Annotated in this window: 51 protein-coding genes and 3 tRNA genes (2 of these 54 only partly in view); 15 read left to right on the top strand and 39 right to left on the bottom strand. The window is 57.9% G+C overall.

Annotated features, from left to right (window positions below; genetic code table 11):
* From V1599_RS19830 to cysG, 11 genes are all read right to left on the bottom strand, one after another.
* Window positions 1–88, bottom strand: the start of a protein-coding gene (locus V1599_RS19830; protein ID WP_297115590.1) for a protein-L-isoaspartate(D-aspartate) O-methyltransferase. 539 nt of this gene lie to the left of the window's left edge; 88 of the gene's 627 nt are visible here — the first part of the coding sequence; the start codon lies at window positions 86–88; its stop codon lies beyond the left edge, outside the window.
* Entirely contained in the window at window positions 88–843 is a 756-nt protein-coding gene (gene surE, locus V1599_RS19835; RefSeq protein ID WP_112009701.1) for a 5'/3'-nucleotidase SurE, read from the bottom strand. Before surE ends, V1599_RS19830 begins: the two co-directional genes overlap by 1 nt.
* Window positions 824–1,873 (bottom strand): tRNA pseudouridine(13) synthase TruD, encoded by a 1,050-nt coding sequence (truD, locus tag V1599_RS19840; protein WP_395300712.1) that lies wholly within the window; start codon window positions 1,871–1,873, stop codon window positions 824–826. Before truD ends, surE begins: the two co-directional genes overlap by 20 nt.
* Complete coding sequence (ispF, locus tag V1599_RS19845) at window positions 1,870–2,349, bottom strand: 2-C-methyl-D-erythritol 2,4-cyclodiphosphate synthase (protein WP_112009703.1); 480 nt, start codon at window positions 2,347–2,349, stop codon at window positions 1,870–1,872. The genes truD and ispF overlap by 4 nt, the downstream gene beginning before the upstream one ends.
* Window positions 2,349–3,059, bottom strand: a complete 711-nt coding sequence (gene ispD, locus V1599_RS19850) for a 2-C-methyl-D-erythritol 4-phosphate cytidylyltransferase (protein ID WP_395300713.1) — start codon at window positions 3,057–3,059, stop codon at window positions 2,349–2,351. The genes ispF and ispD overlap by 1 nt, the downstream gene beginning before the upstream one ends.
* A 19-nt stretch (window positions 3,060–3,078) precedes the next feature.
* Entirely contained in the window at window positions 3,079–3,390 is a 312-nt protein-coding gene (gene ftsB, locus V1599_RS19855) for a cell division protein FtsB (protein ID WP_003862095.1), read from the bottom strand.
* A gap of 165 nt (window positions 3,391–3,555) precedes the next feature.
* Window positions 3,556–3,879 (bottom strand): DUF3561 family protein, encoded by a 324-nt coding sequence (locus V1599_RS19860; protein ID WP_112009705.1) that lies wholly within the window; start codon window positions 3,877–3,879, stop codon window positions 3,556–3,558.
* Between the two features lie 58 nt (window positions 3,880–3,937).
* A complete protein-coding gene (gene cysC, locus V1599_RS19865) occupies window positions 3,938–4,543 on the bottom strand; it encodes an adenylyl-sulfate kinase (protein WP_112009706.1) in 606 nt (201 codons plus the stop codon).
* The gene (gene cysN, locus V1599_RS19870; RefSeq protein WP_395300714.1) at window positions 4,543–5,967 is read right to left on the bottom strand and encodes a sulfate adenylyltransferase subunit CysN; all 1,425 of its coding nucleotides are present in this window, start codon (window positions 5,965–5,967) and stop codon (window positions 4,543–4,545) included. The genes cysC and cysN overlap by 1 nt, the downstream gene beginning before the upstream one ends.
* 9 nt (window positions 5,968–5,976) lie before the next feature.
* Window positions 5,977–6,885: a sulfate adenylyltransferase subunit CysD gene (cysD, locus tag V1599_RS19875; RefSeq protein ID WP_112009708.1), complete on the bottom strand. Its 909-nt coding sequence runs from the start codon at window positions 6,883–6,885 to the stop codon at window positions 5,977–5,979.
* A 9-nt stretch (window positions 6,886–6,894) separates the two neighbouring features.
* A complete protein-coding gene (gene cysG, locus V1599_RS19880) occupies window positions 6,895–8,253 on the bottom strand; it encodes a siroheme synthase CysG (protein ID WP_395300715.1) in 1,359 nt (452 codons plus the stop codon).
* A 239-nt stretch (window positions 8,254–8,492) separates the two neighbouring features.
* On the opposite strand from cysG, the gene V1599_RS19885 reads away from it, so the two are divergent.
* Window positions 8,493–9,536 carry an aminopeptidase gene (locus tag V1599_RS19885; RefSeq protein ID WP_395300716.1) on the top strand — a complete coding sequence of 348 codons (1,044 nt, stop codon included), beginning with the start codon at window positions 8,493–8,495 and terminating at the stop codon, window positions 9,534–9,536.
* Window positions 9,537–9,591: 55 nt separating this feature from the next.
* Here the strand turns inward: V1599_RS19885 and cysH are convergent, their stop codons facing one another.
* The 3 genes from cysH to cysJ form a co-directional block, all read right to left on the bottom strand.
* Entirely contained in the window at window positions 9,592–10,326 is a 735-nt protein-coding gene (cysH, locus tag V1599_RS19890) for a phosphoadenosine phosphosulfate reductase (protein WP_297115649.1), read from the bottom strand.
* Between the two features lie 89 nt (window positions 10,327–10,415).
* A complete protein-coding gene (gene cysI / locus V1599_RS19895) occupies window positions 10,416–12,128 on the bottom strand; it encodes an assimilatory sulfite reductase (NADPH) hemoprotein subunit (RefSeq protein WP_112009712.1) in 1,713 nt (570 codons plus the stop codon).
* A complete protein-coding gene (gene cysJ / locus V1599_RS19900; RefSeq protein WP_395300717.1) occupies window positions 12,128–13,933 on the bottom strand; it encodes an NADPH-dependent assimilatory sulfite reductase flavoprotein subunit in 1,806 nt (601 codons plus the stop codon). Before cysJ ends, cysI begins: the two co-directional genes overlap by 1 nt.
* Before the next feature lie 304 nt (window positions 13,934–14,237).
* On the opposite strand from cysJ, the gene queD reads away from it, so the two are divergent.
* Entirely contained in the window at window positions 14,238–14,603 is a 366-nt protein-coding gene (gene queD, locus V1599_RS19905) for a 6-carboxytetrahydropterin synthase QueD (protein WP_181573196.1), read from the top strand.
* 29 nt (window positions 14,604–14,632) lie between these two features.
* Here queD and queE read toward each other — a convergent pair whose 3' ends face one another.
* Genes queE through V1599_RS19920 form a run of 3 tightly spaced genes read right to left on the bottom strand, consistent with a single transcriptional unit; the run spans window position 14,633 to window position 17,625 of the window.
* A complete protein-coding gene (gene queE / locus V1599_RS19910; RefSeq protein WP_395300718.1) occupies window positions 14,633–15,304 on the bottom strand; it encodes a 7-carboxy-7-deazaguanine synthase QueE in 672 nt (223 codons plus the stop codon).
* A 54-nt stretch (window positions 15,305–15,358) separates the two neighbouring features.
* Complete coding sequence (locus V1599_RS19915) at window positions 15,359–16,066, bottom strand: N-acetylmannosamine-6-phosphate 2-epimerase (RefSeq protein WP_395300719.1); 708 nt, start codon at window positions 16,064–16,066, stop codon at window positions 15,359–15,361.
* Window positions 16,063–17,625, bottom strand: a complete 1,563-nt coding sequence (locus V1599_RS19920; protein ID WP_395300720.1) for a maltose/glucose-specific PTS transporter subunit IIC — start codon at window positions 17,623–17,625, stop codon at window positions 16,063–16,065. The genes V1599_RS19915 and V1599_RS19920 overlap by 4 nt, the downstream gene beginning before the upstream one ends.
* A gap of 167 nt (window positions 17,626–17,792) precedes the next feature.
* Here V1599_RS19920 and V1599_RS19925 point away from each other — a divergent pair, with 167 nt between their 5' ends.
* Entirely contained in the window at window positions 17,793–18,617 is an 825-nt protein-coding gene (locus tag V1599_RS19925; RefSeq protein WP_395300721.1) for a MurR/RpiR family transcriptional regulator, read from the top strand.
* Between the two features lie 54 nt (window positions 18,618–18,671).
* Here V1599_RS19925 and eno read toward each other — a convergent pair whose 3' ends face one another.
* From eno to rlmD, 5 genes are all read right to left on the bottom strand, one after another.
* The gene (gene eno / locus V1599_RS19930; RefSeq protein WP_112009718.1) at window positions 18,672–19,970 is read right to left on the bottom strand and encodes a phosphopyruvate hydratase; all 1,299 of its coding nucleotides are present in this window, start codon (window positions 19,968–19,970) and stop codon (window positions 18,672–18,674) included.
* Between the two features lie 80 nt (window positions 19,971–20,050).
* Window positions 20,051–21,688 (bottom strand): glutamine hydrolyzing CTP synthase, encoded by a 1,638-nt coding sequence (gene pyrG, locus V1599_RS19935; RefSeq protein ID WP_112009719.1) that lies wholly within the window; start codon window positions 21,686–21,688, stop codon window positions 20,051–20,053.
* A gap of 223 nt (window positions 21,689–21,911) precedes the next feature.
* Window positions 21,912–22,703 (bottom strand): nucleoside triphosphate pyrophosphohydrolase, encoded by a 792-nt coding sequence (mazG, locus tag V1599_RS19940; RefSeq protein WP_112009720.1) that lies wholly within the window; start codon window positions 22,701–22,703, stop codon window positions 21,912–21,914.
* A gap of 65 nt (window positions 22,704–22,768) precedes the next feature.
* Complete coding sequence (relA, locus tag V1599_RS19945) at window positions 22,769–25,000, bottom strand: GTP diphosphokinase (protein WP_297115672.1); 2,232 nt, start codon at window positions 24,998–25,000, stop codon at window positions 22,769–22,771.
* A 51-nt stretch (window positions 25,001–25,051) separates the two neighbouring features.
* Window positions 25,052–26,350, bottom strand: a complete 1,299-nt coding sequence (gene rlmD / locus V1599_RS19950; RefSeq protein WP_395300722.1) for a 23S rRNA (uracil(1939)-C(5))-methyltransferase RlmD — start codon at window positions 26,348–26,350, stop codon at window positions 25,052–25,054.
* Between the two features lie 57 nt (window positions 26,351–26,407).
* On the opposite strand from rlmD, the gene barA reads away from it, so the two are divergent.
* A complete protein-coding gene (barA, locus tag V1599_RS19955) occupies window positions 26,408–29,173 on the top strand; it encodes a two-component sensor histidine kinase BarA (protein ID WP_112009723.1) in 2,766 nt (921 codons plus the stop codon).
* Window positions 29,174–29,293: 120 nt separating this feature from the next.
* On the opposite strand, the gene V1599_RS19960 is transcribed toward barA, so the two are convergent.
* The 8 genes from V1599_RS19960 to syd form a co-directional block, all read right to left on the bottom strand.
* Entirely contained in the window at window positions 29,294–30,433 is a 1,140-nt protein-coding gene (locus tag V1599_RS19960; RefSeq protein ID WP_395300723.1) for a glycerate kinase, read from the bottom strand.
* Window positions 30,434–30,511: 78 nt separating this feature from the next.
* A complete protein-coding gene (gene gudD, locus V1599_RS19965) occupies window positions 30,512–31,849 on the bottom strand; it encodes a glucarate dehydratase (protein WP_395300724.1) in 1,338 nt (445 codons plus the stop codon).
* A 15-nt stretch (window positions 31,850–31,864) separates the two neighbouring features.
* Window positions 31,865–33,205 (bottom strand): enolase C-terminal domain-like protein, encoded by a 1,341-nt coding sequence (locus V1599_RS19970; protein ID WP_395301598.1) that lies wholly within the window; start codon window positions 33,203–33,205, stop codon window positions 31,865–31,867.
* Window positions 33,205–34,560 carry a galactarate/glucarate/glycerate transporter GudP gene (gene gudP, locus V1599_RS19975; protein WP_395300725.1) on the bottom strand — a complete coding sequence of 452 codons (1,356 nt, stop codon included), beginning with the start codon at window positions 34,558–34,560 and terminating at the stop codon, window positions 33,205–33,207. Before gudP ends, V1599_RS19970 begins: the two co-directional genes overlap by 1 nt.
* 291 nt (window positions 34,561–34,851) lie before the next feature.
* Window positions 34,852–35,301 (bottom strand): flavodoxin, encoded by a 450-nt coding sequence (locus V1599_RS19980; RefSeq protein ID WP_112009727.1) that lies wholly within the window; start codon window positions 35,299–35,301, stop codon window positions 34,852–34,854.
* 24 nt (window positions 35,302–35,325) lie between these two features.
* The gene (truC, locus tag V1599_RS19985) at window positions 35,326–36,102 is read right to left on the bottom strand and encodes a tRNA pseudouridine(65) synthase TruC (protein ID WP_112009728.1); all 777 of its coding nucleotides are present in this window, start codon (window positions 36,100–36,102) and stop codon (window positions 35,326–35,328) included.
* Window positions 36,099–36,428 (bottom strand): YqcC family protein, encoded by a 330-nt coding sequence (locus V1599_RS19990; protein WP_112009729.1) that lies wholly within the window; start codon window positions 36,426–36,428, stop codon window positions 36,099–36,101. The genes truC and V1599_RS19990 overlap by 4 nt, the downstream gene beginning before the upstream one ends.
* A gap of 629 nt (window positions 36,429–37,057) precedes the next feature.
* Window positions 37,058–37,603: a SecY-interacting protein gene (gene syd / locus V1599_RS19995; protein ID WP_112009730.1), complete on the bottom strand. Its 546-nt coding sequence runs from the start codon at window positions 37,601–37,603 to the stop codon at window positions 37,058–37,060.
* Window positions 37,604–37,672: 69 nt separating this feature from the next.
* Here syd and queF point away from each other — a divergent pair, with 69 nt between their 5' ends.
* From queF to xni, 5 genes are all read left to right on the top strand, one after another.
* On the top strand, window positions 37,673–38,515 hold the full coding sequence (gene queF, locus V1599_RS20000) for an NADPH-dependent 7-cyano-7-deazaguanine reductase QueF (protein ID WP_395300726.1): 843 nt from the start codon (window positions 37,673–37,675) through the stop codon (window positions 38,513–38,515).
* Window positions 38,516–38,631: 116 nt separating this feature from the next.
* Window positions 38,632–39,996, top strand: a complete 1,365-nt coding sequence (gene ppnN, locus V1599_RS20005) for a nucleotide 5'-monophosphate nucleosidase PpnN (protein WP_100166313.1) — start codon at window positions 38,632–38,634, stop codon at window positions 39,994–39,996.
* Window positions 39,997–40,508: 512 nt separating this feature from the next.
* Window positions 40,509–41,798 carry an HAAAP family serine/threonine permease gene (locus V1599_RS20010; RefSeq protein ID WP_112009732.1) on the top strand — a complete coding sequence of 430 codons (1,290 nt, stop codon included), beginning with the start codon at window positions 40,509–40,511 and terminating at the stop codon, window positions 41,796–41,798.
* A 63-nt stretch (window positions 41,799–41,861) separates the two neighbouring features.
* Window positions 41,862–43,229, top strand: a complete 1,368-nt coding sequence (sdaB, locus tag V1599_RS20015) for an L-serine ammonia-lyase II (protein WP_112009733.1) — start codon at window positions 41,862–41,864, stop codon at window positions 43,227–43,229.
* A gap of 112 nt (window positions 43,230–43,341) precedes the next feature.
* Window positions 43,342–44,097: a flap endonuclease Xni gene (xni, locus tag V1599_RS20020; RefSeq protein ID WP_297115697.1), complete on the top strand. Its 756-nt coding sequence runs from the start codon at window positions 43,342–43,344 to the stop codon at window positions 44,095–44,097.
* 94 nt (window positions 44,098–44,191) lie between these two features.
* Here xni and rlmM read toward each other — a convergent pair whose 3' ends face one another.
* From rlmM to V1599_RS20040, 4 genes are all read right to left on the bottom strand, one after another.
* On the bottom strand, window positions 44,192–45,292 hold the full coding sequence (rlmM, locus tag V1599_RS20025; protein WP_297115700.1) for a 23S rRNA (cytidine(2498)-2'-O)-methyltransferase RlmM: 1,101 nt from the start codon (window positions 45,290–45,292) through the stop codon (window positions 44,192–44,194).
* Window positions 45,285–45,680, bottom strand: a complete 396-nt coding sequence (locus V1599_RS20030) for a DUF423 domain-containing protein (protein ID WP_112009736.1) — start codon at window positions 45,678–45,680, stop codon at window positions 45,285–45,287. The genes rlmM and V1599_RS20030 overlap by 8 nt, the downstream gene beginning before the upstream one ends.
* Window positions 45,681–45,719: 39 nt before the next feature.
* Entirely contained in the window at window positions 45,720–46,637 is a 918-nt protein-coding gene (gene gcvA / locus V1599_RS20035; RefSeq protein ID WP_112009737.1) for a glycine cleavage system transcriptional regulator GcvA, read from the bottom strand.
* A 347-nt stretch (window positions 46,638–46,984) separates the two neighbouring features.
* Window positions 46,985–47,212 (bottom strand): YgdI/YgdR family lipoprotein, encoded by a 228-nt coding sequence (locus V1599_RS20040; RefSeq protein ID WP_112009738.1) that lies wholly within the window; start codon window positions 47,210–47,212, stop codon window positions 46,985–46,987.
* A gap of 192 nt (window positions 47,213–47,404) precedes the next feature.
* On the opposite strand from V1599_RS20040, the gene csdA reads away from it, so the two are divergent.
* Together csdA and csdE are read left to right on the top strand one after the other, a co-directional pair.
* Window positions 47,405–48,610 carry a cysteine desulfurase CsdA gene (gene csdA, locus V1599_RS20045; protein ID WP_297115705.1) on the top strand — a complete coding sequence of 402 codons (1,206 nt, stop codon included), beginning with the start codon at window positions 47,405–47,407 and terminating at the stop codon, window positions 48,608–48,610.
* Complete coding sequence (gene csdE, locus V1599_RS20050) at window positions 48,610–49,056, top strand: cysteine desulfurase sulfur acceptor subunit CsdE (protein ID WP_112009740.1); 447 nt, start codon at window positions 48,610–48,612, stop codon at window positions 49,054–49,056. The genes csdA and csdE overlap by 1 nt, the downstream gene beginning before the upstream one ends.
* On the opposite strand, the gene tcdA is transcribed toward csdE, so the two are convergent.
* Both tcdA and mltA read right to left on the bottom strand, forming a co-directional pair.
* Window positions 49,047–49,853, bottom strand: coding sequence for a tRNA cyclic N6-threonylcarbamoyladenosine(37) synthase TcdA (tcdA, locus tag V1599_RS20055; RefSeq protein ID WP_297115709.1), 807 nt, complete (start codon window positions 49,851–49,853; stop codon window positions 49,047–49,049). The two genes, csdE and tcdA, sit on opposite strands and share 10 nt — an antisense overlap.
* 74 nt (window positions 49,854–49,927) lie before the next feature.
* Window positions 49,928–51,025: a murein transglycosylase A gene (gene mltA, locus V1599_RS20060; RefSeq protein ID WP_112009742.1), complete on the bottom strand. Its 1,098-nt coding sequence runs from the start codon at window positions 51,023–51,025 to the stop codon at window positions 49,928–49,930.
* Between the two features lie 208 nt (window positions 51,026–51,233).
* Here mltA and V1599_RS20065 point away from each other — a divergent pair.
* The 3 genes from V1599_RS20065 to V1599_RS20075 all read left to right on the top strand — a co-directional run bounded on the left by V1599_RS20065 (window position 51,234) and on the right by V1599_RS20075 (window position 51,552).
* Window positions 51,234–51,310: transfer RNA gene (locus V1599_RS20065), tRNA-Met, on the top strand.
* 44 nt (window positions 51,311–51,354) lie between these two features.
* Window positions 51,355–51,431: transfer RNA gene (locus V1599_RS20070), tRNA-Met, on the top strand.
* A gap of 44 nt (window positions 51,432–51,475) precedes the next feature.
* Window positions 51,476–51,552: transfer RNA gene (locus V1599_RS20075), tRNA-Met, on the top strand.
* 86 nt (window positions 51,553–51,638) lie between these two features.
* Here V1599_RS20075 and amiC read toward each other — a convergent pair.
* Complete coding sequence (amiC, locus tag V1599_RS20080) at window positions 51,639–52,892, bottom strand: N-acetylmuramoyl-L-alanine amidase AmiC (RefSeq protein WP_297115714.1); 1,254 nt, start codon at window positions 52,890–52,892, stop codon at window positions 51,639–51,641.
* A 227-nt stretch (window positions 52,893–53,119) separates the two neighbouring features.
* Between amiC and argA the strand changes: the two genes are divergently transcribed.
* Window positions 53,120–54,451, top strand: coding sequence for an amino-acid N-acetyltransferase (argA, locus tag V1599_RS20085; RefSeq protein ID WP_112009745.1), 1,332 nt, complete (start codon window positions 53,120–53,122; stop codon window positions 54,449–54,451).
* Between the two features lie 35 nt (window positions 54,452–54,486).
* On the opposite strand, the gene recD is transcribed toward argA, so the two are convergent.
* Window positions 54,487–56,307, bottom strand: coding sequence for an exodeoxyribonuclease V subunit alpha (gene recD, locus V1599_RS20090; protein WP_297115720.1), 1,821 nt, complete (start codon window positions 56,305–56,307; stop codon window positions 54,487–54,489).
* A protein-coding gene (gene recB / locus V1599_RS20095; protein WP_395300727.1) for an exodeoxyribonuclease V subunit beta crosses the window boundary here: on the bottom strand, window positions 56,304–57,209 show its final stretch. Its footprint extends 2,637 nt past the window's final position; only the last 906 of its 3,543 coding nucleotides appear in the window; its start codon lies off the right edge, out of view; its stop codon occupies window positions 56,304–56,306. The genes recD and recB overlap by 4 nt, the downstream gene beginning before the upstream one ends.

Genomic DNA, 57,209 nt, shown 5'->3' on the forward strand with positions numbered 1-57,209 from the left:
CCTGAGCGAGTGCATCAAGCACATGCTCATCGGCAATCCCCTGCGCGCGTAATTGTTCCAGAAGAGTTTGTACACGTTTGCTTACCATTACGCGTTCACCCCGACCCGCTCCAGCCAGTCCGACACCACATCATGCGCGCTATAGGCGGTTAAATCCACGTGCAGCGGCGTAACGGATACGTAGCCTTCATCAACGGCGGCAAAGTCCGTGTCCGGCCCGGCATCGCACTTCTCGCCGGGAGGGCCGATCCAGTACAGCGTGTTCCCCCGCGGGTCCTGCTGCGGGATCACCTGATCTGCAGGATGACGGCTGCCGCAGCGCGTCACGCGGATGCCTTTGATCTCGTCAAGCGGCAAATCAGGGACGTTAATATTCAGGATGCGTCCAGTGCGCAGCGGCTCGCGGCCAAGCGCGCGAAGAAGCGTGCAGGTTATCGCCGCCGCCGTGTCGTAATGGGTGTGGCCGTTGAGGGAAACCGCCAGCGCCGGGAAGCCGAGGTGACGCCCCTCCATCGCCGCCGCAACGGTGCCGGAGTAGATCACGTCATCGCCCAGGTTTGGCCCGGCGTTAATGCCGGAGACGACGATATCGGGACGCGGGCGCATCAGCGCGTTCACGCCCAAAAAAACGCAGTCGGTTGGCGTGCCCATCTGTACGGCGATATCGCCGTTATCATAGGTAAAGGTACGAAGAGACGACTCCAGGGTTAAGGAGTTGGACGCACCGCTGCGGTTACGATCGGGAGCCACGACCTGAACGTCCGCAAACTCACGGAGGTGTTTCGCCAGCGTCTGAATGCCCGGCGCGTGTATCCCATCATCGTTACTCAGCAATATTCGCATAATCACCCGACGTGTTGATAAGTTCCCTGACTACGCTGGTGGCAAAGCTACCTGCCGGCAGCCAGAAGCGTAACTCAACGGTTACGTCATCCCACCAGTTCCAGCTAAGCTGTTGCGGATAGAGCAGCATCGCCCGGCGTGCCGCGTCGACTTTTTCCCGCACCAGCAATGCTTGTAATTCCGGCATATCCGCAACGGCGGACTGCTCCGCTGCGAGCGCGTCGCCCTGCGTGCCCCAGTCGCCCGTACCGGGCAATGCGGCGGTAATCATCAGCGCTTTTGCATCCACGCGCGCCTGTACGTCGGCCATTTCCTCCGCCGTCGCCACGAACCAGCTCCCGCGTCCCGCTAATTGTAGCGCATCGCCGACAACAACTTGATTCGCGTCCGGTTTTTTCAGCCGCTCGCTCACAATCTGATTAAACAACGCGCTGCGGGCCGCCGACAACCAAAAACTGCGCTTATTCCTGTCCCGGACCGGCGCGTCGCTTTGCGCCCAGCGCAGCGCGCCGAGCAGGTTGCTGCCGCCGATACCGAAACGCTGCGCGCCAAAGTAGTTCGGCACGCCCCGCTCGCCGATAGCGCTCAGGCGCTTTTCCACGTCGTCACGGTTGGTCACTTCGCGCAGCACGAGGGTAAACGCGTTGCCTTTCAGCGCGCCCAGACGCAGCTTGCGCTTGTGGCGGGCATATTCCAGTACCTTACAGCCTTCAAGCTCAAATTTGCTTAAATCAGGCATCGCGTTGCCCGGCACGCGGGCGCAAAGCCACTGCTCGGTGACCGCATGCTTATCCTTCTGTCCGGCAAAGCTCACTTCGCGGGCGTGAATTTTCAGGAATTTCGCCAGCGCGTCGGCCACAAAGCGCGTGTTGCAGCCGTTTTTCAGGATCCGCACCAGGATGTGCTCGCCCTCGCCGTCCGACTCAAACCCTAAATCTTCCACCACCACGAAATCTTCAGGATTGGCCTTCAGCAGGCCGTGCCCCTGAGGTTTACCGTGCAGGTATGTCAGGCTGTCGAAGTCCGTCATTTGGCCGCCTTCACCAGCAGCGCCACGGCTTCACAGGCAATGCCTTCGCCGCGGCCGGTAAAGCCAAGCTTCTCGGTGGTGGTCGCTTTGACGTTAACGTCGTCCATATGGCAGCCGAGATCTTCGGCGATGAACACGCGCATCTGGGGAATATGCGGCAGCATCTTTGGGGCCTGGGCGATGATGGTGACATCGACGTTGCCAAGGGCGTAGCCCTTCGCCTGGATGCGGCGCCAGGCTTCGCGCAGCAGCTCGCGGCTGTCCGCGCCTTTAAACGCCGGATCGGTGTCCGGAAACAGCTTGCCGATATCGCCCAGCGCGGCAGCGCCGAGCAGCGCATCGGTCAGCGCGTGAAGCGCCACGTCGCCATCAGAATGCGCCAGCAGCCCCTTTTCGTAAGGAATACGCACGCCGCCAATGATAATTGGGCCAACGCCTCCAAAGGCGTGTACATCAAAACCGTGTCCAATTCGCATTATGCTTTCTCCGGAGAGGTCGAACGGGTGAGATAAAATTCCGCGAGCTGCAGGTCTTCGGGGCGCGTCACCTTAATGTTATCAGCGCGTCCTTCAACAAGCGTTGGGTGGAAACCACAATACTCAAGCGCCGAGGCTTCGTCCGTAATGGTCGCCCCTTCGGTAAGCGCGCGCGTCAGGCAGTCGTGGAGGAGTTCGCGGGGGAAAAACTGTGGCGTCAGCGCGTGCCATAGATCGACGCGCTCAACGGTGTGGGCGATGGCCCGTCTGCCAGGCTCGGCGCGCTTCATGGTGTCGCGGACCGGAGACGCCAGAATGCCGCCAACCTTGCTGGTTTCGCTCAGCGCCAGCAGGCGCGCCAAATCGTCCTGATGCAGGCACGGGCGCGCGGCGTCATGCACCAGCACCCACTGCGCGCTTTTGGCAGCACGAAGGCCAGCCAGCACGGAATCGGCGCGCTCGGCGCCGCCGTCGACGACGGTAATCTGCGGATGGTTTGCCAGCGGCAGCTGCGCGAAGCGCGCATCGCCAGGGCTGATGGCGATCACCACGTGCGTCACCCTGGGGTGCGCCAGCAGCGCAGCCACGGCGTGCTCGAGGATCGTTTTATCGCCAATAGAAAGGTACTGCTTAGGACATTCTGTCTGCATGCGCCGGCCAAAACCTGCGGCCGGCACCACGGCACATACGTCCGAGAAAGTTGCTGCCATGTCGTAATCCTGGGCCTGATTATCGATTGTTTTGTGCTGAGCCCTGATTGCGTTTAGACGCATCCGGAACCAGACGATAAAACGTTTCGCCCGGCTTAGTCATACTAAGTTCATTGCGTGCGCGTTCCTCAATCGCCTCTTGCCCGCCATTGAGGTCATCAATTTCGGCAAAGAGCTGATCGTTTCGCGCCTTAAGTTTGGCGTTTGTCGCCTGCTGAGCCGCCACGTCATCGCTCACCCGGCTATAGTCGTGCAGCCCGTTTTTACCGAACCACAGCGAGTATTGCAGCCAGACCAGCAAAGCCAGCAACAGCAGCGTTAGTTTACCCATCCTGCCCCCTGAAAAACGGCATCATCATCCCAAAACGCCCCTGGACTCTACGCCGGGGTCACAGAGATGCCGCAACATCGCGGGCAAATGTACCACATTTTTTTCGCAGAATCGCCCTGCACAATATTGCCACACGGTTGTTTACGGTTTGAATTATGGCTGAAGTTAGCCCATGAGCCACAAAAATAACAGACCAAACATCGCCACCACCGTCACAATCGTGACCACGGCGCTGTAAAGCAGCCTGCCGTTGAGGAGCGAGTGCAGCGCAATCCCCACCACGACCGCAACGGGCATCAGCGCGAGGAAGAAAGGCCAAGTATACAGAAAGAAGAACAGCGTATTACCGCCGTAGATAAGAAAGGGGATGCCCAGCGCCAGCAGCCACGAAATGAAGCCGAGCGCGGCCCCGGGGAGGGACCAGGTCGTCTCGTCTTGCGTCGTCAACGGCTCTGATCCGGTGATAATGTAGTTTTCACTGTTGCGCATAGCTAATCCTGTGACTGTGACCTATCGTCCGGGACAACGGCTCCCGAACGATACCGTCTCAGGATCTGATAATATCGTCCCGCCTGAGCAGGTCTAATAATTGGCTTACTAAATTTGTTACCAATTGTTGACCCTCCAGGTGAATCTCAGGGGAATCAGGCGCTTCGTAAACCGAGTCGATTCCGGTGAAGTTTCGCAGTTCGCCCGCCCGCGCTTTCTTATAAAGCCCTTTCGGATCGCGCGCCTCGCAGATGTCCAGCGGGGTATCGACAAACACTTCGATAAAGCGATCGCGCCCGACGCGCTCGCGCACCATCTGCCGTTCCGCACGGTGCGGGGAGATAAACGCGGTCAGCACCACCAGACCGGCATCCGCCATGAGGCCGGCAACCTCGCCCACCCGTCGAATATTTTCTTTGCGGTCTTCGTCGCTAAACCCTAAATCGCTGCACAGGCCGTGGCGCACGTTGTCGCCGTCCAGCAGGTAGGTGCTCACGCCCTGCTGGTGGAGCGCCTCTTCCAGCGCGCCCGCGACGGTGGATTTACCGGAGCCGGAAAGCCCGGTAAACCACAGCACAACCCCACGGTGGCCGTGGAGCTGTTCCCGCTGGGCAACGGTAACCGGATGAGGATGCCAGACGACGTTCTCATCGTGAGCGGCCATTACTTGCCTCCCAGCAGATCGCGTGCGCCCCAGTGCGGGAAATGCTTACGCACCAGCGCGTTCAGCTCCAGCTCAAAGGCGCTAAATTCGCCGGTTGTGGCTGCCTGCGCGTTAGGCTCGCGCACCATCCCGGCCCCCACGGTGACGTTGCTCAGCCTGTCGATAAAGATCAGCCCGCCCGTTACCGGATTTTGCGCATACGGATCGAGCACCAGCGGTTCGTCGAAGGTCAGATCCACCAGGCCAATACCGTTCAGCGGCAGTTCGTCCACCTCGCGCTGGGTCAGGTTATTGATATCAACCTGATACTGCACGCCGTCCACGCGGGCGCGGGTTTTCTTGCCCGCGATTTTGATGTCGTAGCTCTGTCCTGCGGTCAGCGGCTGCTCGGCCATCCAGACCACGTCCACGGACGCGCCCTGCACCGCCGCCAGCGTTTCGCCCGCCTCCACCAGCAGATCGCCGCGGCTAATATCAATTTCATCCTTCAGCACCAGCGTCACCGCCTCGCCCGCGCCCGCTTCCGGCAGGTCGCCGTCGAAGGTCACGATGCGCGCAATGGAGGATTCCACGCCGGACGGCAGCACCTTAACGCGCTGTCCCACCTGCACGGTGCCGGAGGCAATCGTGCCGGAGAAGCCGCGGAAGTCGAGGTTTGGACGGTTAACGTACTGCACCGGGAAGCGCATCGGCTGGGTTTCCACCACGCGCTGAATCTCGACGGTTTCCAGCACCTCCAGCAGCGTCGGGCCGCTGTACCACGGCATGTTCGCACTCTGGGAAGCCACGTTGTCCCCTTCCAGCGCGGAGAGCGGCACGAAGCGAATGTCCAGATTGCCCGGCAGCTGCTGGGCGAAGGTCAGGTAGCTCTGGCGGATCTCGTCGAAGCGCGCTTCGCTAAACTCTACGAGATCCATTTTGTTCACCGCCACCACCAGGTGCTTGATGCCCAGCAGCGTGGAGATAAAGCTGTGGCGGCGGGTTTGATCCAGCACGCCTTTGCGCGCGTCGATCAGCAGGATCGCCAGATCGCAGGTGGACGCGCCGGTCGCCATGTTGCGGGTGTACTGCTCGTGCCCCGGGGTATCGGCGATAATAAATTTGCGCTTCTCGGTGGAGAAATAGCGGTACGCCACGTCAATGGTGATGCCCTGCTCGCGCTCGGCCTGCAGGCCGTCCACCAGCAGCGCCAGGTCGAGCTTTTCGCCCTGCGTCCCGTGACGCTTGCTGTCGTTGTGCAGGGAAGAGAGCTGATCTTCATAAATCTGGCGCGTATCGTGCAGCAGGCGGCCAATCAGGGTGCTTTTCCCGTCGTCGACGCTGCCGCAGGTCAGGAAGCGCAGCAGGCTTTTGTGCTGCTGTGCGTGCAGGTACGCTTCAACGCCGCCTTCATCGGCAATTTGTTGTGCAATCGTGGTGTTCATGGCGGCTCCTTAGAAATAACCCTGGCGTTTCTTCAGCTCCATGGAGCCTGCCTGGTCGCGGTCAATCACGCGGCCCTGTCGTTCACTGGTGGTCGAGACCAGCATCTCTTCGATGATTTCCGGCAGCGTCTGCGCGCTGGATTCCACCGCGCCGGTCAGCGGCCAGCAGCCGAGGGTGCGGAAGCGCACCATGCGTTTTTTGATCACTTCGCCCGGCTGCAGGTCAATGCGATCGTCATCGATCATCATCAGCATGCCGTCGCGCTCCAGCACCGGACGCTCCGCCGCAAGGTACAGCGGCACGATCTCGATATTTTCCAGGAAGATGTACTGCCAGATATCCAGCTCGGTCCAGTTGGAGAGCGGGAAAACGCGAATGCTTTCGCCTTTGTTGATCTGGCCGTTGTAGTTGTGCCACAGCTCCGGGCGCTGGTTTTTCGGGTCCCAGCGGTGGAAGCGGTCGCGGAAGGAGTAGATACGCTCTTTCGCGCGGGATTTTTCTTCGTCACGGCGCGCGCCGCCGAAGGCCGCGTCAAAGCCGTATTTGTTCAGCGCCTGCTTCAGCCCTTCGGTCTTCATGATGTCGGTGTGCTTTGCGCTGCCGTGCACGAACGGGTTGATGCCCATCGCCACCCCTTCCGGGTTTTTATGCACCAGCAGCTCGCAGCCGTAGGCTTTGGCGGTGCGGTCGCGGAACTCGTACATCTCGCGGAATTTCCAGCCGGTATCTACGTGCAGCAGCGGGAACGGCAGCGTGCCCGGATAAAACGCTTTACGCGCCAGGTGCAGCATTACGCTGGAGTCTTTGCCGATGGAGTACATCATCACCGGGTTAGAGAACTCGGCCGCCACTTCGCGGATAATATGGATACTTTCCGCTTCGAGCTGCCGCAGGTGAGTAAGTCGTTTTTGGTCCATAACCGTTCCTTAAGCCAGAGTCACCACAGATGAACGAAGGTTCTCTGCGTCTGTTGTATGTTGAAACCAGGCGAGCGTGTCGTGCAGCTGCACCACTTCCCCGACCACGATCAGCGCGGGCATCGGGGCGTCTTTCGCCAGGGCTGCAAGATCCTGTAATGTGCCGATCGCTACGTGCTGATCGGCGCGCGTGCCGCGGGAGATCACCGCGACCGGCGTGGCCGCATCGCGACCGTGTTGAATAAGCTGTGCGCTGATGTCCGCCGCCTTCATCGTGCCCATGTAGATCGCCAGCGTCTGGCGGCTTTGCGCCAGGTGCGACCAGTCAAACGGCGCGCTGTCGGGCTTGTAATGGCCCGTCACAAAGGTGACGCTCTGGGCAAAATCGCGATGGGTGAGCGGAATACCGGCATACGCCGTGACCGCAGAGGCCGCCGTGATGCCGGGCACCACCTGGAACGGTACGCCTGCCTCGGCGGCCGCCTGCAGCTCTTCGCCGCCGCGCCCGAAGATAAACGGATCGCCGCCCTTCAGGCGCACCACGGTTTTGCCGGTTTTCGCGGCGTCTATCAGCATCTGGTTGGTAGCGTGCTGCGGCACGGCGTGCTCGCCCGCGCGTTTGCCCACGCAGATTTGCTCCGCGTCGCGGCGAATAAGCTCGCGCACCCCGTCGCTGACAAGGTGATCGTAGAAAACGATATCCGCCTGCTGGATAACCTGCAGGCCGCGCAGGGTTAACAGCCCCGCGTCACCCGGCCCCGCGCCGACGAGAATAATCTCGCCCTGCGCCCGTTCCGGCTGCGCCAGAGAGGCTTCCAGCACCCGTTCAGCTTCCTGCTCGTTGCCCGCCGCCATCAGGCTGGCAAAGCGCCCGCGAAAGGCGCGGTCCCAGAAGCGGCGGCGGCCATCGGTAGTTTTGACCTGAGTCTTGAGACGATCGCGAAAGCGTCCTGCCACGTCCGCCATGCGCCCAAGGCTTGCGGGCAGCAGCGCTTCAAGCTTTTCGCGCAGCAGCCGGGACAGCACCGGCGCGTTGCCGCCGGAAGAGATAGCCACCAGCAGCGGAGCGCGATCGACAATCGACGGAAAGATAAACGAGCATAGAGGCTGGTCGTCCACCACGTTTACCAGGCGGTGGCGCGCGTTTGCCGCATCGAACACGCGGCGGTTTAGCGCGCGATCCTCGGTGGCGGCAATCGCCAGCACCACGTTGTCCAGCAGCGCGTCATGGAAGTCTTTGCCCTCAATAACCAGCACGCGTGCGCCCGCGCGTCGCAAAAAGGCAATTTTGCGATCGGCGATCTCGCCCGTCCCCACAACCAGTACGGGGCGATCTTTAATAGCAGCAAAGAGAGGCAGGTAATCCACGGCGCAATAGCTCAACTAAAAATGAGGAATAGAGGGACTATAGGGGGCGGCTTAGAGCGAATGAAATTACGAATTGGAATGAGTAGTTACTCAATGGAATAACGCGATGGAAAAGCTAATGTCAAAAAGTGCTTAACGCGCGAAATTTCGGGTATTTAAGCGCAATTCAAATTGTGTATGCGGGATCACAGTTTCATACTAAGCGAGTTAAAATTTTGCTCTGTTTTTAAGGACTCACTATGTTTTCCGCAACGCGCCACCGTATTGCTGCCCTGGCGCTCGGCGTTTGCTTTATTTTTTCCGCCCAGGCAAAAAATCAACCGTATGGTGAAATCGCCAGCCAGCAGGCGCGGCATATTGTTACCGTGTTTCCTGGCCGCATGACCGGCACGCCGGCCGAGATGCTCTCCGCCGATTATATTCGCCAGCAGTTTGCCGACATGGGCTACCAGAGCGACATTCGGGCATTCCACAGCCGCTACATTTATACCTCGCGCAATAAAACGCAAAACTGGCGCAACGTGACGGGCAGTACGGTGATTGCCGCCCATGAGGGAAAAGCGCCTCAGCAAATTATCATCACGGCGCACCTGGACACCTTTGCTCCGCTAAGCGATGCCGACACCGATAATAATCTCGGCGGGCTGACGCTGCAGGGTATAGACGATAACGCCGCGGGCCTGGGCGTGATGCTTGAACTGGCCGAGCGCATGAAAAATATCCCAACGCAGTACGGCATTCGCTTTGTTGCCACCAGCGGCGAGGAGGAGGGTTCGCTCGGCGCTGAGAATCTTCTTAAGCGCATGAGCGCAGAAGAGAAGAAAAATACCCTGCTGGTGATTAATCTCGATAATTTGATCGTCGGCGATAAGCTTTATTTCAACAGCGGAAAAAGCACGCCGAACAGCGTGCGGAAATTAACCCGCGACCGGGCGCTGGCGATTGCCCGCAGCCACGGCGTTTATGCCACCACCAACCCCGGCGGTAATCCGCATTATCCAAAAGGCACGGGCTGCTGTAACGACGGGGAAGTGTTTGATAAAGCCGGCATTCCGGTGCTGTACGTGGAGGCCACCAACTGGGGGCTGGGGAAAAAAGATGGCTACCAGCAGCGCGCAAAAACCAAAGCCTTCCCGGACGGGACGAGCTGGCACGACGTCAGGCTCGATAACCAGCAGCACATTGATAGCGCGCTGCCGCAGCGCATTGAGCACCGCAGCCGCGACGTGGTGAAGGTGATGCTGCCGCTGGTGAAGGAGCTGGCGAAGGCAAATAAAGCTTAGTGCTGCCTGATGCCCTAACCCTGACCCTCTCTCACAGGGAGAGAGGGACATGGGATCACCCTTCGTGCAGCCCGCACTCGCGCTTCAGCCCAAAGAAGCGCGTCTCTTCTTCCGCCATGCCCGGCTCCCATTTGCGCGTGGTGTGGGTGTCGCCGACCGAAAGGTAGCCCTGGTCCCACAGCGGATGGTATTTGAGCCCGTGCTTTTGCAGGTACTGGTAAATCGTGCGGTTATCCCAGTCGATGATTGGCAGCACTTTGAATACGCCACGCTGTATCGCCAGCACCGGGAGCGTCGCCCGGCTGCCGGACTGCTCGCGGCGCAGGCCGGCAAACCACGTCTGCGCGTTCAGCTCTTTCAGCGCGCGGTTCATCGGTTCGACCTTGTTGATCTCATTGTATTTCTCAATGCCCTCAACGCCCTGCTCCCAAAGCTTGCCGTAGCGCGCCTCCTGCCAGGCCGCACTGTGTTCCGCGCGGTAAATTTTCAGGTTCAGCTTGAGCTTGTCCGTCAGCTCGTCAATAAACTGATAGGTTTCCGGGAACAGGTAGCCGGTATCAGTAAGGATCACCGGAATGTCCGGTCGAATTTGATTCACCAGATGCAGGCTCACCGCCGCCTGTATACCAAAACTTGAAGAGAGTACGTACTCTCCCGGCAGGTTTTCCAGCGCCCACGCCACGCGCCCTTCGGCGTCCAGCTTTTCCAGCTGACCGTTGGTTTCCGCCAGCGCCAGAATGCGTTCGACTTTTGGCAGTTCATTAAGGTCATTTAGATCGAGTATGGACATAGAGACCTCGTTTTTGTGTTTCCCCTCCCCCCGGCCCTCTCCCCTGAGGGGCGAGGGTGAAAAACCAGGTTAGGGTGAGGGGATTTGGGTTACTCCCAGAAATCCCTCGCGGGATCGAGCACCGGGCGAATAATGCCCGCACGCACCGTAAAGTCGCCGAAGCCTTCACCCGCTTCGCGCTCTTTCGCCCAGCGCCCGACAAGCTCGTCGATGGAGTCGAGAATTTCCGGCTCCGTGATATTTTCGCGGTACATGCGCGGGATGCGCGTGCCCATGCGGTTCCCGCCAAGGTGCACGTTATAGCGCCCCGGCGCTTTCCCAACCAGGCCCAGCTCGGCCAGCATCGCGCGGCCGCAGCCGTTCGGGCAGCCGGTCACGCGCATGACGATATGCTCTTCAGGCAGACCGTGTTTTTCCAGAATCGCTTCCACTTTATCGGTGAACGACGGCAGGAAGCGCTCGGCTTCGGCCATCGCCAGCGGGCAGGTCGGAAACGACACGCAGGCCATGGAGTTTTCACGCTGCGGCTTGACCGCGTTCATCAGCCCGTGGTCGCGCGCCAGCTTCTCGATCTGCGCCTTATCGCTTTCCGGCACGCCCGCGATAATCAGGTTCTGGTTAGCGGTAATGCGGAACTCGCCTTTATGGATCTTAGCAATTTCCAGCAGGCCTGTTTTCAGCGGACGGCCCGGATAATCCAGAATACGGCCGTTTTCAATAAACAGCGTCAGGTGCCAGTTATTGTCGATGCCCTTCACCCAGCCGATGCGATCGCCGCGGCCGGTAAATTCGTAAGGACGGATTGGCTCAAACTTGATGCCCGCGCGACGCTCCACTTCCTCTTTGAACGTCTCGACGCCGACGCGCTCAAGGGTGTATTTGGTCTTGGCGTTCTTGCGATCGGTGCGGTTGCCCCAGTCGCGCTGGGTCGTCACCACCGCTTCCGCCACGGCCAGCGTGTGCTCAAGCGGGAGGAAGCCAAACTCGCTCGCGGTGCGGGCGTAGGTTTTCTTGTTTCCGTGCTCGATGGACAGACCGCCGCCCACCAGCAGGTTAAAGCCAACCAGCCTGCCGTTTTCGGCAATCGCCACGAAGTTCATGTCGTTAGCGTGCAGATCGATGTCGTTCTGCGGCGGGATCACCACCGTGGTTTTGAACTTGCGCGGCAGGTAGGTCTGACCGAGGATCGGCTCTTCGTCCGTGGTCGCGACTTTTTCCTGATCGAGCCAGATCTCCGCGTAGGCGCGGGTGCGCGGCAGCAGGTGCTCGGAGATCTTCTTCGCCCATTCGTACGCCTCGGCGTGCAGCTCGGACTCGTACGGGTTCGAGGTGCAGAGCACGTTGCGGTTCATGTCGTTGGCGGTCGCCAGCGCGTCCAGGCCAACGGAGTGCAGCATCTGGTGCACCGGCTTCACGTTCTTCTTCAGAATGCCGTGGAACTGGAAGGTCTGACGGTTGGTCAGGCGGATGCTGCCGTAAATCGTATTTTCACCCGCAAATTTATCAATCGCCTGCCACTGTGTGGTGGTAATCACCCCGCCCGGCAGGCGGCAGCGCAGCAGCATCGCGTGGCGCGGCTCCAGCTTTTGCTCCGCGCGCTCGGCGCGGATATCGCGGTCGTCCTGCTGATACATGCCGTGGAAGCGGATCAGCAGGAAGTTGTCGCCTTTGAAACCGCCGGTCAGGCCGTCATTTAAATCTTCGGCAATGGTGCCGCGCAGGTAGTTGCTCTCTACCTTCATGCGCTCGGCATCCGTCAGTTTGCCTTCGACCACCAGTGGGCCAGGATGTTTTTCGCTCATTAGTAGACATCTCGCTGATAACGGCGCTCAACGCGCAGCTCACTTAAAAATTCATCCGCCGTTTCGGCATCCATACCGCCGAATTGGGCAATCACGTCCAGCAGCGCCTGCTCAACGTCTTTCGCCATGCGATTGGCGTCGCCGCAGACGTAAATGTGGGCACCGTCATTGATCCAGCGCCACAGCTCTGCGCCCTGTTCGCGCAGTTTGTCTTGTACGTATATTTTTTGTGCCTGGTCGCGAGACCAGGCCAGATCGATGCGGGTCAGCACGCCCTCTTTGACGTAACGCTGCCACTCAACCTGGTAGAGGAAATCTTCGGTGAAGTGCGGGTTGCCGAAGAACAGCCAGTTTTTACCGGGCGCTTCATCCGCCGCACGCTGCTGCATAAAGGCGCGGAACGGCGCGATGCCGGTCCCCGGGCCAATCATAATGACCGGCGTTTCCGGGTTCTCGGGCAGGCGGAAGTTGTCGTTGTGCTCGATAAAGACGCGCACTTCGCTCTCTTCCTCCACGCGGTCGGCCAGGAAGCTGGACGCTCCACCGGCGCGCGCGCGGCCTTCGATATCAAAACGCACTACGCCGACGGTCACGTGCACTTCGCTCTCCACTTCCGCCTGCGAAGAGGCGATGGAGTACAGGCGCGGCGTCAGCGGACGCAGCAGGCTTACCAGCGCCTCGGCATCCAGCTGCGCCGGAGAGAAACGCACCATATCAACGATCGGGGTGGTCGCCGCATAATGCTGCAGCTTCGCCTTATCGCCCACCAGCGGCAGCAGGGACTCGCTCCGCGTTAGGGTGGCATAATTTTCGACAATGTTCGTGGTGTTGACCGTCAGCTCGAAATGCCACTGCAATGCTTCGGAAAGCGCCAGCGTTTTGCCGTCGACGGTGACCGGCTCGTCGCCCTTCAGCCACAGCAGCTCGACCAGCTCTTTCACCAGCGCCGGATCGTTCTGATACCAAACGCCCAGCGCGTCGCCCGGTCGATAGCGCAGGCCGGAGTCACCCAGGTCGATTTCGATATGGCGCACGTCTTTTTCCGAATCACGGCCGGTAATTTTTTGATTAACGGAGAGCGTCGCGGTCAGCGGCTCTTCTTTCGTATACGGGCTGGTGTGAATATCGTTCACCGCGCCGGCGGCGGTGACCGCCGCCTGGGCCGGCGTTTCCTGCGGCACCCGGGCTTTTAGCACGTCAACGATGCGCGCGCGCCACTCGGCGGCGGCAGGCTGATATTCGACGTCGGCGTCTACGCGGTCCAGCAGGCGTTCGGCGCCCAGCTCGGCCAGCCTGCTGTCGAAGTCTTTGCCGGACTGGCAGAAGAATTCATACGAGGTATCCCCCAGGCCAAACACGGCAAAGGCCGTGCCGTCCAGCTTTGGCGCTTTCTTCGAGAACAGGAACTTGTGCAGCGCGACGGCTTCTTCTGCGGGCTCACCTTCCCCCTGCGTTGAAGCGACCACCACCAGCAGTTTTTCTGACGCGATTTGCTTAAATTTATAATCCCCGGCGTTGACCAGGTTCACGTTCAGCTTAGCGGCCAGCAGGTCATCACGCAGCGCTTCGGCCACGCGGCGGGCGTTACCCGTCTGCGAGGCAGAGATAAGCGTAATCGCCGGGATCTCAACGGCCGCAGGAGGAGCCGACGCCACGGCGCCAGGCTGCTGGTTAAGCATTCCCCAAAAATAGCCGGACACCCAGGCAAGCTGGGTCGGTGAAAAATCAGTGGTTGCGGCCTGAAGGCGCGCCAGCTGCTCCGGATTAAGGGGAAGCAGGTTCGAAGGTGGGGCCTGTGTCGTCATGCGTCGTTTTGTTCCAGTAGCAAAGCGGAATTTATGCAAAAAAACCAAACTAGCGATAAGGTTAACGGCGAGGATAATAACAATTAAAGAAGGGATGGAAATAATAAATAACCAAATGGACTAACCTGTTTTAGCTATCGTTCTTAACGATAAAAACGATTAAGTAATCATATGATTTTATTGCATAAAACTGAAAAAACGCCTCACTTCGGATGCTGGTTCAGGTAAAAGCCGTTTTAGTTAATGCTAAAAAATGTACTTTCCGGTACTATGCGCCGGTTTTTTCCGCATTATTTGAGAGTTCATGATGTCCACCACACTGTTTAAAGATTTCACCTTCGAAGCCGCCCACCACCTTCCGCATGTGCCTGAAGGGCATAAATGCGGCCGCCTGCACGGGCACTCGTTTATGGTGCGTCTTGAGATCACCGGTGAGGTCGATCCGCATACCGGTTGGATCATGGATTTTGCCGAGCTGAAGGCCGCCTTTAAGCCGACGTACGATCGGCTCGATCACTACTACCTGAATGACATCCCGGGCCTTGAAAACCCGACCAGCGAAGTGCTGGCTAAGTGGATTTGGGATCAGATGAAGCCGCTGGTGCCGCTGCTAAGCGCGGTGATGGTCAAAGAGACCTGTACGGCAGGCTGCGTGTATCGCGGAGAGTAAAAAATAGCCCGGCAAAACCGGGCTTTTTTTTAGGCAATATTCAGATACTTGTGCGTCTGCATCGACAGGCGCCAGTTGCGCGCGATGCAGGTTTCAATGCACAGGCGCGTCGCGTCGTCTTTCTGGCTGATCGGCTGGAGGGCAATCACGCGCTGCTTTTCATCCGTCAGCGTTGCCAGCAGCTCGTCCAGCGCTTCGATATCGCGCACGCGGCCCACCGGATGTTTGATCTCGTCCGCGCGCTCCAGCGCCTGAGAGAGCACGTCGTATCCGCCGCGCATATTCACCTTCGGCGATACCGTCACCCAGGTAGCGTGCGAGCAGCGCACCTCGTGCGTGCCGCTGGTCTCAATCTGGCAGCTGTAGCCGTTCTTTTCGAGCAGTGCGGTCAACGGCGTGAGATCGTGAATGCACGGCTCGCCGCCGGTAATCACCACGTGGCGCGCCGTCCAGCCCTGACGACCAATAATCGCCAGCAGATCTTCCGCGCTGCCCCCGCCCCACTTATCGCTCTCTTTGGTTTTCGCCAGAATGCTAAACAGCGATACTTCCCGATCTGCGAGCTTATCCCACGTATGTTTAGTATCACACCAGGCGCAGCCAACCGGGCATCCCTGTAAACGAATAAAAATTGCGGGAACGCCGGTAAAGTAACCCTCGCCTTGCAGGGTCTGGAACATCTCGTTAATCGGGTACTGCATAGTCATCTCAGTTAAGGGGATAAACGATAAGTATCGCAGATCCCCGCCTGATGATCATGCCCCATCGGTGCTTTGCGCGCCGATCGCCGCCATAAACCGCTCGGTGATCTGCTGCGGACGGGTAATCGCCCCGCCGACCACGACCGTATGCGCGCCCAGCGCGAGGCACGTCGCCGCCCGCTCCGGCGTGTCCACGTTCCCTTCCGCCACCACCGGGATCGTGACGGCCGCCAGCACGTCGCGAAGAAACGCGCAGTTATCGTCCGGCAGGGCATGGCCCTTCGTTTCTGCGGTGTAGCCGTAGAGCGTGGTGCCGACGCAGTCAAACCCCAGCGCCTGCGCCGTCGCGGCCTCTTCCACCGTGGAAATATCCGCCATCAGCAGGAGCGAGGGATAGCGGGCGCGGATTTGCGCCACCAGCGCGTCGAGCGATTGCCCGCCGGGACGCGGACGCGCCGTGGCGTCCAGGGCAATAATCTCCGGCGAGACGCCCATCAGCGCATCCACCTCTTTCATCGTCGCGGTGATAAAGACGTCACTTCCAGGATAGTCGCGCTTGATGATGCCGATAATCGGCAGCGAAACCTGCTTTTTAATCGCATCGATATCCACCACGCTGTTCGCGCGGATCGCCGCGGCTCCGCCCTGCGCCGCCGCCAGCGCCATTCGCGACATAATAAACGGGCTGTGCAGAGGTTCGTTTTCCAGCGCCTGACAAGAGACGACCAGCTTTCCCTTCAGGTTATCCAGTACGGTTTTCATGACGATAAGCTCTCTTCTACTTCATTTTTGATAATTGTGACGTGCGGGCCGTAAATGACCTGAACACCGTTGCCGCGCACAATCACGCCGCGCGCGCCGGTGGCCTTGAGCGCCGCTTCATCCACCTTGCTCCCCTCCTTCACCGTGACGCGAAGGCGCGTGGCGCAGCAGTCCACCTCTTCCAGATTGTCTTTGCCCCCTAGCCCGGCAATCACGGCGGCGGCGCGTTCGCTTTGCGACAGCGCGACGTCGTCCGCCATGGCCTCTTTTTCACGGCCCGGGGTCAAGAAATTGAAGCGGTTAATCAGATAGCGGAAGGTGAAGTAGTAAAGGAAGAACCACGGCACGCCCACCAACGGCACGAACATCCAGTGAGTTTTGGCCTCGCCCTGAAGAATGCCGAACAGCACGAAGTCAATAAATCCGCCGGAGAAGGTCTGCCCGATGGTGATGTGCAGAATATGCGCGAGCATAAACGCCAGGCCGTCGAACACCGCGTGGATCACATACAGCACCGGCGCAACGAACAGGAAGGAGAACTCAATCGGCTCCGTGATGCCCGTCAGGAAAGAGGTTAACGCCGCGGAGAGCAGCAGGCCCGCAACGCGCTTTTTGTTTTCCGGCTTTGCCGTGTGGTACATGGCAAGACAGGCGCCCAGCAGGCCAAACATCATGGTGATAAAGCGCCCGGACATGAACCGGGAGGTGCCTTCATAAAACTGGCGAGTGGTCGGGTCCGCCAGCTGGGCGAAGAAGATTCGCTGTGTGCCTTCCACCAGATGGCCGTTGACTATCTCGCTGCCCCCGAGCGCGGTAGTCCAGAAGGGAAGATAAAAAATATGGTGTAACCCAAACGGCCCGAGCATGCGCAGGATAAAGCCGTAAAGCATCGTGCCCACATAGCCCGTGGCGTCCACCAGGCCACCGAGGCCGAAAATCAGCTTCTGAAAGTGCGGCCATACTACGGTCATTGCCGCACCAACGAGGATGGCCGCCAGAGAGCTCACGATGGGTACGAAACGGGAGCCGCCGAAGAATCCCAGGAACTGAGGCAGCGCAATCTTGTTGAAGCGGTGGTGCAGCGAGCAGGTCACGAGGCCAATCACCACGCCGCCAAACACGCCGGTTTCCAGCGTCTGGATGCCCAGCGTCATCCCCTGCCCCACGGCCCCCGGATTTTCCAGCGCCAGCCTGCCGGTCAGGATCAGCAGCGCGTTGATGGTGGCATTCATCACCAGAAACGCAAGCAGCGCCGCCAGCCCCGCGGTGCCTTTATCGTTTTTCGCCAGCCCGACCGCGACACCCACCGCAAACAGCACCGAAAGGTTCGCAAAGACAATCGAACCCGCGCTGCTCATGATGGTAAAGATAGCCTGCAGCCAGCCGACGTCTAAGAAAGGATACGCCGTCAGCGTGTTTGGATTCGACAGCGCCCCGCCGATCCCCAGCAGCAATCCCGCCGCGGGCAAAATCGCAATTGGCAGCATGAAGGATTTGCCGAAGCGCTGCGCCTTTTCAAACCATCCGCCCGAAGACGCCCCACTGATCATTTGCATCATTTTTTTCATTCCCCCGAGAAGTGATGAAAATTTTTACCATATAAATTATATAAACTGAAAATTATCACCAACAACCTGGACGCGGATCATACTTTTTTAAAATGACTGGCATCTCTCCCCTGCTTTCCGCCACACTAGCCAGCAGAGAAACGCATTAAGGATTTTGCATGTCGGAAAATGAAAATCTGCTGCTGAGGCTGCGTCAGGGGCTCTCTGGATACAGTCCAACGCAGCAAAAACTGGGCGAGTTCGTGCTTCACGATCCGGCGCGGGTGCTTTACCTCACCATTACCGAGCTGGCGCGCGAAAGCCTTACCAGCGAGGCAAGCGTAACGCGCCTGTGCCGCACGCTGGGCTGTAAGGGCTATAACGAATTTAAAATGGCGCTGGCGCTCGATATCCAGCAGGGGCAGCCCGCCCGTCAGCACGGCGATGCGATCGACAGCGTTGTCGACGAATCCGTTCAGGCGCTGCAGGACACCGCCAGGCTGCTCGACAGGGCATTACTGGAAAAAGCCGCGCTTGCGCTGCATCAGGCGCGGTCCGTGCAGATTTACGGCGTGGCCGCCAGCGCGATTCTGGGGGAGTATCTGCACTACAAGCTGCTGCGTTTTGGCAAACCGGCGCAGCTGTTTAGCGATATGCACCGTGCGGCAATGAACGCGGCTACGCTTTCTGAAGACTCGCTGGTGGTCGCGATTTCCAGCTCCGGTTCAACGCGCGATTTGCTCCACGTGGTTAAGCTGGCGCGCAAGCGTGGAGTTCCGGTGCTGGCGCTCAGCAATACGCCGCGCAGCCCGCTGGCCTCACTCTGCGATATACAGCTGGTGGCAGCAAAGCCTGAAGGACCGCTAAGCGCGGGGGCATTGAATGCAAAGGTGGGTGTGATGCTGCTGATCGAACTGCTGAGCACGTCGCTTATCGCGCTTGATGGGCACTACGGCGAGGTCAGCCAGCAGACGGCCAGCGCAACGCTGCCTCTTCTGCTTTAGGCCAGACATAAAAAAACCCGCCGAAGCGGGTTTTTTTAGAACTAAAGCTCAGGATTACGCCTGACCTTTGATCTCTTTACGACCATTGTATGGTGCTTTTTCGCCCAGCGCTTCTTCGATACGAATCAGCTGGTTGTACTTAGCAACACGGTCAGAACGGCTCATAGAACCGGTTTTGATCTGGCCAGCAGCGGTACCCACAGCCAGGTCAGCGATGGTTGCGTCTTCAGTTTCGCCAGAACGGTGAGAGATCACAGCGGTGTAGCCAGCGTCTTTCGCCATTTTGATCGCAGCCAGCGTTTCGGTCAGGGAACCGATCTGGTTGAATTTGATCAGGATGGAGTTAACGATGCCTTTCTCGATGCCTTCTTTCAGGATCTTGGTGTTGGTTACGAACAGATCGTCACCAACCAGCTGGATTTTGTCGCCCAGTACTTTGGTCTGGTATGCGAAACCATCCCAGTCAGACTCGTCCAGACCGTCTTCGATAGAAACGATTGGGTACTGTTTGGTCAGGTCTTCCAGGAAGTGGGTGAATTCTTCAGAGGTAAACGCTTTGTTGCCTTCGCCCGCCAGAACATATTTACCGTCTTTGTAGAACTCAGATGCTGCACAGTCCATCGCAAGGGTGATGTCTTTGCCCAGCTCGTAGCCTGCAGCTTTTACAGCTTCAGCGATAACAGCCAGCGCTTCTGCGTTAGAACCCAGGTTTGGCGCGTAGCCACCTTCGTCACCAACAGCCGTGTTCATACCTTTAGCTTTCAGAACTTTTGCCAGGTTATGGAACACTTCAGAACCCATACGAACCGCTTCTTTCAGGGATTTCGCGCCAACTGGCTGAATCATGAATTCCTGAATATCAACGTTGTTGTCCGCGTGCTCACCACCGTTGATGATGTTCATCATTGGTACTGGCATGGAGTATTTGCCTGGGGTGCCGTTCAGTTCAGCGATGTGCTCGAACAGTGGCATACCTTTGGCAGCAGCAGCTGCTTTAGCGGTCGCCAGGGACACAGCCAGGATTGCGTTCGCACCGAAGTTAGATTTGTTTTCAGTACCGTCCAGATCGATCATGATCTTGTCGATGCCAGCCTGGTCTTTAGCGTCTTTGCCAATGATTGCCTGAGCAATAGGACCGTTTACAGCGCCAACCGCTTTCAGTACGCCTTTGCCCATGAAACGGGATTTGTCGCCATCGCGCAGTTCCAGCGCTTCGCGGGAACCAGTAGAAGCACCTGATGGAGCAGCTGCCATACCGACGAAACCACCTTCCAGATGAACTTCAGCTTCAACGGTCGGGTTACCACGGGAGTCGATGATTTCACGACCGATGACTTTAACGATTTTGGACATTAGATTTTCCTCAGTACAAGTTAAACTAAAACTCCAGACAAACAACGCGTACCAAGGGTACGCGTTGTCGTTCTAACTTTTTACTTCGCCTGACGCTTTTGATAGTCGCTGGCGGCTTTCACGAAGCCTGCAAACAGCGGATGTCCATCACGTGGCGTTGAAGTAAATTCCGGGTGGAATTGGCAGGCAACGAACCACGGATGGTTTGGTACCTCAATGATCTCGACCAGCTGATCGTCCCCGGAGCGGCCCGCAACGCGCAGACCCGCAGCTTCAATTTGTTTCAACAGCATGTTGTTGACTTCATAGCGGTGACGATGGCGCTCGGTGATGACCGGCTCGCCGTACAGCTTGCGAACCACGCTATCGTCGGACAGCTGGCAGGCCTGTGCGCCAAGACGCATCGTGCCACCCAGATCGCTCTTCTCAGTACGGACTTCGACGTTACCGTCTTCGTCACGCCACTCGGTAATCAGCGCCACAACAGGGTACTTACAGTCTGGCACAAATTCCGTAGAGTTCGCGTTTTCCATTCCCGCTACGTTGCGCGCAAATTCGATCAGCGCAACCTGCATACCCAGACAAATGCCGAGGTAAGGAATATTGTTTTCACGCGCATAGCGCGCGGTAGCGATCTTGCCTTCTACACCACGGTAGCCGAAGCCGCCAGGGATCAGAATCGCATCCAGATCTTTCAGGATTTCAACGCCGCGCGTTTCAACATCCTGTGAATCAATCAGCTTAATGTTCACGGAAACGCGGTTTTTCAGACCACCGTGTTTCAGCGCTTCGATAACGGACTTGTAGGCATCCGGCAGTTCAATGTACTTGCCAACCATACCGATAGTCACTTCGCCTGCCGGGTTCGCTTCTTCGTAAATCACCTGTTCCCATTCTGACAGGTTTGCTTCCGGACAGTTCAAGCTGAATCGTTTACAAATATAATCGTCCAGGCCCTGAGATTTCAACAGGCCAGGGATTTTATAAATGGAATCGACATCTTTCATTGAAATAACGGCTTTTTCCGGCACGTTACAGAACAATGCAATTTTTGCGCGTTCGTTCGCAGGGATAGCACGGTCAGAACGGCATACCAGGATGTCTGGCTGAATACCGATGGAAAGCAGCTCTTTAACGGAGTGCTGGGTCGGTTTGGTTTTCACCTCACCTGCGGCCGCCATGTAAGGCACCAGCGTCAGGTGCATGAACAGCGCGTTTTCACGGCCAATATCTACCGCCAGCTGGCGAATCGCCTCCAGGAACGGCAGAGATTCGATGTCACCCACGGTACCGCCGATTTCAACCAGCACCACGTCATGACCTTCGCCACCGGCAAGGACACGCTCTTTAATGGCGTTAGTGATGTGTGGGATAACCTGAACGGTTGCACCAAGATAGTCACCGCGGCGCTCTTTACGCAGAACGTCGGAGTAAATACGGCCCGTCGTGAAGTTGTTACGACGGGTCATTTTGGTGCGGATGAAGCGCTCGTAGTGGCCAAGATCCAGATCGGTTTCAGCGCCGTCTTCAGTAACGAACACTTCCCCGTGTTGGGTTGGGCTCATGGTGCCAGGATCAACGTTAATGTACGGATCCAGTTTCATCATGGTCACATTGAGGCCACGGGCTTCAAGAATGGCTGCGAGGGAGGCTGCGGCAATGCCTTTACCCAGAGAGGATACGACCCCGCCGGTCACAAAAATATAGTTCGTTGTCATGCTGAACCTGAGAAGTTAGGGTGAAACGATGGAATAACCAGGACGGGAAAGTAGTATACCCGAACACGGCGAGCGCCACAAACATTCATTCTCCGTCTCCATCTCAGGCCATGACAAACATAAGGAGTGAGAAAATAGCCCCTTTTGGGTAAATGTTTTTGACGCAAATCAAGCGCTTGTCATTTAAAAAATCACACAAATAGCGCTTGATCGCAAAATTCCGTTAGAGATCAGATTCCTGGCGTTTTACTTCCTGCCATACCTCTTCCATCTGATCGAGGTCGATTCCGGTCATTTCCAGGCCGCGTGAGGCAACGATACGCTCAACTTCGCGAAAACGGCGCTCAAACTTGATGTTCGCTTTTTGCAGCGCGGTTTCCGCTTTTACACCCAGGTGGCGAGAAAGGTTGACGGTTGCGAACAGCAGATCGCCCATCTCCTCCTCCAGCTTCGCTTCATCCACCACGGCCTGCTGCGCTTCGTGCATGACTTCGTCAATCTCTTCATGCACTTTATCCAGCACCGGGCCGAGGGAGGTCCAGTCAAAGCCTACGCCAGAACAACGTTTTTGGATTTTATGCGCGCGCATCAGCGCGGGCAGGTTTAGCGGGATGTCGTCCAGCGCAGAGTGCTGGGATTTTTCCGCGCGTTCGGCGCTTTTAATTGACTCCCAGCGGGCCAGCACTTCCGCGCTATCACCCGCGGTGGCATCGCCAAAAATGTGCGGATGACGGCGCTCCAGCTTGTCGCTGATGGCGGCGCAGATATCATCAAAGTTAAAGCGCCCTTCTTCCTGCGCCATCTGGGCGTAGAACACCACCTGGAAAAGCAGGTCGCCGAGTTCCCCGCGCAGGTCGTCAAAATCCTCGCGGGAGATCGCGTCCAGCACCTCATAGGTCTCTTCGAGAGTGTAGGGCGCGATGGTGGCGAAAGTCTGCTCTTTATCCCACGGACAGCCGTTTTCCGGGTCGCGCAGGCGTTTCATGATGCCGAGCAGGCGGTCGATTTGAGTCATAGTGTTTTCCATTAAAAACAAGCCGGGTGGCGGCAACGCCTTACCCGGCCTTCAGAAGAGTGTGTTTAACCGCCGTGCAGACGACGCGCGTCAATCACGTCCGGCACCTGGTTCAGTTTGCCAAGCACGCGGCCCAGCACCTGCAGGTTGTAGATTTCGATGGTCATATCAATGGTGGCAAGCTGCTCGCGGGTATCGCTGCGGCTGGCGACGCCCAGCACGTTAACCTTCTCGTTGGCGAGAATGGTCGTGATGTCGCGCAGCAGGCCGCTGCGGTCGTTGGCGGTGACGCGCACCACCAGCGAATAGCCCGCGGAGTAGCTCTCGCCCCAGACGGCTTCCACGATGCGCTCCGGCGCGTGCGACTGCAGTTCAGCAAGCTGGTCGCAGTCCGAGCGGTGGATGGAGATCCCGCGCCCCTGGGTGATAAAGCCCACGATATCGTCGCCCGGAATCGGCTGGCAGCAGCGGGCAATGTGGTGCATCAGGTTGCCTACGCCCTCAACCACCACGCGGCCGTTATCCTTGCTGCGCTGCTGCGGCGCGTAGGTTTTCTGCTGCAGCTGCTTCAGCGCTGCCGCATCCTGCTCTTCGGCGCTGGGCTTGTTGAACTGCGCCTGCAGGAAGTTGACCATCTGATTCAGACGAATATCGCCGCCGCCAATGGCCGCTAACAGCTCGTCCAGCTCGTTGAAGTTGTAGCGCGGCAGCAGGAATTTCTCCGCCTCTTTCAGGCTGATCCCAATATGTTCCAGCTCGTCGTCAAGGATCTGGCGACCGGCAAGGATATTCTTATCGCGGTCCTGCTTGCGGAACCAGGCGTGGATCTTAGAGCGCCCGCGGCTTGTTGTGACATAGCCCAGGTTTGGATTGAGCCAGTCGCGGCTGGGGTTCGGCTGTTTCTGGGTGATGATTTCAATCTGGTCGCCCATCTGCAGCTGATAGGTGAATGGCACAATGCGCCCACCGATTTTCGCGCCGATGCAGCGGTGCCCCACATCGCTGTGGATGTGGTACGCAAAATCGAGCGGCGTCGAGCCTGCCGGAAGATCAACAACGTCGCCTTTCGGGGTAAAGACGTACACGCGGTCATCAAAGACCTGGCTGCGCACTTCATCGAGCAATTCACCGGAATCCGCCATTTCTTCCTGCCACGCAATCAGCTTACGCAGCCAGGCAATGCGGTCCTCATGGCCGGAGCGCGCGCCGCCGGTCGTGCCCTCTTTGTATTTCCAGTGCGCGGCCACGCCCAGCTCGGCGTCTTCGTGCATCTGCTTTGTGCGGATCTGTATCTCAACCGTTTTGCCGCCGGGCCCAAGCACCACGGTGTGAATAGACTGGTAGCCGTTCGGTTTTGGGTTCGCGACGTAGTCATCGAACTCGTCCGGCAGGTGACGGAAGTGAGTGTGCACTATCCCGAGCGCAGCGTAGCAATCCTGCAAACGTTCCGCCACGATGCGCACCGCGCGCACGTCAAACAGCTCGTCAAAGGCAAGATGCTTTTTCTGCATTTTGCGCCAGATGCTGTAGATATGCTTCGGACGACCGTACACTTCCGCTCGCACGTTCTCCTCCTTCATCGCCTGGCGCAGTCCGCCGACGAACTCCTCGATATAGTGCTCGCGGTCAATGCGGCGCTCGTGCAGCAGTTTGGCGATGCGCTTGTATTCCGCCGGGTGCAGGTAGCGGAAACAGTAATCTTCCAGCTCCCATTTAAGCTGGCCAATCCCCAGGCGGTTCGCCAGCGGAGCATAGATGTTTGTACACTCCTTGGCGGCCAGCACGCGCTCGTCTTCCGGCGCATCCTTCACTTCGCGCAGGTGGGCAATACGCTCGGCCAGCTTGATGACCACGCAGCGGAAGTCATCCACCATCGCCAGCAGCATCCGGCGCACGTTGTCGACCTGCTCCGATGAGACGGAATCAGTGTGCGCCGCCTTAAGCTGGCGGATGGCTGCCATATCACGTACGCCGTGGATCAACGCTACCACGGGTTTCCCAACGCTTTCGCGCAGCACGTCTTCACTAACGACGTCAGCGTCAGCGAGCGGAAACAGCAGCGCGGCCTGCAGCGTTTCGATATCCATGTTCAGCATGGATAAGATTTCAACCATCTCCACGCCGCGCCACAGAAGGAGGTCGGCGTCCGGATGCCCCGTAGTGGTGCGCAAACAGTAGGCCCAGGTTTCGGTTAAGCGTTCACACGACTGCTGGCTGGAAATCCCCAGACTTGCGATCCATTTTTGTGGGTCAAACTCCCCAGCCTTATTGAGATGTGCACTTCTTACCGCAACCATCGTCCTCTCCTTTAGGGACAAGGGCCTGTCGAAGTCGACAAGCCAAACAAATTAGATACGTTCAAACAACACCATCGATTCCAGATGTCCAGTGTGCGGGAACATGTCCAGCATTGCCAGACGCTGAATCTGGTAACCCGCCGCCGTTAATGCCTCGCTGTCTCTGGCAAGCGTTGCCGGGTTACAGGAAACATAGACCACGCGCGTCGGCGCGAGGGTAATAATATGTGCCATTACGCCCGGGGCGCCTGCGCGCGCTGGATCGAGGAGAATCTTGTCAAAACCCTGCGTCGCCCAGGGCTGCTTCGTAACATCGTCCTCGAGGTTCTGATGAAAGAATGTCACGTTCTGCAGGCCGTTCTGCCGGGCATTCTCCTGCCCTTTCGCCACCAGCGCCTCGACGCCTTCTACGCCCACCACGCTCGCCGCCCGTTGCGCCAGCGGCAGCGTGAAGTTGCCCATGCCGCAGAAGAGATCGAGCACGCGATCGGTGGGTTTAACGTCCAGCCACGCCAGCGCCTGCGCAATCATCTTCTGGTTGACGCCGTCGTTCACCTGGATGAAATCACGCGGGCTGAACGTTAAGCGTAGCCCGTTTGCGGCGTACCAGGGCGCTTCTCCCGTTAGCGGCTCCAGTATCTCGCTTTGCGGCGCGAGGAAAAGCGCGAGCTCCTGGGAATGCGAAAAGCGTTCCAGTTTTTCCCGGTCTTTTTGCGACAGCGGTGCGGTATGGCGTAAAACCATCAGCGGGCCGTTGTTCGCCTGGACCAGCTCAGCGTGGCCGAGATGACGAACGCCCTCCAGCGACGAGAGGCAGGCGCGTACGTGAGGAAGCAATGCCTCAAGGCGGGGCACCAAAATGGGGCACTGCGTGATATCGACAATATCGCTGGAGCCTGATTGACGAAAGCCCATCTCCAGCCGCCCGGCCTTTGGAGAAGAGTTCAGGCTCAGGCGCGCGCGGCGGCGGTAGCCCCAGGGCTGGTCGGCAATAATCTCATTAACGTCGTGCTTGAGCAGGCGGGCCAGCGCGCGGCTTTTGCTCTGCTGCTGCAGCGCAACGCTGGCGTGCTGCTGCTGACACCCGCCGCAGACGCCAAAGTGCGGGCAGCGCGGCACGGCGCGTTCAGGGCTATCATTAAGACGACGCTTTACCCGGCCGCGGGCGTACTGCCGTTTATCTTCCGTTAGCGTGATTTCAGCGCGTTCCGTTGGCAGCAAGCCTGTAACAAACAAGGCCTTACCGTTGTGGCGTGCAACGCCCTGACCAAAGGGATCGAGGTCCGTTGCTTCAACAGTTATGATCTGACGCGTCGTCACGCGTCGCTTTGCAGAGTAGAATTGCGCCATCGCCGAGATTTTTCTCAAATATACATAATTGTCCTAATTGTCCCATAACGGAACGCCATGACCAACTACAGCCTGCGTGCTCGCATGATGATTTTGATCCTCGCCCCCACCGTGTTAATCGGTTTGCTGCTGAGTATCTTCTTTGTGGTGCATCGCTATAACGACCTGCAGCGTCAGCTTGAAGATGCGGGAGCGAGCATTATCGAACCGCTCGCCGTCTCCAGCGAATACGGGATGAACCTGCAAAACCGTGAATCCATTGGCCAGTTAATCAGCGTGCTGCACCGCCGTCATTCCGAGATCGTGCGGGCCATTTCCGTGTATGACGAACATAACCGCCTGTTCGTAACGTCAAATTTTCATCTCGACCCGGCGGAGCTGCAAATCCCGGACGGTACGCCGTTCCCGCGCCACCTGAGCGTATTGCGCCGCGGGGATATCATGATCCTGCGCACGCCGATTATCTCCGAGAGCTATTCACCTGATGAATCCGCCACCTCCGACGCCAAAGCCGGCAATAACATGCTCGGGTATGTTGCGCTGGAGCTGGATCTCAAGTCGGTGCGGCTACAGCAGTACAAAGAGATTTTTGTCTCCGGCATGATGATGCTGTTCTGCATCGGTATTGCCCTGATTTTCGGCTGGCGATTGATGCGCGACGTGACGGGCCCGATTCGCAACATGGTGAATACCGTTGACCGCATTCGCCGCGGCCAGCTCGACAGCCGCGTGGAAGGATTTATGCTCGGCGAGCTGGATATGCTCAAGAACGGCATCAACTCTATGGCAATGTCGCTGGCGGCGTACCATGAGGAGATGCAGCACAACGTCGATCAGGCGACCTCGGACCTGCGCGAAACGCTCGAGCAGATGGAAATTCAGAACGTCGAGCTGGATCTGGCGAAAAAGCGCGCCCAGGAAGCGGCGCGTATTAAGTCCGAGTTTCTGGCCAACATGTCGCACGAGCTTCGCACGCCGCTCAATGGCGTCATCGGCTTTACCCGCCTGACGCTTAAGAGCGAGCTGAACCCAACCCAGCGCGATCATCTGCATACCATCGAGCGCTCGGCCAACAACCTGCTGGCGATCATTAACGACGTACTGGACTTTTCGAAGCTCGAAGCGGGCAAGCTGATCCTGGAAAGCATTCCGTTCCCGCTGCGCAGCACGCTGGATGAGGTGGTGACGCTTCTTGCCCACTCGTCGCACGACAAGGGCCTGGAGCTGACGCTCAACATCAAAAACGACGTGCCGGATAACGTCATCGGCGACCCGCTGCGCCTGCAGCAGGTCATTACCAATCTGGTGGGGAACGCCATCAAGTTCACCGAAAGCGGTAATATCGATATTCTGGTGGAGAAACGGGCGCTCAGTAACAACAAGGTGCAGGTTGAAGTGCAGATCCGCGATACCGGGATTGGTATTCCGGAGCGCGATCAGTCGCGCCTCTTCCAGGCGTTTCGTCAGGCGGATGCCAGCATCTCGCGCCGCCACGGCGGTACCGGTCTGGGGCTGGTGATCACGCAAAAGCTGGTCAAAGAGATGGGCGGAGATATCTCCTTCCACAGCCAGCCAAACCGCGGCTCAACCTTCTGGTTCCATATCAATCTCGACCTCAACCCAAACGTGCTGACGGACGGCCCGATGACCGGCTGCCTGAAAGGCATGCGCCTGGCTTACGTTGAGCCTAACGCCGCGGCGGCGCAGTGTACGCTGGATATTTTAAGCACCACGCCGCTTGAGGTGATCTACAGCCCGACCTTCTCGGCGCTGGCTATCGATCATTACGATATTCTGCTGATGGGTATCCCGGTGACCTTCACCGGCGAGCTGACCATGCAGCAGGAGCGGCTGGCTAAGGCCGCCTCAATGACCGACTATCTGCTGCTGGCTCTGCCTTGCCATGCGCAGATCAACGCCGAAGAGCTGAAAAACGACGGTGCCGCCGCCTGTCTGCTTAAGCCGCTTACCGCTACGCGCCTGCTTCCGGCACTGACGGAATATTGCCGCCTGAGCAAGCACGCCCTGCCGCTGATAGAGGAAGAAAGCAAGCTGCCGATGACGGTAATGGCGGTCGATGACAACCCGGCGAACCTCAAGCTGATCGGCGTGCTGCTGGAGGATCAGGTTCAGCACGTTGAGCTGTGCACCAGCGGGGCGCAGGCGGTCGAGCAGGCCAAACAGATGCAGTTCGATCTGATTCTGATGGATATTCAAATGCCGGGTATGGACGGCATCCGCGCCTGCGAGCTGATCCGCCAGCTGCCGCACCAGCAGCAGACGCCCGTGATTGCCGTTACCGCCCACGCGATGGCTGGCCAGAAAGAGAAGCTCCTTAACGCCGGGATGAACGATTATCTGGCGAAACCGATCGACGAAGAAAAGCTGCACAACCTGCTGCTGCGCTACAAGCCCGGTCAGATTGGCGGATCATATACGTTTTCTGCCCAGCCGAGCGAACCGGTTATTGAGGCTAACCCTAACGCGACGCTCGACTGGCAGCTGGCGCTGCGGCAGGCCGCGGGTAAAACCGATTTGGCGCGCGAGATGCTGCAAATGCTGATCGCGTTCCTGCCGGAGATCCGCAACAAGGTGGAAGAACAGCTGGTGGGCGAGAACCCGGAAGATTTGCTGGACGCTATCCACAAGCTGCACGGCAGCTGCGGCTACAGCGGCGTGCCGCGGCTGAAAAACCTCTGCCAGCTGCTGGAGCAGCAGCTGCGCGGCGGCACGCCGGAGGCCGAGCTTGAGCCCGAGTTTCTGGAACTGCTGGATGAGATGGATAACGTGACGCGGGAAGCGAGGAAGGTGCTGGGGGTGTGATAGGAGGAGCGGCCTCACCCCTCACCCCGGCCCTCTCCCCAAAGGGGCGAGGGAGAAAAAACCGCATCGGACGGTCCCCTCTCCCCTATGGGGAGAGGGTTAGGGTGAGGGGAATCCCCCCTACAACCCTTTCCCAACCTTAAGCACCGCCGCGATATTCCGCGCGGCCATGCGCAGATTCGCCTGGGCATTTCCCAGCGCGTCTTCAAGCGTACAGATGCTATAAAGCACGCTAAACACCGCGTCGATACCGTGTTGATGGACCACCCCAACGTCTGCCGTCAGGCTGCCCGCGATACCGATAACCGGCTTGCTGTAGCGCTTTGCCACCTTCGCCACGCCCACGGGCACCTTGCCGTGAATGGTCTGGCTGTCGATACGGCCTTCACCGGTGATCACGATATCCGCGTCCGCAACCTGTTCATCCAGACGCAGGGCGTCGGTCACGATTTCAATGCCCTGGCGCAGCGTCGCGCCGCAGAAGGCGTAAAGCGCCGCGCCCATGCCCCCCGCCGCCCCGCCCCCTGCAAGAGAGAGCACGTCGATATCCAGATCCCGGGCGATGATCTTTGCATAATGCCCCAGCGCGTTATCCAGCGCGGCGACCATCTCGGCCGTTGCCCCTTTCTGCGGCCCGAATACCGCGGTGGCGCCTTCAGGCCCGGTGAGAGGATTCGTGACGTCGCAGGCCACCTCAATGCGGCACTCGGCCAGACGCGGGTCCAGCCCGCTGAGATCGATCTGCTTAAGCGTCGCCAGCTCCCCGCCGCCATAGCCAAGCGGCTGCCCCTGTTCGTTCAGCAGCGTCGCGCCCAGCGCCTGCACCATGCCCGCGCCACCGTCGTTGGTGGCACTGCCGCCAATTCCGATGATGATATGGTTTACGCCCGCGTCCAGCGCGTGGCGAATCAGCTCACCCGTTCCCCACGAGGTCGTTTTCAGCGGGTTACGCGCTGAAGCAGGCACAAGCTCAAGGCCGCTCGCCGCAGCCATTTCAATAAAGGCGCTCTGCTTATCGCCGGAGATGCCATAAAATGAGGAGATGCGCGTTCCGAGCGGGCCAGTGACCTCAACGACTACGCGCTCGCCGGAGGTGGCCGCCACCATGGCATCCACCGTTCCCTCCCCGCCATCGGCAACCGGGATTTTCACATATTCCGCATCAGGCCAAATTTCACGGAAACCGTCCTCAATAGCCGTCGCCACCTCAAGGGCGCTCAAGCTTTCCTTCCAGGAATCCGGTGCGATAACGAGTTTCATATAGCATCCTTACGCATGTTGACTTTGTTAAGCATACATCAGGGAAAACGACCGCTCGTGGGAGCGGTCCCAATGCCATTAGCGTACCATGCACGGACGCTTATTGTCGAATGTCCAGTCAGGGATCAGATACTGCATGGCAAGCGCATCATCGCGCGCGCCGAGGCCGTGTTTTTGGTATAGCTCGTGAGCCTGCATAAGCCGATCCATATCCAGCTCAACGCCCAGCCCCGGCGTAGTAGGAACCTGAACCATACCGCCCTTAATCTCGAAAGGCTGCCTGGTCAGGCGCTGATTTCCCTCCTGCCAAATCCAGTGGGTATCAATGGCGGTAATGTTACCCGGCGCGGCGGCGGCGACGTGGGTGAACATCGCCAGCGAAATATCAAAGTGATTGTTGGAGTGCGAGCCCCAGGTCAGGCCAAATTCGTGGCACATCTGCGCCACGCGCACCGAGCCCTGCATCGTCCAGAAGTGCGGGTCCGCCAGCGGGATGTCGACCGACTGAAGCGAGAGCGTGTGCCCCATCTGACGCCAGTCGGTGGCGATCATGTTGGTGGCGGTCGGCAGGCCGGTAGCGCGGCGAAACTCTGCCATCACCTCGCGGCCGGAGAAGCCCTGCTCCGCGCCGCACGGATCTTCCGCATACGCCAGCACGCCTTTCAGCTGCTTGCCAATGGCGATCGCCTCGTCGAGTGACCAGGCTCCGTTCGGGTCCAGCGTGACGCGCGCCTGCGGGAAACGTTTTGCCAGCGCAGAAATCGCCTGTGCCTCTTCCTCACCGGCCAGCACGCCGCCCTTCAGCTTGAAATCGTTGAAGCCGTATTTTTCGTAAGCCGCTTCCGCAAGGCGCACCACCGCGTCCGGGGTCATGGCTTCGTCGTGACGAATGCGATACCAGTCGCACGCCTCGTCCGGCTGGCTTTGGTAAGGCAGCGGCGTCTGCTTGCGGTTGCCGACGAAGAACAGATAGCCCAGCATTTCGACTTCGCTGCGCTGCTGGCCCTCGCCGAGCAGGGAGGCCACGTTGACGCCCAGATGCTGGCCAAGCAGATCCAGAAGCGCGGCTTCAATGCCGGTCACAACGTGAATGGTGGTGCGCAGATCGAACGTCTGGAGGCCGCGACCGCCCGCATCGCGGTCGGCAAAGGCGTTACGCACGGCGTTCAGGACATTTTTATATTCTCCCAGCGCTTTGCCGACCACCAGCGGAATGGCGTCTTCCAGGGTCTTGCGGATCTTCTCGCCGCCGGGGATTTCGCCCACGCCGGTATGACCGGAATTGTCCTTGATGATAACGATGTTGCGGGTAAAAAATGGCGCGTGGGCTCCGCTCAGGTTCATCAGCATGCTGTCATGTCCGGCAACCGGAACGATCTGCATGGCGGTAACGACGGGAGTGGAAAATGTGCTCATTGTTCAATCCTTTTATCAGTGACGTCCAAAAACAGGGCGCTTGCGGTCAAAAGTCCAGCCGGGGATAAGGTACTGCATCGGGCCCGCATCGTTACGTGCGCCACCCGGCAGTTTTTTATAGGCTTCGTGCGCCTGATGGATCTGATCCCAGTCAAGCTCTACGCCCAGCCCCGGTGAATCCGGAACGGCAATGGTGCCGTTTTTAATCTCCAGCGGATTTTTGGTCAGGCGGGCTTCCCCCTCCTGCCAAATCCAGTGGGTGTCGATGGCGGTCGGATGACCCGGCGCCGCCGCGCCTACGTGGGTAAACATCGCCAGCGAGATATCGAAATGGTTATTGGAGTGGCAGCCCCAGGTCAGGCCCCAGTCGTCGCAAAGCTGCGCCACGCGGACCGCGCCGGAAAGCGTCCAGAAGTGTGGATCGGCCAGCGGGATGTCCACCGCGTTGAGCATGACCGCGTGGCCCATTTCGCGCCAGTTGGTGGCGATCATGTTGGTTGCGACCGGCAGCCCGGTGGCGCGACGAAATTCCGCCATCACCTCACGGCCGGAGAAACCCTGCTCCGCGCCGCACGGGTCCTCCGCGTAGGTCAGCACGTCGCCGAGGCCTTTGCACAGGGCGATGGCCTCATCCAGCAGCCACGCGCCGTTGGGATCGACGGTGATCCGCGCCTCCGGGAAGCGTTTTTTCAGCGCGCGGGCGCTTTCAATTTCCTGCTCGCCCGGCAGCACGCCGCCCTTCAGCTTGAAGTCCTTAAAGCCGTAGCGATCCTGGGCAGCTTCCGCGAGGCGGACAACCCCCTCGCTGGAAAGCGCCTCCTGGTGGCGAAGGTGATACCACTCGTGGCGCCCCGGCGAACTCGCCAGATACGGCAGATCGGTTTTGTTACGATCGCCGACATAGAACAGATAGCCCAGCACGGTCACCGCGTCGCGCTGCTTGCCCGGCCCCAGCAGCTCACACACCGGGACGTTGAGCGCTTTGCCCAGCAGATCGAGCAGCGCGGCTTCCAGCGCGGCCACCGCGTTGACGCGCAGCTCGAACGTCCAGGCGCCTTTGCCGAAGGTGTCGAAGTCCGCGGACTGATTGCCCTTGTGCACCCGCTGAACCACCTTGTTTAAACGGGCAATCTCCTGCCCCACGACCTGCGGGATCGCATCCACCAGCGTCTGGTAAATGACCTCTCCGCCGGGCGCCTCGCCGACGCCGGTATGGCCGGCGCTGTCGGTGAGGACCACGATGTTGCGGGTAAACCAGGCGTTATGCGCGCCGCCGATATTGAGCAGCATGCTGTCCTGTCCGGCCACCGGAATGACCTTCATATCGGTTATGACCGGGCTTGATTGGGTTGTCATCATTCGCGCTCCGCAACAGGTTTAAGCTCGACGCGCTTAATGTCGCCCACCAGCACCAGGTAGCTCAGTACGGCCACCAGCGCGTGGATGCCCACGTAGATTAACGCGCCGTTGAAAGAGCCCGTCGTGCCGACGATGTAGCCGATGGCAATTGGCGTCACGATCCCGGAAATGTTGCCGAACATGTTGAACAGGCCGCCGCTCAGGCCGCTGATCTCCTTCGGCGCGGTATCCGCCATCACCGCCCAGCCCAGCGCGCCAATTCCCTTCCCGAAGAACGCCATCGCCATAAAGCCGATGATCATCCACTCTGCGTTAACGTAGTTGCAGAACACCATGGTCATGGAGAGCAGCATGCCCAGCACGATAGGCGTTTTGCGCGCGATATTCAGCGAGCCCGTTCGGCGCATCAGCCAGTCGGAAATTACGCCGCCCAGCACGCCGCCGACGAAACCGCAGATGGCCGGAACCGAGGCCACAAAGCCCGCTTTCAGAATCGACATACCGCGCGCCTGCACCAGGTAAACCGGGAACCAGGTGATGAAAAAGTAGGTTAAGGCATTGATGCAGTACTGGCCCAGGTAGATGCCAATCATCATGCGCGAGCCGACGAGCTGCTTGATCTGCGCCCATTTCTGGCTAAACGGCACTTTGGCCTTCTCGGTTTTCAGATCCATATTGATCAGCGCGCCGCCTTCGGCAATGTACTCCAGCTCTTTTTTGTTCACGCCGGGATGCTGATTCGGCTCGTGGATCACCTTGAGCCAGATAAAGCTGATAACGATCCCCAGCCCGCCCATGAAGAAGAAGACGTGCGACCAGCCCACCTCATGCGTCAGCCAGCCCATGATCGGCGCGAAGATGACGGTCGCAAAATATTGTGCCGAGTTAAAAATGGCGACTGCCGTTCCCCTCTCCTGCGCCGGGAACCAGGCCGCGACGATTCGGCTATTGCCGGGGAAGGAAGGCGCTTCCGCGAGCCCTACCAGGAAGCGGAGGGTGAAGAGCGCAATGATAATGCCGAAGCCGCTAAAGATGTCGACAAAGCCCTGCAGCAGGGTAAACATCGACCAGATAAAGATGGACCAGAAGTAAACGCGTTTAGAGCCAAAGCGGTCAAGCAGCCAGCCGCCGGGAATTTGGCCGATAACATAGGCCCATGAAAATGCAGAGAAAACATAACCCATACCGACCGGATCGAGCCCGATATCTTTTGCCATTTCGGAGCCGGCAATCGACAGCGTTGCGCGGTCCCCATAGTTAAAGGACGTGACGATAAACAGCATCACCACAATCCAGTAGCGAGCGTTGGTGCGCTTTTCAGCGCTGCTCGCCGCGTGGCTTAATGTACTCATTGATGCACTCCTGAATCATAGCTTTCGCCTGGTTCATTCTGTAACGCACCTGTAGGGTAATCAGAATGAGAGGTTAGTGGTTGGCAGTTTTGGTACGGCTACGTGCCGTTTTATAGTGACGGGAAAAGTATAAGTAAGGGGGGGTAAGTCCCTCACCGTGCAGGAACACAACATTGAAGAGAGTGTGGAACGTTGTTTGGGGCATAAGCCCAAAGCGGTGGAAGATGGTTCACGGAATTGGCGTTTGGCGGGGGTGATGCAGGCCCGCGCAGGCGAAGCGCGGGCATGATGTTACTTGAGGAGCGTCGCCCAGTGCTCAACCCACGGATTGGATTCGCTTTCGGGTTCCGGATGTTCACCGGCGTCGATCAGCAGCATTTCACCCACGCGCTGGGCGCTCTGCTCCTGGAGGAGCGCGTCGAACTGCTTGCCGCCTCCGCAGAAGTTAGCATAGGAGCTGTCGCCGAGCGCAATGATCCCGTAACGCACGTCGGGCTGGTAGCCCAGCTGGTCTTTAATGCCCTGGAACAGGGGAACAATGCTGTCCGGCAGATCGCCCTGCCCCGTTGTCGACGTCACGACCAGGATGTATTTGTCTTTATACTTTTCCCAGTCGGCCAGTTCCGGGTCTTCGTAGACCGTAGCCTTATGGCCCTGATTTGCAAGGATCGCTTCGGCTTCTTCCGCCACCAGCAGCGAGTTACCGTACATTGTGCCGACAAAAATACCCACTTCAGCCATGCTTTGCTCCGTTAATTTTCACAGTTATTGTTCATCCTGAACGCTGCCCGCCGCAAACTCAACCCTTTCATTTTCGGGGAGTTGTCCCAGCCAGCCAAACTGTGACAGCGCCTGCATCCACACGTCGTCCAGCCCTGCGCGAAGGGTCAGCGGCCTGCCGGTAAACGGGTGGGTCAGGCTGAGTTCGCTGGCGTGGAGCATCAAACGGTTGCAGCCAAAGTGCTCTGCCGCGCTGCGGTTCTGGCGCAAATCTCCGTGCTTGCTGTCGCCGATAATCGGGTGGCGAAGGTGCGCAAGGTGGCGGCGAAGCTGGTGCTTGCGCCCGGTTTTGGGCAGAAGCTCAACCAGGCTGTAGCGCGTGGTGGGAAATTTACTGGTCGCCACCGGCATTTCCGCAGTGGCCATCCCGCGATAGTCGGTAACCGCAGGCTGCGGGCCTTTATCATCGCGGGCAAACTTATCGGCAATCTTGTCCAGCTCTTCCACGAGCGGGTAGTCAAGCCGGTCCGACCCGGTCAGCCAGCCGCGCGCGATCGCGTGATAGCGCTTTTGGATCTGGTGCAGTTCAAACTGCTGTGACAGCAGGCGCCCCGCCTCGCTTGAAAGCCCCATCAGCAGGACGCCAGAGGTTGGCCTGTCGAGACGATGGGCGGTAAAAACGTGCTGACCAATCTGGTCGCGCACGGTCTGCATTACCACGACCTTCTCGTCACGATCGAGCCAGCTGCGGTGTACCAGCCATCCCGATGGCTTATTCACCGCCACCAGCCACTCGTCCTGATAGAGGATTTCAATCGTCATGCATCAGCACCGGCAAAAAGCGCGTCCAGGCGAGCCAGCTCGGCGAGCACAGCCTCGCGGGCGGGATGGGTTTGCTCCAGCGCCATTTCATAATAGGGGGAAACGGCAAACGCCTGCGGCAGCGGGTGGCCGCCTTCAAGCAGCGCGTGCATGCGCGGAATCAACACCCACTGCAGCCACTCAAAGGGTGCCAGGGTATCGAGGCAAAACGGCTGGGTGCTGGCGAAGGCTTCAGGCTGCGGCGCGGTCTCCTGCCACAGCTGGTGATGGCGAAGAAGGGCTTCGATGGCGTGCAACTGCGCACGAACGCTCTCGTGATGCGTCATGGTAACCTCAACTGAAAATCTGAACGGCGCGCAGCATAGCATTGCAGGAAGCAGAAATAAAAAAGGGAGCACTGTAAAAACAGTGCTCCCGGTTCGTTCCGCAGCATTCCAGCTACAATTTGTGCTCCCTGCTCATCCGTGACAACTTTTCCTGCGCCCAGGGGCGTGTTCATCCGTTAACCGTTGCATCCTGCTCACATCGTCCTGACGTGATTGTTTCATCCTGAAACGTCCTGGCCTTCCTGACCCACCGACCATCCTGACCGGCTCTCATTCTCCTTCCTGGAGGTGTCCCTTACGCGTCCTGCGTTATCCTCTTTGCTTCATCCTGAAGCCTTCCTGCAGCGCCATCCTGACGTGTCCTGTGTGAAAAACGTCATCATCCTGATGTTCGTTCTTCGTGTCGGCGTCCTGTCGACGGAGATAGAATCCTCTATTCCGCTTCGTCTTACAACCCACCTTATTCGTAGTGTAAGTCTTAAGAAACGCTATCCAGGGTCGCAACAACACCCTAATCAATTGATTTAACAATGAATGATATATTAAAAAAATTAAGGCAATACTGAAAGTAACGCCGATCTCCTACAAACCTTGTAAGAGATCTCTCACACGTTCGATAGCATCCTGGATTACAGAAGCGGCTCAATTCTGGTAAGGAAATCCGCAAGAGAAGGCGCGAGCACGTCGCGATTGCGGGTACCGATGGTCTCTTTAATCACTTCGCCTGACAGATTGCAGACTGAAATGACGTCCAGCTCGCTGTCGAGCGTGGCAATAAAGAGCGTCGGAGAAAGCTTAAGGCGTTTTTGCGTAACCAGGTGACCAATCAGGTTCTCCTGTACGCGCTGGAGATCGTCCTCACTCCAGGTTTGCAGCAGGGTTATTTCCACATCAGCAAAGCGCGCGGTCATATCACCGGCAAACTGGGTGGTATAAAACGCGTGAACCGCGGGTTGTACCACAAGGTCCATTGCGCGTTCAACCGCATTTACATTTTGTTCGTCCGTAAAAGGTTTCGGCTGCCAGATAACGCTGTCTTCAAGCGTAGAGATAATGCACGGCGAAGGCACGCCATATAATTCAGCGCTTTGCGGCCACGTTCCCTGTTTTTCATGCCAGGCGTCGCAATAGCGGGTCGTAAAGTTCGTCAGGGCATTAGCAGTTTCGATATCCACCGATTTCTCTCTTCGTGTAAGACAGGATAAACTCAGCCCATAAGTGTACCTGTAAAGTGGCAACGAAACATGTCTTACGAAAATCATCAGGCGTTAACGGGCTTAACGCTGGGCAAATCGACCGATTACCGCGACACCTATGATGCGTCGCTGCTTCAGGGCGTTCCGCGCAGTCTTAACCGCGATCCGCTCGGCCTGCGCGCCGACTCGCTGCCGTTTGTCGGCGGTGATATTTGGACCCTGTACGAGCTCTCCTGGCTTAACGCGCGCGGCCTGCCGCAGGTCGCCGTCGGCCACGTAGAGCTGGATCATGCCAGCATCAACCTGGTGGAGTCGAAAAGCTTCAAGCTTTATCTCAACAGCTTTAACCAGACGAAATTCAGCAGCTGGGAAGACGTTCAGCGCACGCTTGAGCGGGATCTACGTGCGTGCGCGCAGGGTGACGTCTCCGTGTCACTGTATCGCCTGCACGAGCTGGAAGGACAGCCGATCGCCCACTTCAGCGGGACCTGCATCGACGATCTGGACATTGAGGTGGACAGCTATGAGTTCAGCACCGATTACCTTGAAAACGCGGCAGGCGGCAAGGTGGTGGAAGAGACGCTGGTCAGCCACCTGCTGAAGTCCAACTGCCTGATCACCCATCAGCCCGACTGGGGCTCAGTGCAGATCCAGTACCGCGGCCCGCAGATCGATCGCGAAAAGCTGCTGCGCTATCTGGTGTCATTCCGCCACCATAACGAATTTCACGAGCAGTGCGTGGAGCGCATCTTCAACGACCTCCTGCGTTTCTGCCGGCCGGAAAAGCTGAGCGTGTACGCGCGCTATACCCGCCGCGGGGGTTTAGACATCAACCCGTGGCGGACCAACACCGACTTTGTGCCCGCAACGGGCCGCCTGGTGCGCCAGTAATATAAATATTTTCACAATATGCGCGGTCTATTCCGCGCTTAGAGTTGTGAAACGTCATAAGCCAGGGCTATTGTAATCAACAGGGAAAGACGATTTTCGTCCCGTAAGGAGCTCACTTGATTACACATATTAGCCCGCTGGGCTCAATGGATATGTTATCGCAGCTGGAAGTGGACATGCTTAAACGCACGGCCAGCAGCGATCTCTATCAACTGTTTCGTAACTGTTCACTTGCCGTCCTGAACTCCGGAAGCCTGACCGACAACAGCAAAGAGCTGCTGTCACGCTTCGAAAGCTTTGATATCAACGTGCTGCGCCGCGAGCGCGGCGTGAAGCTTGAGGTGATCAACCCGCCGGAAGACGCCTTCGTTGACGGGCGCATTATCCGTTCGCTGCAGGCCAACCTGTTTGCCGTGCTGCGCGACATCCTGTTTGTTAACGGACAAATTCATAACGCCGGGCGCTTCCAGCACCTGGATCTTGAAAGCTCCGTTCACATTACCAACCTGGTGTTCTCCATCCTGCGCAACGCCCGCGCCCTGCACGTTGGCGAAGCGCCAAATATGGTCGTGTGCTGGGGTGGCCACTCGATTAACGAGACGGAATACCTCTATGCGCGCCGCGTGGGCACGCAGCTCGGCCTGCGTGAGCTAAACATTTGTACCGGCTGCGGTCCGGGTGCAATGGAGGCGCCGATGAAGGGTGCCGCCGTGGGCCACGCGCAGCAGCGCTACAAAGAGGGCCGCTTTATCGGCATGACCGAACCGTCGATCATCGCGGCTGAACCGCCGAACCCGCTGGTCAACGAGCTGATCATCATGCCGGATATCGAAAAACGCCTTGAAGCGTTTGTCCGTATCGCCCACGGGATCATCATCTTCCCGGGCGGCGTGGGGACGGCGGAAGAGCTGCTTTATCTGCTTGGTATCCTGATGAACCCGGCGAACAAAGATCAGGTACTGCCGCTGATCCTGACCGGGCCGAAGGAGAGCGCCGACTACTTCCGCGTGCTGGATGAATTTATCGTCCATACGCTGGGCGAAGCGGCACGCCGCCACTACCGCATTATTATTGACGATGCGGCTGAAGTGGCGCGTCAGATGAAAAAAGCCATGCCGCTGGTGAAAGAGAACCGCCGCGATACGGGCGATGCGTACAGCTTTAACTGGTCAATCCGCATTGCCCCGGATCTCCAAATCCCATTCGAGCCGTCGCACGAGAATATGGCAAACCTGAAGCTCTACCCCGATCAGCCGGTTGAAGTGCTGGCGGCCGACCTGCGTCGCGCCTTCTCCGGGATCGTTGCGGGCAATGTGAAAGAGGTTGGCATTCGCGCCATTGAGGAGTTTGGACCTTACAAAATCCACGGCGACCCGGAAATGATGCGCCGCATGGACGACATGCTGCAGGGCTTCGTTGCCCAGCACCGCATGAAGCTGCCGGGCTCCGCGTATATTCCGTGCTACGAAATCATTAAGTAACGTTTCAACTCCCGCATAACGCCGGATAACGAGCGATCGTTATTCGGCTTTTTTATTACCGATGCCATTCATAGCCCTGCTTTATATCAAATGCAGAGTTCACCCAAACGCAAACGATTACCTCGCCTGGTGAACCGAAAATAATTGCCCTTAAACCAAATTTAACGCCAGAAAACTCCAAAAACCCACTTTTTTACAGCAAAAGGCTCCTATCTCGCGGCGCAGGCTTTCGGGCTGCATGTTGTTAATGTTAGCCTTCGCGCCCGTAAATTCTCTTTGACGTTTTTTTAGTAGATAAATGGTCTAAATATATCCATATCAAAAGTGGATTATTGCAATTGGGATCGCGATCACTGAAGGATTCATAACTAGAATGTATCTTTCCGCCCGCCAATAGTTACGGGCAAAAATTATTAAAAAACCGTCACTGAACGAATTTCATATTACCGTCAGGCACTTTTTCATCGGATTTGACTAGAAACCTGACAATTTGCTTCCTCCAGGAGATATAGATGGAAACCACTCAAACCAGCACCGTTGCTTCGATTGATTCCCGAAGCGGTTGGCGCAAAACGGATACCATGTGGATGCTTGGCCTGTACGGCACGGCAATCGGCGCTGGTGTACTGTTCCTTCCTATCAACGCAGGCGTCGGCGGCCTGATCCCGCTGATCATCATGGCGATCATCGCTTTCCCGATGACCTTCTTCGCACACCGCGGCCTGACCCGCTTCGTGCTGTCCGGTAAAAATCCGGGCGAAGACATTACCGAAGTGGTTGAAGAACACTTTGGCGTAGGCGCAGGCAAGCTGATCACCCTGCTCTACTTCTTCGCGATTTACCCAATCCTGCTGGTTTACAGCGTGGCGATTACCAACACCGTTGAAAGCTTCATGGCACACCAGCTGCATATGACGCCGCCACCGCGCGCCATTCTGTCTCTGATCCTGATCGTGGGCATGATGACCATCGTTCGCTTCGGCGAGCAGATGATCGTTAAAGCGATGAGCGTGCTGGTATTCCCGTTCGTTATCGCGCTGATGGTGCTGGCCTGCTACCTGATTCCTAACTGGAATGGCGCAGCGCTGGAAACCCTCTCGTTAAGCAGCGCGTCAGCAACCGGTAACGGCCTGTGGATGACTCTGTGGCTGGCGATCCCTGTGATGGTGTTCTCCTTTAACCACTCGCCTATCATCTCCTCCTTCGCGGTTGCGAAGCGTGAAGAATACGGCCAGGGCGCTGAGAAAAAATGCTCCAGCATTCTTGCCCGTGCGCACGTGATGATGGTTCTGACCGTTATGTTCTTCGTATTCAGCTGCGTGCTGAGCCTGTCCCCGGCGGACCTGGCAGCAGCGAAAGAGCAGAACATCTCCATTCTGTCTTACCTGGCGAACCACTTTAACGCACCGGTTATTGCGTGGATGGCGCCAATTATCGCGATTATCGCTATCACCAAATCCTTCCTGGGCCACTACCTGGGCGCGCGTGAAGGCTTTAACGGCATGGTGATCAAGTCTCTGCGCGGTAAAGGCAAGAGCATTGAAATCAACAAGCTGAACAAAATCACTGCGCTGTTCATGCTGCTCACCACCTGGGCCGTAGCGACCCTGAACCCAAGCATCCTGGGGATGATTGAAACCCTGGGCGGCCCGATTATCGCGATGATTCTGTTCCTGATGCCGATGTACGCGATTCAGAAAGTGCCTGCGATGCGTAAATACAGCGGCCATATCAGCAACGTGTTCGTTGTGGTTATGGGTCTGATTGCCATCTCCGCCATTTTCTACTCACTGTTCAGCTAATACCTCCCGCGCCGCCTTCGGGCGGCGCACTCCTCTCCTCTGACTGATAGCAATGGACGCATCATGATTAGCGTATTCGATATCTTCAAAATCGGTATTGGTCCTTCCAGCTCTCACACCGTCGGACCAATGAAGGCTGGTAAACAATTCACGGACGACCTGATTGCGCGCGGCATTTTGCACGACGTGACCCGCGTGGTTGTCGATGTATACGGGTCCCTTTCCCTGACCGGTAAAGGTCACCACACCGATATCGCCATTATCATGGGCCTGGCGGGCAACCTGCCGGACACCGTTGATATTGATGCGATCCCTGGCTTTATCCAGGACGTGAACACGCACGGCCGCCTGCTGCTGGCGAACGGCGAGCACGAAGTCGAATTCCCGGTCGATCGCTGCATGAATTTCCATGCCGACAACCTGTCGCTGCACGAAAACGGCATGCGTATCACCGCGCTGGCAGGCGACAAGGCGATTTACAGCCAAACGTATTATTCCATCGGCGGCGGTTTTATCGTCGATGAAGAGCACTTCGGGCAAACCAACAGCTCGCCGGTGCAGGTGCCTTATCCTTATAAAAACGCGGCAGATTTACAGCGCCACTGCCAGGAGACGGGCCTCTCCCTTTCCGGGCTGATGATGAAAAACGAGCTGGCGCTGCACAGCAAAGAAGAGCTGGAACAGCACTTCGCGAACGTCTGGGACGTGATGCGCGGCGGCATCGAGCGCGGCATAACTACCGAAGGCGTCTTGCCCGGCAAGCTTCGCGTTCCGCGCCGTGCGGCCGCGCTGCGCCGTATGCTGGTCAGCACCGACAAAACCACCACCGACCCGATGGCGGTCGTGGACTGGATCAACATGTTCGCGCTGGCGGTTAACGAAGAGAACGCCGCGGGCGGGCGCGTGGTGACGGCGCCAACCAACGGCGCGTGCGGTATCGTTCCGGCGGTGCTGGCGTACTACGACAAGTTTATTCGTGAAGTGAACGCTAACTCGCTGGCGCGCTATCTGCTCGTGGCGAGCGCGATCGGCTCGCTGTACAAGATGAACGCCTCCATTTCCGGTGCGGAAGTGGGCTGTCAGGGCGAAGTCGGCGTAGCCTGCTCAATGGCTGCAGCAGGCCTGGCAGAGCTGCTGGGCGCAAGCCCAACGCAGGTGTGCATCGCGGCGGAAATCGGCATGGAGCACAATCTCGGCTTAACGTGCGATCCGGTTGCAGGCCAGGTACAGGTGCCGTGCATCGAGCGTAACGCGATTGCCTCCGTCAAAGCGGTTAACGCCGCGCGTATGGCGCTGCGCCGTACCAGCGAGCCGCGCGTGTGCCTCGATAAAGTGATCGAAACCATGTACGAAACCGGTAAAGACATGAACGCCAAATACCGCGAAACCTCTCGCGGCGGCCTGGCGATGAAGATCGTCACCTGCGATTAAGCCTCTCAGGAAGCCTCGTTTTGCGAGGCTTCTTCCCGTTTTTCCCACCGCACATAGTTTCAGGCTGCTGACAGTGTTACCCTTCACCCATTAGATAGAAGGGAGATTATCTGTGGCCGTTCATTTGCTTATCGTCGACGCGCTTAATTTGATCCGCCGTATTCATGCGGTCCAAGGCACGCCCTGCAAGGACACCTGTCTGCACGCGCTGGAGCTGCTTATTCGCCACAGTGAACCTACTCATGCGGTCGCCGTGTTTGATGACGAAGCGCGAAATACCGGCTGGCGGCACCAGCGCCTGCCCGACTACAAAGCAGGACGCGCGCCCATGCCGGACGATCTGCATGCAGAAATGCCCGCAATACGCGCCGCCTTTGAGCAGCGCGGCGTTCCCTGCTGGGGTGCACACGGCAGTGAAGCCGACGATCTGGCCGCGACGCTTGCGGTCAAAGTGGCCAGCGCCGGACATCAGGCCACCATCGTCTCAACCGACAAAGGCTACTGCCAGCTGCTCTCTCCGACTATCCGTATTCGCGACTATTTTCAAAAACGCTGGCTCGACGCGCCGTTTATCGCCAGTGAGTTTGGCGTATCACCTGAGCAACTCCCTGACTACTGGGGGCTTGCCGGAATCAGCAGTTCTAAGGTTCCAGGCGTAGCAGGCATCGGGCCGAAGAGCGCCTCGCAGCTGCTAAAGGACTTTGGAACTCTGGAGGGGATCTACGCCCGGCTTGATGACGTACCGGAGAAATGGCGTAAAAAGCTGGAAGCGCATAAAGAGATGGCGTTTATCTGCCGGGAGATTGCAACGCTACAGACAGATTTGCATCTCGACGGGAATTTGCAGCAGCTAAGGTTAGAACGGTAATGACCCCTCTCCCCAGAGGGGCGAGGGTGAAAAACTGCACGGGGCAATCCCCTCTCTCCTCCGGGGAGAGAGTTAGGGTGAGGGGAAATTTAGATTATCGCTCGTCGCGACGCCCGCCCACCGCTGCCCACCAGCGGCGAATGTGTACCGTCACTTCCTCGCGATCGTGATACAGCTGACGCGCCTGGATCTCCGCATTAATTCCGTGCTCGTCCAGCTGCGCCTGAATGTAGGCCAGGTTCTGCGAAACTTCCTCATAGCGCTTCTTCATCGGCAGCTTGAGGTTGAAAATGGTTTCGCGGCACCAGCCGTTGACCAGCCAGGACGCCATCAGCGCAGCCACCTTCGCCGGCTTTTCCACCATATCGCACACCATCCAGGAGATGTTGTTGCGGTTTGGACGATAGCGAAAACCGTCTTCACGCAGCCAGGTCACCTGCCCGGTATCCATCAGGCTCTGCGCCATTGGGCCGTTATCTACGGAAGAGACCCACATGTTGCGCTTCACCAGCTGATAGGTCCACCCGCCCGGACACGCGCCGAGATCGACCGCGTACATGCCGTTAGCCAGACGCTCGTCCCACTCGTCGGCCGGGATAAAGACGTGGAACGCCTCTTCCAGCTTCAGCGTTGAACGGCTCGGCGCATCCGCCGGGAAGCGCAGGCGCGGGATCCCCATAAAGAACGGCGAGTTGTTGGTGGTGTACGAGTAGCCGGCGTAGCAGCAGCCAGGCGCGATAAAGAAGATATGTACCACCGGACGTTTTGGCGTCTCGTAGTTCGTCAACACGCCCGCATCGCGCAGCGCGGCGCGCAGCGGCACGGTGAACTTACGGCAGAACTTCATCAGCTCTTTGCTTTCGTTGGTGTCAGCTACCTCAACGCGCAGTTCGCCGCCCTTCTCAACAACGCCTTGCAGCATACCGACAATGGGCGAAACGCGATCTTCAGGAGGAAGATCTTTCAGCAGCTCACCGGCAACAAACATCTGGCGCGCAAAAATAAGCGAACTAAACGGCAGCTCACGCACCAGCTTTTCAGCATCGTCGGGCTGGTAGCATTCAAACACCACGTAGCCCGCGTTCTCTTTCACGCGCGCAAAACCGAAGACTTCGCGCTTCGCCGCTTTATCCGTAATTTCCGCGGCGCACTCTTTCTCAAACCCCGGGCGACAATATAAAACAACCTTATTCATGAACAACGCCCTTGCGTTTCAGACGGATAGCTCCGATAAACATTAATACCCACCCCACCAGGAAGCTGACGCCTCCGACCGGGGTAACAAACGCCCACAGGCGCAGATGCGACAGCGCCAGGCAGTAGAGGCTGCCGCTAAACAGCACGGTCCCCAGCGCCAGGAAAACGCTACTCCAGTAAAACCAAATGCTGATGCGGCGCTGCATCGCCACCGCCAGACCAAAGATAGCGAGGGTATGGAACGCCTGATATTCAAGGCCGGTCTGAAGCCAGCCCATTTCCACTACCCCTAGAGATTTGCTTAACACATGTGCCCCAAAGGCGCCCAGTGCCACAAAAATAAAGCCACTCACCGCGGCAAAAATCAGCATGAATCGGCTGGTCATGGTTCAATCCTAAAGTGATGCGTGCTCAGCACACAAAAGTTATTGTTCATACCTGAAGCGGAATTTTTCTTGCTCGTTCGCCGCTTTGGACAGTATCCACTGCCGGAAGGCGGCTATTTTACCCAGTTCTGCCTGACTGTCATGACAAACCAGATAAAATGCGTTCTTGCTGACCAAAACATCATTAAAGGGACAAACCAGACGGCCTGCCTCAATCTCGGACTGGGCCATGACGTTGTTCGCCAACGCCACGCCCTGCCCGTGAATGGCAGCCTGTAACACCATCGCACTGTGGCTAAAAATGGGGCCCTGCTGCACGTTTATATGATTAAGACCTAATTGACGCGTATAAGTTTGCCAGTCGCGGCGAGAAGCATCGTGTAAAAGCGTATGTTGCGCCAAATCTGCGGGTGCTTTCAGCGCCTTTTCGCCCGTGAGCAGCAGCGGCGAACAGACCGGCAGCAGATATTCTGCGTACAATTTTTCAACGCGCAGGCCCGGCCAGTTGCCGCGACCATAGAAAATGGCAACGTCCACGTCATCCGCCAGCTTGTCCTCCTGGCGGTCCACCGCCTGAATACGAACATCGATTCCCGGATAAGCTGAGTTAAAGCTTGAGAGCCTCGGCACCAGCCAATGGATGGCAAAACTGGGCAATAAACTGACGGTAAGCGCCCCTTTTGCACTTCGCGCCTGAAGCTTTCGGGTTGCCTCGGTGAGCTGGGAAAAAATCTCTTTGATATCCTGAAAATAGCTCTGACCTTCTTCAGTCAAAAGCAGAGAACGGTTGCGGCGGCGGAACAGCTTAAGGCCCAGAAAATCCTCAAGAGACTTGATTTGGTGGCTTACTGCGGCCTGCGTCACAAAAAGCTCATCGGCTGCGCGGGTGAAGCTAAGGTGACGTGCTGCTGCATCAAATACACGTAATGCATTAAGAGGTGGCAATCGCTTGGACATGGTTATCTGGCTTAGATGTTAACGAGATTTAACATATAGGAAACAACGTTTAACCTATTAGTTTTTTTTATCTGAGCCATTATAATTTGTCCGTTGAGGAACTACCAGCAAATACCTATAGTGGCGGCACTTCCTGAGCCGGAACGAAAAGTTTTTTGGAATGCGTGTTCTGAAGGGCTTTTGGCTTACGGTTGTGATGTTGTGTTGTTGTGTTTGCAATTGGTCTGCGATTCAGACCACGGTAGCAACGCTACCAATTTTTCACTTCCTGTACATTTACCCTGTCTGTCCATAGTGATTAATGTAGCACCGCCAATTTGCGGTGCTTTTTTTTGCTTATCTCGCTGTTAATGCTCGATTTCTTTCATTTCTTTCACATCACTGCGATTGATTTGCTGCTTGTTGCCGTTCGCATCTTTGTAGGAAATCATCCCGGTATCGTTATCGGTTGTCGGTTTCCCTTCAGATACGATAGAACGGCCATCGTTCGTGTGCATAACGTAGTTATTACCGGAGCAGGCGCTCAGGGCAAAGGTAAATACACAGGCGGAAATAACTGCGGCTGTCTTTTTCATGCTTATTCTCCTTTAGCAATAAATGCTATTCAAACATCGTTTTAAAACAGGCTTAAACATTCACCTAACACTATTTAGCATAACCTGCTTTTTCAATGTCGCCAGGATAAGCAGACAAATCTGATAGATATCAACTCCCTTGCCCTGCTGCTGAAATTGCGCGACGATCGCGGTATTGAGATGAGGAATAATATGAACGCTTTCAGTCCCGCGCAGTTTCGCGCGCAGTTTCCGGCGCTGGTTGATGCCGGTATATACCTTGATAGCGCCGCGACCGCGCTGAAGCCGCTGGCGGTGATTGAGGCAACGCAGCGCTTCTACAGCCTGAGCGCGGGAAATGTGCATCGCAGCCAGTTTGCCGAGGCCCAGCGCTTAACCGCACGCTACGAGGCTGCACGCGATCGCGTTGCGCGCCTGATCAATGCCGAAAGCGGAAAACATATCGTCTGGACACGCGGCACGACCGAGGCCATAAACATGGTCGCCCTGTGCTACGCCCGTCCCCTACTGCAGCCGGGCGATGAGATCGTTGTCAGCGAGGCCGAGCACCACGCCAACCTGGTACCGTGGCTGATGCTGGCTGAACAGACGGGCGCCCGGGTCGTTAAGCTTCCTTTGGGGGCTGATTTACTTCCTGACGTGGCCCGACTGCCCGAGTTCATCACTCCACGCAGCCGCATTCTGGCGCTGGGGCAGATGTCTAACGTCACCGGCGGCTGCCCGGATCTGGCGCGCGCCATTGATATCGCTCACGCCAGCGGCATGGTGGTGGTGGTTGACGGCGCGCAGGGCGTGGTGCATTACCCGGCGGACGTTCAGAAGCTCGATATCGATTTTTATGCGTTCTCCGGACACAAGCTGTACGGACCCACCGGTATCGGCGTGCTGTACGGCAAACCCGAGCTGCTGGCACAGATGACGCCGTGGCTAGGCGGCGGCAAGATGATCACCGAAGTGACCTTCGACGGATTCAAAACGCAGGATGTGCCCTATCGTCTGGAGGCCGGTACGCCGAACGTTGCAGGCGTGATTGGCCTGAGCGCCGCGCTGGAATGGCTGGAAGAAACGGATATCGTTCAGGCGGAGAGCTGGAGCCGGGGGCTGGCGACGCTTGCGGAAGAAGCGTTGAAAAAACGTCCGGGCTTTCGCTCGTTCCGGGTGCAGGACTCTAGCCTGCTCGCCTTTGATTTTGAAGGCGTTCATCACAGCGATATGGTGACGCTGCTGGCCGAATACGGCATCGCCCTGCGCGCCGGGCAGCACTGTGCTCAGCCGCTGCTGGCCGCCCTTGGCGTGAGCGGAACGCTGCGCGCGTCCTTCGCGCCCTATAATACAAAAAGCGACGTCGACGCGCTGGTTTCCGCCGTTGACCGCGCTCTTGAACTCCTGGTGGATTAATGACTCTTTCAGCCTTGGCCGGACATCCTTTTGGTACCACGATTACGGAAGCGACCTTAAAGCAGACCTTCGCCCCCCTCACCCAGTGGGAGGAGAAATATCGCCAGCTGATTTTGCTCGGCAAACAGCTGCCCGCGCTGTCGGACGAGCTGAAAGCGCAGGCAAAAGAGATAGCGGGCTGCGAGAACCGCGTCTGGCTGGGGTTTTGCACATCGGGGGGTAAGCTGCACTTTTTCGGCGACAGCGAGGGGCGAATCGTTCGCGGCCTGCTGGCGGTGCTGCTGACCGCCGTGGAAGGAAAAAGCGCCGCAGAGCTGCTGACGCACTCTCCGCTGGCGCTGTTCGACGAGCTGGGGCTTCGCGCGCAGCTTAGCGCCTCGCGCGGTCAGGGCCTGATTGCACTCAGCGACGCGGTGCTAGACGCCGCGCGTCAGGCTCAGGCCTGACGCTCCGCCTTCGCCATCATCTTTTTCAGGGCATGCGATACGGCCACAAAGCCAAATGAGGCGGTCACCATGGTGGCCGCGCCAAACCCTGAAGCGCAATCCATTCGCTTAGGGCCTTCCGCCGTGCTTTTCATCGCACATACCGAACCGTCGGACTGCGGATAGACCAGCGCCTCGGTCGAGAACACGCAGTCGACGCCCAGCTTGCCTTTGCTGTTTTTCACGACGTTAAAATCGCTTTTTAGCCGCTCGCGAAGCTTAGCCGCCAGCGGATCCTGGATGGTTTTTGCCAGATCCGCGACCTGGATCTGCGTCGGATCGATCTGCCCGCCCGCGCCGCCCGTGGTGACCAGCGGCACTTTATAGCGGCGGCAGTAGGCGATCAGCGCGGCCTTTGGGCGCACGCTGTCGATAGCGTCGATCACGTAGCTGTAGCCTTTACTCATATACTCGGCCACGTTATCGGCCGTCACGAAGTCATCAATCACCGTGACGCGACAATCCGGGTTGATCAGGCGAATACGTTCCGCCATCACCTCAGACTTTGCCAGGCCGACGCTGTCGCGCAGCGCGTGAATTTGACGGTTGGTGTTGGTTACGCAGACGTCATCCATATCAATCAGCGTAATCGCGCCGATACCGGTTCTGGCCAGCGCCTCTGCCGCCCAGGAGCCTACGCCGCCAATCCCGACCACGCAGACGTGCGCATCCGCAAACAGCTGCAGGGCCTTCTCACCATAAAGACGTGCCGTGCCGCCGAAACGCTGGCGCCAGGCATCGCTGATTACCACAGACATAACACCTCAGATGTAAAAAGGGTGAGGTTAATCCCTCACCCCTGCTCGTTTATATGCCGCTCAGAATACCACACTCAGCCGCTGAATACGTTTCCCGCCCCCGGCGCGGTTTTCAACACCCACACGCGCCCGTAGTGGTTATACCAGCCCGCGCGGTGTCCGGCATCCGGACCGATTCCCTGGTAAATGTCGAAGTGCTGGCCTTTGATTGCACCGCCTACGTCCAGTGCCACCATCAGGCGTAGCTCGTACTGACCGTTAAATTTACCGTTATTGTCGAGCAGCGGCACTTCCGCAAGCAGCGTAGTGCCGGCGGGGATAATAGAACGGTCCGAGGCCACGGACGCGCGGCCAATCAGCGGTACCGCGCTTGCTCCTTTCACCGGCGCAAAGTTCTGCGGTTTAAAGAAGACGAACGACGGGTTCTGCTCAAGCAGCTCGCGCACTTCGGCTTCGCTGTGTTTTTCGCCCCACTCGCGGATCGCCTGCATCGACATATCTTCTTTCTTCACTTCGCCTCTGTCGATCAGCACCTTACCAATGCTGCGGTAGGCATGGCCGTTTTTACCGGCGTAGCTAAAGAAGTTCAGCGGCGAGCCGTCGCCAAAATCAATGTATCCGCTTCCCTGAACGTCCATGATGAAGTTGTCCATCAGGGAGTTGCTGTACGCCAGGACATAGTTTTCGCTCAGCGCGCCGGAATATATTTCCGCGCGGGACGGCAGGCGGCCACGTTTTGGCGGCATGCGATAAATAGGGTACTGGAACTCTCCCTGGCGGGTATGTCGTGCCTGGATAACCGGCGTGTAGTAGCCGGTGAACTGGACGTTGCCGTAGTTATCCGCCCCTTCCATCTGCCAGGCATCAATACCAAACTGGCGCATATTGCGGGTATCGCCGCCCGCGCGCAGCCAGTCCTGTACCGCGCTATAAACATTGTTCTGTGAGCTATACAGACGCGGCGACGCGTTGCGGATCTGGTAGACCTGCTCGGAAAAATCACCGGCGTTAATCGGCGCGCCTACGGCATCCGGCTGGTTAACTAAGGAGAAAGGCTGGGATAATTTCCCGTCTTTATACTGTTGACCGCGATCGGTCGGTTTAGAAGAGCAGGCCGCAAGAATGGCTACCATTGCGCCCGTCATTAGATACTTCGCCCATCGTCCTTTCATTATATCTCGTCTTTAAGTTGCCCATTTCCGCGTGATGAAGATAACAAACCGTCATGGCTAATGAAATGCAATCGCATGCCCTTTGGCAAATTTTGCGCAAAAAACAAACCAAACAGCGCTATAGCGTTCAATTTACAACCAAAATCATGATTTATGTGAAAAAGGGGTTGCATCACAAACCTATCCGAGTATAGTGCGCATCCACGGACGCGGGGTGGAGCAGCCTGGTAGCTCGTCGGGCTCATAACCCGAAGGTCGTCGGTTCAAATCCGGCCCCCGCAACCAATTAAAATTTGATGAAGTATCTTCTACGACTGTAGAAAGACGGACGCGGGGTGGAGCAGCCTGGTAGCTCGTCGGGCTCATAACCCGAAGGTCGTCGGTTCAAATCCGGCCCCCGCAACCAATCAAATTTGAAGAAGTAAGTTTCTACAAGAGTAGGTAGACGGACGCGGGGTGGAGCAGCCTGGTAGCTCGTCGGGCTCATAACCCGAAGGTCGTCGGTTCAAATCCGGCCCCCGCAACCAATACTTCTAAAACAATAAACACCCTTAAGGGTGTTTTTTTGTGTCTGCCGTTTAGGAAATTGCCGGGAACATCCCGGCGAATGAAACTATCCGAGCCGCGCCAGCGTCGCCCCGTCCGAGAAGTATGCCTTAATCCCTGCCAGAATAGATTCTGCCACTTCCTGCTGGAACTTCGCCGTTTTGAGCTTCCGCTCTTCCTCTACGTTACTGATAAACGCCGTTTCGACAAGGATAGATGGAATATCCGGGGCTTTCAGTACCGCAAACCCGGCCTGCTCCACGCTGTTTTTATGCAGCTTGTTAATATTGCCAAGCTTGCCCAGCACCGCCTTACCAAACTTCAGGCTATCGGTAATGGTAAGAGACTGGACCATATCGAACATGGTGTGATCGACGTAGCGGTCACCGCTTTTCCCCACGCCGCCGATAAGATCCGAGGCGTTCTGCGTGTCGGCAAGATATCTCGCCGCGGTACTGGTTGCGCCTTTTGTGGAAAGCGCAAACACTGACGAACCGCTCGGCTGGCGGCTGGTAAACGCATCCGCGTGGATGGATACAAAAAGGTCCGCACGCTGTTTTTGCGCTTTCGCCACGCGGACCTTCAGCGGAATAAAGACATCCTCGTTACGCGTCATGTAGGCGCGCATATTGCCTTCTTTATCGATCAGCGCCTTCAGGCGGCGAGCGATCTGCAGCACCACGTCTTTTTCCCGAGTGCGATATTTCCCCACCGCGCCGGAGTCCTCCCCGCCGTGTCCCGGATCGAGCATGATCACAATCGGACGATCGCGCCCCGCCCTGCCCGGCTGAGGGCCGCTTTGCGCAGGCGGAACCTGACGATCGAGATCCCCTTTGTTGTAATCTTCGAGGAGCGCCAGCAGCGGGTCCTGAATGTCCGTGGCATTCGCCGGATAGAGATCCATCACCAGACGCTCTTTAAACGTGGCAACGGGCGCCAGCGCGAACAGCTGCGGCTTAACGTTCTGCTTGAGCTCGAACACCATGCGCACGGTTTGCGGATCGAACTGCCCGACGCGCGCCGACTTGATGTAAGGATCGTCAGCCCGAATTTGGGCCGCCATGCCTTTAAGCACCGAGTTCAGGTTTACGCCTTCAAGATCCACCACAACGCGCTCGGGGTTGCTGAGTGCAAACTGCTTATATTTCAGCACCCGATTGGATTCGACCGTTACGCGCGTATAGGTCGACGACGGCCAGACGCGAACCGCAACGACCTGACTGGTGGCGGCAAGACCTACCTGGCTGACGCTGAGCAACCACATCGCTCCGGCCCCTTTTAACAGGCGGCGACGGCTTATTGCTGAATTGGATCCCGACATGCTTCTCCCGAGCAAGTAACCTGATTAAAAACGAAAACGTCCAAATTGACCGAAAACTTTAACGAATGACGCATAAACTGTCATCTATAAAAGGGTAAACATTCACACGCTAACGCACGTATTACTTATACATTTCTGTGCGTCGCGGAAAATTTAGGCTTGCGCGCGCGCCCACGATCGAATAAAAATACATTAAATTCGAATAAACATTCATTAAGGGTTGTGCCATGGTGAAGGAACGTAGAACCGAACTGGTCCAGGGATTCCGCCATTCTGTTCCCTATATCAACACCCATCGCGGGAAAACGTTTGTGATTATGCTCGGCGGCGAAGCCATTGAGCATGAGAACTTCTCCAGCATTGTTAATGACATAGGGCTACTTCACAGCCTCGGCATTCGCCTGGTCGTGGTGTATGGCGCACGTCCACAAATCGACGCCAACCTGGCGGCCCACCACCACGAGCCGATTTATCATAAAAATACCCGCGTAACGGACGCCAAAACGCTTGAGCTGGTTAAGCAGGCCGCGGGCCTGCTGCAGCTGGATATCACCGCGCGCCTGTCGATGAGCCTGAACAATACGCCGCTTCAGGGGGCGCATATCAACGTTGTGAGCGGTAACTTTATCATTGCCCAGCCCCTCGGCGTGGACGACGGCGTGGATTATTGCCACAGCGGGCGCATTCGCCGCATCGACGAGGAGGCGATCCACCGCCAGCTGGACAGCGGCGCCATCGTGCTGATGGGCCCCGTGGCGGTTTCCGTCACCGGAGAGAGCTTCAACCTGACCTCAGAAGAGATCGCCACTCAGCTAGCCATCAAGCTGAAGGCGGAAAAAATGATTGGCTTTTGCTCCTCGCAGGGCGTCGTTAACGATGAAGGGGCGATCGTGCCGGAACTTTTTCCCAACGAAGCGCAAGCGCGCGTAGAATCCCTGGAAGCCGAAGGTGACTACTACTCCGGCACCGTTCGCTTTCTGCGCGGCGCGGTAAAAGCCTGCCGCAGCGGCGTGCGCCGCAGCCACCTGATTAGCTATCAGGAAGACGGCGCGCTGCTGCAGGAGCTGTTCTCGCGCGACGGCATTGGAACGCAGATAGTAATGGAGAGCGCGGAGCAAATCCGCCGCGCCACCATTAACGATATCGGCGGCATTCTGGAGCTGATTCGCCCGCTTGAACAGCAGGGCATTCTGGTGCGCCGCTCGCGCGAACAGCTGGAGATGGAGATCGACAAATTCACCATTATTCAGCGCGATAACCTGACCATCGCCTGCGCCGCGCTCTACCCCTTCCCGGAAGAGAAAATTGGCGAAATGGCCTGCGTGGCCGTCCACCCGGACTACCGAAGCTCATCGCGCGGTGAAGTGCTGCTGGAGCGCGTGGCGGCACAGGCGCGCCAGATTGGCCTCAGCAAGCTGTTCGTCCTGACCACGCGCAGCATTCACTGGTTCCAGGAACGCGGCTTTACGCCGGTGGACATTGATTCACTGCCGGAGAGCAAGAAAGAGATGTACAACTATCAGCGTCGTTCAAAGGTGCTGATGGCGGATTTGGGATAAAGGTTATGCCCTCACCGGAAAGTGAGGGCGACGGCTTAATGCATTTCGAATATCGCGCTCAGGCCGCTTCTGCGCTCCGTGCGGGTCGCAATGGCCTGCGCGAGAATACGCTCATCGGCATACAGCGACAGCCGCTGGCGCGCGCGCGTAATCGCGGTATAAATCAGCTCGCGCGTAATCACCGGTGAAAGCTGCGTCGGCAGAATCAGCGCCGCATGGTTGAACTCCGATCCCTGGGATTTATGCACCGTCATCGCCCAGGCGGTTTCATGCTCAGGAAGACGGCTCGGCTGCACGGATTTCACGCTGCCGTCCGGCATCTGGAACCACACGCGCGTCCCCTGACCGCGGTCCAGCGCGATGCCGATATCACCGTTAAACAGGCCCAGCGCGCTGTCGTTGCGCGAAATCATCACCGGCCGCCCCTCGTACCAGCGGGAATGCGGCTGGCGGGTGATTTTGCGCTTCTGAACCAGCAGATGTTCCAGCCTTTCGTTCAGACCCGACACGCCGAACGGCCCTTCCCGCAGCCCGCAAAGAAGCTGGTATTCGCCAAAGGCGGCAATCACCTGCTCTGGCGCGGCGTTTTGCTGCACGCAGCTCAGGAAATGGTGGTAGCCCTGAAGAGCCTCTTCCAGCATGACCTGATACTCCTCTCCACTCTGGAGCGACTTTTTCTCAATGTCCGCAAAGCTGCCGTCAAACACCGCGCGGGTCGTATGGCGATCGCCCCGATTAACCGCGGCCGCCAGCCGTCCAATGCCGGACTCGCTGCCAAAACGATAGCTTTTTTGCAGCAGGCACAGGCTGTCGCGCAGTGCGCCGGCCCGAGGCGAGCTATCGCCTTCCAGCACGCAGCCGGTCAGCCGGGTCAGCTCCTGAGCACGCTCAGCGGTGTAGCCCAGGCTGGCAAAGGTGCAAATATCCCCCAGTACCGCGCCCGCCTCGACGGAGGCCAGCTGGTCCCTGTCGCCCAGGAAAATCACCCGCGCGTGCGGCGGTAGGGCATCAATGAGCCGCGACATCATGGTCAGATCGATCATCGAGGCTTCATCCACCACCAGCACGTCCAGATGCAGCGGATTGCCCGCATGGTAGCGCAGGCGCTGGCTGCCGGGCTGTGCGCCAAGCAGGCGGTGCAAGGTGCTGGCCTCGCTGGGGAAAAGCGCGCGCCGATCGTCGTCGAGCGGAAGCTTCTGCACTGCGCCGCCCAGGGATTCCGTGAGGCGAGCCGCCGCTTTACCGGTCGGGGCCGCGAGGCGGATCCGGCACTTTTGGTCGCCGGAAAGCTGGATCAGCGCCGCAAGCAGCTTTGCAACGGTGGTCGTTTTGCCCGTCCCCGGGCCGCCGGAGATAACGGAAATTCGCCGGGTTAAGGCGACGGCAGCAGCCACTTTTTGCCAGTCGACGGCCTCGCCCGAGGGAAACAGGTCATCCAGCGTTTGCCTGAGCCGGGCTTCGTCGCAGGGGAGCGGCGCGTTGGTTTCGCTAAAAAAGCGTGCAACGGCCAGCTCGTTTCGCCACATGCGGTTCAGGTACAGCCGGCCAGCAATGAGGATGAGCGGGGCCTGGCCCTCTCCCTGACTGACGGCGCTGGAGCGCATAAGCTCGGCTTCCCAGTCAACCGGCTCGCCAAGCAGCGCGAAGCAGGCCTGAAGTGCCGGGGGCATTTTCTCATCAACGGCCAGGCGCGTCAGGGGCAGGCAGACGTGACCTTCCCCGGCATCTTTGCTGAGCATTGCCGCTGCCAGCATGACGGCCGGCTGCTCCCGTGCAACCATCATGGCGAACTGTACGTCCAGCGGGCGCAGCAGGCGCTGCTCCGCCGCGTTGAGCAATAGTTCCTGCATCGTCATGCCAGCGCCTCCGTGCCTGCTGCAAACAAGCTGTCCATCTCTTCAATTAACGCCTCGTCCGGCCGGGTACTAAAAATGCCCGAACTCGGGTCGTCCGCATTCACTCCGCGCAGGAACAGGTAGATCACGCCACCAAAATGTTTTTCGTAGCGGTAATCCGCAATGCGATGGCGCAAATAGCGATGCAGCGCCAGGGTGTAAAGCTGATACTGCAGATCGTATCGGTGCGACTGCATGGCAGCCGCCATCGCCTGCTGCGTGTAGGCTTCGCTGTTTTCACCCAGCCAGTTTGATTTGTAATCCAGCAGGTAGTAGCGCCCGTCGTGGCGAAACACAAGGTCAATAAAGCCCTTGAGCATACCCTGCACCTGACGGAAATTCAGCGGCGGACAGCCGGCAGATAACGCATCGTGCTCGCGAATAAGCGCATCAAGCGCATCCGCCCTGAGCGGGCTCGCGATGGGGAGATAAAACTCCATTTCCACCTGTTTATCTTTGGCCGACAGCTGGCGAAGCGACATGCCGCTTTCGGTGAGCGGCGCGCGCAAAACTGCGTCGAGCCACGCGGTCAGCACCGGCTGCCATTCTGCGCCATATCCTCCGGCCTGGAGCATCCTGAGCACCCACTCTTCTGAAACGGGCTGCGTAAAATCCAGCTCTTCGAACAGGCTGTGTAAAAACGTCCCCGGCGATGCGCCGCGTGGAAACTGATGCGGCGTAAGAGCGGGTTCTGCGGGAACATCCCCTACCCCTGCGGCATCCACGTCCAGCTTCGGCATCAGGTCCAGTGCGATATTTTGCCCATGCTGCTGCAGGCCGGAATAGCTTGTCACCCGCCAGTCGTCGGCAACGGCTCGCGTAACTGGTCGGGCATGCAGGGCACCTTCACGCGCCTCGGGCAT

This window comes from Enterobacter sp. ECC-175 (assembly GCF_043968675.1).
Classification (GTDB): Bacteria; Pseudomonadota; Gammaproteobacteria; order Enterobacterales; family Enterobacteriaceae; genus Enterobacter.

Excerpts from the sequence above, each read along its gene's own strand:
- surE (WP_112009701.1), bottom strand. The coding sequence starts at position 843 with ATGCGAATATTGCTGAGTAACGATGATGGGATACACGCGCCGGGCATT.
- truD (WP_395300712.1), bottom strand. The coding sequence starts at position 1,873 with ATGACGGACTTCGACAGCCTGACATACCTGCACGGTAAACCTCAGGGG.
- ispF (WP_112009703.1), bottom strand. The coding sequence starts at position 2,349 with ATGCGAATTGGACACGGTTTTGATGTACACGCCTTTGGAGGCGTTGGC.
- ispD (WP_395300713.1), bottom strand. The coding sequence starts at position 3,059 with ATGGCAGCAACTTTCTCGGACGTATGTGCCGTGGTGCCGGCCGCAGGT.
- ftsB (WP_003862095.1), bottom strand. The coding sequence starts at position 3,390 with ATGGGTAAACTAACGCTGCTGTTGCTGGCTTTGCTGGTCTGGCTGCAA.
- V1599_RS19860 (WP_112009705.1), bottom strand. The coding sequence starts at position 3,879 with ATGCGCAACAGTGAAAACTACATTATCACCGGATCAGAGCCGTTGACG.
- cysC (WP_112009706.1), bottom strand. The coding sequence starts at position 4,543 with ATGGCCGCTCACGATGAGAACGTCGTCTGGCATCCTCATCCGGTTACC.
- cysN (WP_395300714.1), bottom strand. The coding sequence starts at position 5,967 with ATGAACACCACGATTGCACAACAAATTGCCGATGAAGGCGGCGTTGAA.
- cysD (WP_112009708.1), bottom strand. The coding sequence starts at position 6,885 with ATGGACCAAAAACGACTTACTCACCTGCGGCAGCTCGAAGCGGAAAGT.
- V1599_RS19885 (WP_395300716.1), top strand. The coding sequence starts at position 8,493 with ATGTTTTCCGCAACGCGCCACCGTATTGCTGCCCTGGCGCTCGGCGTT.
- cysH (WP_297115649.1), bottom strand. The coding sequence starts at position 10,326 with ATGTCCATACTCGATCTAAATGACCTTAATGAACTGCCAAAAGTCGAA.
- cysI (WP_112009712.1), bottom strand. The coding sequence starts at position 12,128 with ATGAGCGAAAAACATCCTGGCCCACTGGTGGTCGAAGGCAAACTGACG.
- cysJ (WP_395300717.1), bottom strand. The coding sequence starts at position 13,933 with ATGACGACACAGGCCCCACCTTCGAACCTGCTTCCCCTTAATCCGGAG.
- queD (WP_181573196.1), top strand. The coding sequence starts at position 14,238 with ATGATGTCCACCACACTGTTTAAAGATTTCACCTTCGAAGCCGCCCAC.
- queE (WP_395300718.1), bottom strand. The coding sequence starts at position 15,304 with ATGCAGTACCCGATTAACGAGATGTTCCAGACCCTGCAAGGCGAGGGT.
- V1599_RS19915 (WP_395300719.1), bottom strand. The coding sequence starts at position 16,066 with ATGAAAACCGTACTGGATAACCTGAAGGGAAAGCTGGTCGTCTCTTGT.
- V1599_RS19920 (WP_395300720.1), bottom strand. The coding sequence starts at position 17,625 with ATGATGCAAATGATCAGTGGGGCGTCTTCGGGCGGATGGTTTGAAAAG.
- V1599_RS19925 (WP_395300721.1), top strand. The coding sequence starts at position 17,793 with ATGTCGGAAAATGAAAATCTGCTGCTGAGGCTGCGTCAGGGGCTCTCT.
- eno (WP_112009718.1), bottom strand. The coding sequence starts at position 19,970 with ATGTCCAAAATCGTTAAAGTCATCGGTCGTGAAATCATCGACTCCCGT.
- pyrG (WP_112009719.1), bottom strand. The coding sequence starts at position 21,688 with ATGACAACGAACTATATTTTTGTGACCGGCGGGGTCGTATCCTCTCTG.
- mazG (WP_112009720.1), bottom strand. The coding sequence starts at position 22,703 with ATGACTCAAATCGACCGCCTGCTCGGCATCATGAAACGCCTGCGCGAC.
- relA (WP_297115672.1), bottom strand. The coding sequence starts at position 25,000 with ATGGTTGCGGTAAGAAGTGCACATCTCAATAAGGCTGGGGAGTTTGAC.
- rlmD (WP_395300722.1), bottom strand. The coding sequence starts at position 26,350 with ATGGCGCAATTCTACTCTGCAAAGCGACGCGTGACGACGCGTCAGATC.
- barA (WP_112009723.1), top strand. The coding sequence starts at position 26,408 with ATGACCAACTACAGCCTGCGTGCTCGCATGATGATTTTGATCCTCGCC.
- V1599_RS19960 (WP_395300723.1), bottom strand. The coding sequence starts at position 30,433 with ATGAAACTCGTTATCGCACCGGATTCCTGGAAGGAAAGCTTGAGCGCC.
- gudD (WP_395300724.1), bottom strand. The coding sequence starts at position 31,849 with ATGAGCACATTTTCCACTCCCGTCGTTACCGCCATGCAGATCGTTCCG.
- V1599_RS19970 (WP_395301598.1), bottom strand. The coding sequence starts at position 33,205 with ATGACAACCCAATCAAGCCCGGTCATAACCGATATGAAGGTCATTCCG.
- gudP (WP_395300725.1), bottom strand. The coding sequence starts at position 34,560 with ATGAGTACATTAAGCCACGCGGCGAGCAGCGCTGAAAAGCGCACCAAC.
- V1599_RS19980 (WP_112009727.1), bottom strand. The coding sequence starts at position 35,301 with ATGGCTGAAGTGGGTATTTTTGTCGGCACAATGTACGGTAACTCGCTG.
- truC (WP_112009728.1), bottom strand. The coding sequence starts at position 36,102 with ATGACGATTGAAATCCTCTATCAGGACGAGTGGCTGGTGGCGGTGAAT.
- V1599_RS19990 (WP_112009729.1), bottom strand. The coding sequence starts at position 36,428 with ATGACGCATCACGAGAGCGTTCGTGCGCAGTTGCACGCCATCGAAGCC.
- queF (WP_395300726.1), top strand. The coding sequence starts at position 37,673 with ATGTCTTACGAAAATCATCAGGCGTTAACGGGCTTAACGCTGGGCAAA.
- V1599_RS20010 (WP_112009732.1), top strand. The coding sequence starts at position 40,509 with ATGGAAACCACTCAAACCAGCACCGTTGCTTCGATTGATTCCCGAAGC.
- sdaB (WP_112009733.1), top strand. The coding sequence starts at position 41,862 with ATGATTAGCGTATTCGATATCTTCAAAATCGGTATTGGTCCTTCCAGC.
- rlmM (WP_297115700.1), bottom strand. The coding sequence starts at position 45,292 with ATGAATAAGGTTGTTTTATATTGTCGCCCGGGGTTTGAGAAAGAGTGC.
- V1599_RS20030 (WP_112009736.1), bottom strand. The coding sequence starts at position 45,680 with ATGACCAGCCGATTCATGCTGATTTTTGCCGCGGTGAGTGGCTTTATT.
- gcvA (WP_112009737.1), bottom strand. The coding sequence starts at position 46,637 with ATGTCCAAGCGATTGCCACCTCTTAATGCATTACGTGTATTTGATGCA.
- V1599_RS20040 (WP_112009738.1), bottom strand. The coding sequence starts at position 47,212 with ATGAAAAAGACAGCCGCAGTTATTTCCGCCTGTGTATTTACCTTTGCC.
- csdA (WP_297115705.1), top strand. The coding sequence starts at position 47,405 with ATGAACGCTTTCAGTCCCGCGCAGTTTCGCGCGCAGTTTCCGGCGCTG.
- csdE (WP_112009740.1), top strand. The coding sequence starts at position 48,610 with ATGACTCTTTCAGCCTTGGCCGGACATCCTTTTGGTACCACGATTACG.
- tcdA (WP_297115709.1), bottom strand. The coding sequence starts at position 49,853 with ATGTCTGTGGTAATCAGCGATGCCTGGCGCCAGCGTTTCGGCGGCACG.
- mltA (WP_112009742.1), bottom strand. The coding sequence starts at position 51,025 with ATGAAAGGACGATGGGCGAAGTATCTAATGACGGGCGCAATGGTAGCC.
- amiC (WP_297115714.1), bottom strand. The coding sequence starts at position 52,892 with ATGTCGGGATCCAATTCAGCAATAAGCCGTCGCCGCCTGTTAAAAGGG.
- argA (WP_112009745.1), top strand. The coding sequence starts at position 53,120 with ATGGTGAAGGAACGTAGAACCGAACTGGTCCAGGGATTCCGCCATTCT.
- recD (WP_297115720.1), bottom strand. The coding sequence starts at position 56,307 with ATGACGATGCAGGAACTATTGCTCAACGCGGCGGAGCAGCGCCTGCTG.